Origin of the sequence: Streptomyces sp. NPDC057249, assembly GCF_042669245.1 — a bacterium.
Lineage (GTDB): Bacteria > Actinomycetota > Actinomycetes > Streptomycetales > Streptomycetaceae > Streptomyces.
Genome location: NZ_JBHUXS010000002.1, coordinates 113900 through 170684, shown reverse-complemented (window position 1 = coordinate 170684; position 56785 = coordinate 113900). Strand labels below are relative to the sequence as shown.

49 protein-coding genes (1 of these 49 only partly in view) are annotated in these 56785 nt (G+C 73.5%); 35 read left to right on the top strand and 14 right to left on the bottom strand.

All coding sequences use genetic code 11. The annotated features are described in order from the left end of the window. The first annotated feature begins 86 nt into the window (after positions 1–86). The 4 genes from ACFUJY_RS04415 to ACFUJY_RS04400 all read left to right on the top strand — a co-directional run bounded on the left by ACFUJY_RS04415 (position 87) and on the right by ACFUJY_RS04400 (position 1705). Complete coding sequence (locus ACFUJY_RS04415) at positions 87–377, top strand: hypothetical protein (RefSeq protein WP_383294345.1); 291 nt, start codon at positions 87–89, stop codon at positions 375–377. 103 nt (positions 378–480) lie between these two features. Then, positions 481–891: a rodlin gene (locus ACFUJY_RS04410; protein WP_164402126.1), complete on the top strand. Its 411-nt coding sequence runs from the start codon at positions 481–483 to the stop codon at positions 889–891. Between the two features lie 113 nt (positions 892–1004). Further along, positions 1005–1175 (top strand): hypothetical protein, encoded by a 171-nt coding sequence (locus ACFUJY_RS04405; protein WP_383294342.1) that lies wholly within the window; start codon positions 1005–1007, stop codon positions 1173–1175. 119 nt (positions 1176–1294) lie between these two features. After that, on the top strand, positions 1295–1705 hold the full coding sequence (locus tag ACFUJY_RS04400; protein ID WP_383294339.1) for a rodlin: 411 nt from the start codon (positions 1295–1297) through the stop codon (positions 1703–1705). A 103-nt stretch (positions 1706–1808) separates the two neighbouring features. Here ACFUJY_RS04400 and ACFUJY_RS04395 read toward each other — a convergent pair whose 3' ends face one another. Beyond that, the gene (locus ACFUJY_RS04395; RefSeq protein ID WP_383294336.1) at positions 1809–2309 is read right to left on the bottom strand and encodes a DUF5949 family protein; all 501 of its coding nucleotides are present in this window, start codon (positions 2307–2309) and stop codon (positions 1809–1811) included. Positions 2310–2626: 317 nt separating this feature from the next. On the opposite strand from ACFUJY_RS04395, the gene rsgA reads away from it, so the two are divergent. After that, positions 2627–3796, top strand: coding sequence for a ribosome small subunit-dependent GTPase A (rsgA, locus tag ACFUJY_RS04390; protein ID WP_383294333.1), 1170 nt, complete (start codon positions 2627–2629; stop codon positions 3794–3796). 69 nt (positions 3797–3865) lie between these two features. Then, positions 3866–5296 (top strand): DNA-3-methyladenine glycosylase 2 family protein, encoded by a 1431-nt coding sequence (locus tag ACFUJY_RS04385; protein WP_383294330.1) that lies wholly within the window; start codon positions 3866–3868, stop codon positions 5294–5296. Here ACFUJY_RS04385 and ACFUJY_RS04380 read toward each other — a convergent pair. Both ACFUJY_RS04380 and ACFUJY_RS04375 read right to left on the bottom strand, forming a co-directional pair. Next, positions 5221–5703, bottom strand: coding sequence for a DUF456 domain-containing protein (locus tag ACFUJY_RS04380; protein WP_383294327.1), 483 nt, complete (start codon positions 5701–5703; stop codon positions 5221–5223). The two genes, ACFUJY_RS04385 and ACFUJY_RS04380, sit on opposite strands and share 76 nt — an antisense overlap. A gap of 65 nt (positions 5704–5768) precedes the next feature. Continuing rightward, the gene (locus ACFUJY_RS04375; protein WP_383294324.1) at positions 5769–6746 is read right to left on the bottom strand and encodes a helix-turn-helix domain-containing protein; all 978 of its coding nucleotides are present in this window, start codon (positions 6744–6746) and stop codon (positions 5769–5771) included. Between the two features lie 267 nt (positions 6747–7013). Between ACFUJY_RS04375 and ACFUJY_RS04370 the strand changes: the two genes are divergently transcribed. From ACFUJY_RS04370 to ACFUJY_RS04330, 9 genes are all read left to right on the top strand, one after another. Further along, positions 7014–8642, top strand: a complete 1629-nt coding sequence (locus ACFUJY_RS04370; RefSeq protein WP_383294321.1) for a protein phosphatase 2C domain-containing protein — start codon at positions 7014–7016, stop codon at positions 8640–8642. Positions 8643–8755: 113 nt separating this feature from the next. Beyond that, positions 8756–10498, top strand: coding sequence for a pyruvate dehydrogenase (locus tag ACFUJY_RS04365; protein WP_383294318.1), 1743 nt, complete (start codon positions 8756–8758; stop codon positions 10496–10498). 72 nt (positions 10499–10570) lie between these two features. Then, positions 10571–11752, top strand: a complete 1182-nt coding sequence (locus ACFUJY_RS04360; RefSeq protein WP_383294314.1) for an NAD(P)/FAD-dependent oxidoreductase — start codon at positions 10571–10573, stop codon at positions 11750–11752. A gap of 94 nt (positions 11753–11846) precedes the next feature. After that, positions 11847–12185 carry a (2Fe-2S)-binding protein gene (locus ACFUJY_RS04355; RefSeq protein ID WP_383294311.1) on the top strand — a complete coding sequence of 113 codons (339 nt, stop codon included), beginning with the start codon at positions 11847–11849 and terminating at the stop codon, positions 12183–12185. Continuing rightward, positions 12166–13611, top strand: coding sequence for an NAD(P)/FAD-dependent oxidoreductase (locus ACFUJY_RS04350; RefSeq protein ID WP_383294308.1), 1446 nt, complete (start codon positions 12166–12168; stop codon positions 13609–13611). Before ACFUJY_RS04355 ends, ACFUJY_RS04350 begins: the two co-directional genes overlap by 20 nt. Before the next feature lie 114 nt (positions 13612–13725). After that, the gene (locus ACFUJY_RS04345) at positions 13726–14634 is read left to right on the top strand and encodes a dihydrodipicolinate synthase family protein (protein WP_383294305.1); all 909 of its coding nucleotides are present in this window, start codon (positions 13726–13728) and stop codon (positions 14632–14634) included. 14 nt (positions 14635–14648) lie between these two features. Beyond that, complete coding sequence (locus tag ACFUJY_RS04340; protein ID WP_383294303.1) at positions 14649–15650, top strand: proline racemase family protein; 1002 nt, start codon at positions 14649–14651, stop codon at positions 15648–15650. A gap of 69 nt (positions 15651–15719) precedes the next feature. After that, positions 15720–16409, top strand: a complete 690-nt coding sequence (locus tag ACFUJY_RS04335) for a GntR family transcriptional regulator (RefSeq protein WP_383294300.1) — start codon at positions 15720–15722, stop codon at positions 16407–16409. A gap of 229 nt (positions 16410–16638) precedes the next feature. After that, entirely contained in the window at positions 16639–19005 is a 2367-nt protein-coding gene (locus ACFUJY_RS04330) for a collagenase (protein WP_383294298.1), read from the top strand. 11 nt (positions 19006–19016) lie between these two features. Here the strand turns inward: ACFUJY_RS04330 and ACFUJY_RS04325 are convergent, their stop codons facing one another. The 3 genes from ACFUJY_RS04325 to ACFUJY_RS04315 all read right to left on the bottom strand — a co-directional run bounded on the left by ACFUJY_RS04325 (position 19017) and on the right by ACFUJY_RS04315 (position 20564). Further along, a complete protein-coding gene (locus tag ACFUJY_RS04325; protein WP_383294295.1) occupies positions 19017–19406 on the bottom strand; it encodes a barstar family protein in 390 nt (129 codons plus the stop codon). A gap of 23 nt (positions 19407–19429) precedes the next feature. Continuing rightward, positions 19430–19822 carry a ribonuclease domain-containing protein gene (locus ACFUJY_RS04320; protein ID WP_383294292.1) on the bottom strand — a complete coding sequence of 131 codons (393 nt, stop codon included), beginning with the start codon at positions 19820–19822 and terminating at the stop codon, positions 19430–19432. A 151-nt stretch (positions 19823–19973) separates the two neighbouring features. Continuing rightward, the gene (locus ACFUJY_RS04315; protein WP_383294289.1) at positions 19974–20564 is read right to left on the bottom strand and encodes a TetR/AcrR family transcriptional regulator; all 591 of its coding nucleotides are present in this window, start codon (positions 20562–20564) and stop codon (positions 19974–19976) included. A 174-nt stretch (positions 20565–20738) separates the two neighbouring features. Here ACFUJY_RS04315 and ACFUJY_RS04310 point away from each other — a divergent pair, with 174 nt between their 5' ends. Both ACFUJY_RS04310 and ACFUJY_RS04305 read left to right on the top strand, forming a co-directional pair. Beyond that, on the top strand, positions 20739–22598 hold the full coding sequence (locus ACFUJY_RS04310; protein ID WP_383294286.1) for a protein kinase: 1860 nt from the start codon (positions 20739–20741) through the stop codon (positions 22596–22598). A 156-nt stretch (positions 22599–22754) separates the two neighbouring features. Next, positions 22755–23120 carry an ATP-binding protein gene (locus tag ACFUJY_RS04305; protein ID WP_383295374.1) on the top strand — a complete coding sequence of 122 codons (366 nt, stop codon included), beginning with the start codon at positions 22755–22757 and terminating at the stop codon, positions 23118–23120. Between the two features lie 49 nt (positions 23121–23169). Here the strand turns inward: ACFUJY_RS04305 and ACFUJY_RS04300 are convergent, their stop codons facing one another. Both ACFUJY_RS04300 and ACFUJY_RS04295 read right to left on the bottom strand, forming a co-directional pair. Beyond that, positions 23170–24249, bottom strand: a complete 1080-nt coding sequence (locus ACFUJY_RS04300; protein ID WP_383294283.1) for a DUF2637 domain-containing protein — start codon at positions 24247–24249, stop codon at positions 23170–23172. 206 nt (positions 24250–24455) lie between these two features. Next, positions 24456–25304, bottom strand: coding sequence for a (2Fe-2S)-binding protein (locus ACFUJY_RS04295; RefSeq protein WP_383294280.1), 849 nt, complete (start codon positions 25302–25304; stop codon positions 24456–24458). 145 nt (positions 25305–25449) lie between these two features. Between ACFUJY_RS04295 and ACFUJY_RS04290 the strand changes: the two genes are divergently transcribed. Next, entirely contained in the window at positions 25450–26220 is a 771-nt protein-coding gene (locus tag ACFUJY_RS04290) for a GntR family transcriptional regulator (RefSeq protein ID WP_383294278.1), read from the top strand. A gap of 30 nt (positions 26221–26250) precedes the next feature. On the opposite strand, the gene ACFUJY_RS04285 is transcribed toward ACFUJY_RS04290, so the two are convergent. Next, on the bottom strand, positions 26251–27036 hold the full coding sequence (locus tag ACFUJY_RS04285) for a hypothetical protein (protein ID WP_383294275.1): 786 nt from the start codon (positions 27034–27036) through the stop codon (positions 26251–26253). A 164-nt stretch (positions 27037–27200) separates the two neighbouring features. Then, positions 27201–28928 carry a PucR family transcriptional regulator gene (locus ACFUJY_RS04280; protein ID WP_383294272.1) on the bottom strand — a complete coding sequence of 576 codons (1728 nt, stop codon included), beginning with the start codon at positions 28926–28928 and terminating at the stop codon, positions 27201–27203. A 257-nt stretch (positions 28929–29185) separates the two neighbouring features. Between ACFUJY_RS04280 and ACFUJY_RS04275 the strand changes: the two genes are divergently transcribed. The 7 genes from ACFUJY_RS04275 to ACFUJY_RS04245 all read left to right on the top strand — a co-directional run bounded on the left by ACFUJY_RS04275 (position 29186) and on the right by ACFUJY_RS04245 (position 40751). Further along, positions 29186–30076: an FAD binding domain-containing protein gene (locus ACFUJY_RS04275; protein WP_383294269.1), complete on the top strand. Its 891-nt coding sequence runs from the start codon at positions 29186–29188 to the stop codon at positions 30074–30076. Between the two features lie 2 nt (positions 30077–30078). Beyond that, positions 30079–30675, top strand: coding sequence for a (2Fe-2S)-binding protein (locus ACFUJY_RS04270; RefSeq protein WP_093704893.1), 597 nt, complete (start codon positions 30079–30081; stop codon positions 30673–30675). A gap of 3 nt (positions 30676–30678) precedes the next feature. After that, on the top strand, positions 30679–33063 hold the full coding sequence (locus ACFUJY_RS04265) for a xanthine dehydrogenase family protein molybdopterin-binding subunit (RefSeq protein ID WP_383294267.1): 2385 nt from the start codon (positions 30679–30681) through the stop codon (positions 33061–33063). A 268-nt stretch (positions 33064–33331) separates the two neighbouring features. Further along, positions 33332–34789, top strand: coding sequence for an NCS2 family permease (locus tag ACFUJY_RS04260; protein WP_383294264.1), 1458 nt, complete (start codon positions 33332–33334; stop codon positions 34787–34789). Between the two features lie 33 nt (positions 34790–34822). Then, complete coding sequence (locus tag ACFUJY_RS04255) at positions 34823–35974, top strand: XdhC family protein (protein ID WP_383294261.1); 1152 nt, start codon at positions 34823–34825, stop codon at positions 35972–35974. A 108-nt stretch (positions 35975–36082) separates the two neighbouring features. After that, positions 36083–39838 (top strand): S8 family serine peptidase, encoded by a 3756-nt coding sequence (locus tag ACFUJY_RS04250; RefSeq protein WP_383294258.1) that lies wholly within the window; start codon positions 36083–36085, stop codon positions 39836–39838. A 169-nt stretch (positions 39839–40007) separates the two neighbouring features. Beyond that, positions 40008–40751 carry an SDR family NAD(P)-dependent oxidoreductase gene (locus tag ACFUJY_RS04245; RefSeq protein ID WP_383294255.1) on the top strand — a complete coding sequence of 248 codons (744 nt, stop codon included), beginning with the start codon at positions 40008–40010 and terminating at the stop codon, positions 40749–40751. Here ACFUJY_RS04245 and ACFUJY_RS04240 read toward each other — a convergent pair. Beyond that, positions 40738–41985 (bottom strand): MFS transporter, encoded by a 1248-nt coding sequence (locus tag ACFUJY_RS04240; protein ID WP_383294254.1) that lies wholly within the window; start codon positions 41983–41985, stop codon positions 40738–40740. The genes ACFUJY_RS04245 and ACFUJY_RS04240 overlap by 14 nt on opposite strands. Before the next feature lie 148 nt (positions 41986–42133). Beyond that, positions 42134–43174 carry a hypothetical protein gene (locus ACFUJY_RS04235; protein WP_383294251.1) on the bottom strand — a complete coding sequence of 347 codons (1041 nt, stop codon included), beginning with the start codon at positions 43172–43174 and terminating at the stop codon, positions 42134–42136. Between the two features lie 113 nt (positions 43175–43287). Between ACFUJY_RS04235 and ACFUJY_RS04230 the strand changes: the two genes are divergently transcribed. Then, complete coding sequence (locus ACFUJY_RS04230; protein ID WP_383294248.1) at positions 43288–43854, top strand: dihydrofolate reductase family protein; 567 nt, start codon at positions 43288–43290, stop codon at positions 43852–43854. A gap of 34 nt (positions 43855–43888) precedes the next feature. Here the strand turns inward: ACFUJY_RS04230 and ACFUJY_RS04225 are convergent, their stop codons facing one another. Then, positions 43889–45439 carry a peptidoglycan-binding protein gene (locus ACFUJY_RS04225; protein ID WP_383294245.1) on the bottom strand — a complete coding sequence of 517 codons (1551 nt, stop codon included), beginning with the start codon at positions 45437–45439 and terminating at the stop codon, positions 43889–43891. A gap of 333 nt (positions 45440–45772) precedes the next feature. Here ACFUJY_RS04225 and ACFUJY_RS04220 point away from each other — a divergent pair, with 333 nt between their 5' ends. From ACFUJY_RS04220 to ACFUJY_RS04210, 3 genes are read left to right on the top strand one after another with little or no spacing between them, the layout of a single operon-like run. Then, positions 45773–46006, top strand: coding sequence for an acyl carrier protein (locus tag ACFUJY_RS04220; RefSeq protein WP_383294242.1), 234 nt, complete (start codon positions 45773–45775; stop codon positions 46004–46006). Further along, positions 46003–47247, top strand: coding sequence for a beta-ketoacyl-[acyl-carrier-protein] synthase family protein (locus tag ACFUJY_RS04215; protein WP_383294239.1), 1245 nt, complete (start codon positions 46003–46005; stop codon positions 47245–47247). Before ACFUJY_RS04220 ends, ACFUJY_RS04215 begins: the two co-directional genes overlap by 4 nt. Before the next feature lie 40 nt (positions 47248–47287). Beyond that, on the top strand, positions 47288–48211 hold the full coding sequence (locus ACFUJY_RS04210; RefSeq protein ID WP_383294236.1) for an alpha/beta fold hydrolase: 924 nt from the start codon (positions 47288–47290) through the stop codon (positions 48209–48211). A 24-nt stretch (positions 48212–48235) separates the two neighbouring features. Here the strand turns inward: ACFUJY_RS04210 and ACFUJY_RS04205 are convergent, their stop codons facing one another. Then, on the bottom strand, positions 48236–50662 hold the full coding sequence (locus ACFUJY_RS04205; protein ID WP_383294233.1) for an endonuclease/exonuclease/phosphatase family protein: 2427 nt from the start codon (positions 50660–50662) through the stop codon (positions 48236–48238). A 336-nt stretch (positions 50663–50998) separates the two neighbouring features. On the opposite strand from ACFUJY_RS04205, the gene ACFUJY_RS04200 reads away from it, so the two are divergent. The 6 genes from ACFUJY_RS04200 to ACFUJY_RS04175 all read left to right on the top strand — a co-directional run. After that, a complete protein-coding gene (locus tag ACFUJY_RS04200; RefSeq protein ID WP_383294230.1) occupies positions 50999–52267 on the top strand; it encodes an ROK family protein in 1269 nt (422 codons plus the stop codon). A 319-nt stretch (positions 52268–52586) separates the two neighbouring features. After that, positions 52587–53123: a flavin reductase family protein gene (locus tag ACFUJY_RS04195; RefSeq protein ID WP_383294227.1), complete on the top strand. Its 537-nt coding sequence runs from the start codon at positions 52587–52589 to the stop codon at positions 53121–53123. Positions 53124–53154: 31 nt separating this feature from the next. Further along, entirely contained in the window at positions 53155–54222 is a 1068-nt protein-coding gene (locus ACFUJY_RS04190) for an ABC transporter substrate-binding protein (RefSeq protein ID WP_383294224.1), read from the top strand. After that, entirely contained in the window at positions 54219–55091 is an 873-nt protein-coding gene (locus ACFUJY_RS04185; protein ID WP_383294221.1) for an ABC transporter permease, read from the top strand. The genes ACFUJY_RS04190 and ACFUJY_RS04185 overlap by 4 nt, the downstream gene beginning before the upstream one ends. Continuing rightward, on the top strand, positions 55067–55849 hold the full coding sequence (locus tag ACFUJY_RS04180) for an ABC transporter ATP-binding protein (protein ID WP_383294218.1): 783 nt from the start codon (positions 55067–55069) through the stop codon (positions 55847–55849). The genes ACFUJY_RS04185 and ACFUJY_RS04180 overlap by 25 nt, the downstream gene beginning before the upstream one ends. Further along, positions 55827–56785 carry the 5' portion of an LLM class flavin-dependent oxidoreductase gene (locus ACFUJY_RS04175; RefSeq protein ID WP_383294215.1) on the top strand. The gene runs 427 nt beyond the window's last position, so 959 of the gene's 1386 nt are visible here — the first part of the coding sequence; its start codon is at positions 55827–55829; the stop codon falls past the right edge of the window. The genes ACFUJY_RS04180 and ACFUJY_RS04175 overlap by 23 nt, the downstream gene beginning before the upstream one ends.

Below are 56785 nucleotides of genomic sequence, written 5' to 3'. Positions count from 1 at the left end.
AAGAGCGGCGGAGGACACGGCCAGAGAGGGCCCGTGCGGCGCGGGGACGCGACCGGAACGGCCGCCGCTGAGAAGGGAACCCGAAAGTGAAGTACGCGAAGTCCGCCGCGCTCGTCGCCGGTTCCGTGGTCGCACTCGGCACGGCTGCCCCCGCCTTCGCCGTCACCACCACCACGGCCCCCAGCTTCAGCCTCGACGGAGGCGTCAACCAGGTGGTCGCGGCAGCCCCGCAGGCGGTCGAGCCGGTGGTCGACACCGTCAGCGGCACCGCCGAGCGCCTGCACGAGGACGGCACCGTCGCCAAGGTCGCCGGCCAGGCCACCGACGCGGCGAAGGGCGCGGCCCCGCTCCTCGGCGGCCTCCCGCTCGCGAAGTGACCCGCACCTTTCGGGTGATGTGCCACAACCATTCCCGCCGCGCCGAGTTGATCAGTGCGCTCGACACCGGCGGGCAACCAGAGAAAACCAGAAGGGCAGTTTCATGATCAAGAAGATGATGGCCTCGGCGGCCGTCGCCGCATCGATCGTCGGCGTCTCCGCCGCGGTCGCCCCGTCGGCCATGGCCATCGGCAACGACCAGGGCACCACCACCGTCAACGGCAACGGTGCCATGCAGGCGTACGGCAACTCCGCCACCCACGGTGACTGGAGCCCGCAGTTCGCGCTCATCCAGGGCTCGCTCAACAAGCCCTGCATCGCCCTGCCGGCCAAGGCCAACCTCGGTTCGCTGATCGGCGTCGTGCCGATCACGCTCCAGGACATCAACGTCCTGTCCTCGCCGCAGAACCAGCAGTGCACCGAGAACTCCACCCAGGCCAAGGGTGACGAGGCCCTGTCGCACATCCTGGACGACATCCCGATCCTCTCGGGCAACGGCGCCGGCAACAACTGACGGTACCGGCAGCGCACCACACGCGGCCCGGCGGTCGCCCGAAAGGGCGGCTCGCTGGGCCGCTTGCCGTAGTACGGGCAGCCGTCACCCGCCGCAACGGGTAGGGCCACCCCATGGACCAGCACCACAGCCGGCACCCCGGAAGCGCGACCCCGATCTACGACCGGCTGCTCGCCGAGTGGCGGGCCGCCAGGGCCGAACCGGCCCCGGCACCCGGCCCCGCCCGCACGGGCGGACTCGTGCCCCCGGCGCGCACCTCGGGCGAGGCGGGCGGCCGGGGTTGACGCCGGGACGTCGAACTCATGCGGGATCGAACCCATTTGGGTGGATCAGCGGAACCGAAGCGTCCGCGCGGGGTTGATCAGTACGTTCCAGAGCGGAACGCTCCGAAAGGTGAAGCGTGATGAAGAAGATGATGGCCGGCGCGGCAGTGGCCGTGTCCCTGGTCGGCCTGTCGGCCGCCGCGGCCCCCTCGGCCATGGCGATCGGCAACGACGGGGGCACCACCTCGGTCAACGGCAACGGCGCCGCCAGCGCGTACGGGAACAGCACGACCCGGGGCGACGGCAGCCCGCAGGCGCAGCTCATCCAGGGCTCGCTGAACGACCTGTGCGTGGGTGCTCCGGTCAAGGTGAACGCCGGCTCGCTGATCGGCCTGCTCGTGCCGATCACGGCCCAGGACATCAACGTCCTGTCCAACCCGCAGAACCAGCAGTGCGCCGACAACTCCACCCAGGCCAAGGGCGACGAGCCCCTGTCGCACCTGGTGGACGACATCCCGATCCTCTCCGGGAACGGCGTCGCCAACAACTGATGGCGCAGCGCGCCCGCGCCGTCCGTCCTGTGCGGCGTGGGCGCGCAGGCATGACGGAGGCCCACCACCCTCGCCGGGTGGTGGGCCTCTTCCGTGGACCGGGTCAGCCGAGGCTGCGCACCGGGAGCACGCAGTGCGCGGAGGTCGCGATGACGTCCGGGTCACCGGCGAACGCGCGCAGCTCCGCCTCGCCGACCGGGAGCCCGGGCGCGCCCTGCGGCCAGGGGCGGGTCGCGAACATCGCGTGCACCTCGCCCTGGTCGGTCGCCGCCGCCAGCCACTCGCGCGGCACCGGGTACTGCGCGCTGAAGTGGGGCAGCGTCAGCACGGCCTGGCCGGCCTGGACGAGGAGCTTCACGGGGAGGCCCGGCGTCTCGTCGGCCCGCACCGCGGCTCCGCCGACGGTGAGTCCGCTGCGCTGCAACGCGAGCCGCATGGCGTGCTCGCCGGCCGCCGGGCCGTCCGATCCGTCGCCCAGCGAGTAGGCGAGCAGGAAGGCGGCGTCGCGCCCGCTCTGCTGGAACTCGCCGCTCCAGCCGATCAGGATGAGGGTGCCCAACTGGGCCTGGGTGAACGTGCCGGTGGCTGTCTGGGGGGAGGTCATGTGCGGCACCCTAACCGTCCGCGACCGGTCCAACTCCATGCGTATCACCCGATCGGGGGACGACTGCCACCACCGGGTCCGCGCGAGATAATCGGTTGAGCCACCGGACCGCCGGGGGATAAGGTCTACGACGAGACGAACGGCGGATCTGCCGCCGGTACCGGACCCGGACACATGCGGAGGTGAGGACATTGACGACGGTCGTTGCGGTGGGCGCTGCCCACGAGCCGAAGTTCCTCCATGTCACCTCCGTGGCCACCGGCTGACCTCTTCGCGCCCTCGCGCGCACCGCCGGGCCACCCTGTGAAGGGTTTCCCTTGTCTCTCCCGTCCTTCTCCTCCTCCCCCTCCTCTCTCTCCACCGCGTCGCACCCGCTCGCCGCATACGGCTGGGACGACGACCGGGCCGCCGAGTTCGCCCCGTACGCAGCCCAGGGGCTGGTGCCCGGACGCGTGGTGCGCGTCGACCGCGGGCGCTGCGACATCGTCACGCCCGAGGGCACGATCTGGGCGGACACCGCCTTCGTCGTGCCGCGCGACCCGATGCGGATCATCTGCACAGGCGACTGGGCGGCCGTCGACGCCGACGGCGACCCGCGGTTCGTCCGTACGCTGCTGCCGCGGCGCACCGCCTTCGTACGCTCCACCTCGTCCAAGCGCTCCGAGGGCCAGGTGCTCGCCACCAACGTCGACCACATCGTCATCTGCGTCTCGCTGGCCGTGGAGCTGGACCTGGGCCGCATCGAGCGGTTCCTGGCCCTCGCCATGTCCAGCTCCGGCGGTGACGCGCTGCTCGGCGACGCCGCCGGCGCGGGTGAGCGGACCGCCGAACCGGTCGTCGTCCTCACCAAGGCCGACCTGGTCCCGGACGCGGTCACCCTCTCCCACCTCGTCCAGGACATCGAGCGCATCGCGCCCGGTGTGCAGGTGCTCGCGGTCAGCTCCACCACCGGCGAGGGCATCGACGTGTTCTCGGCGATCGTCTCCGGCGGTACGAGCGTGCTGCTCGGGGTGTCCGGAGCCGGCAAGTCCACCCTCGCCAACACGCTGCTCGGCCAGGACGTGATGGAGGTCCAGGCCGCCCGTGACGTGGACGGCAAGGGCCGGCACACCACCACCACCCGCAACCTGCTCGTGCTGCCCTCCGGCGGAGTCCTCATCGACACCCCCGGACTGCGCGGGGTCGGCCTCTGGGACGCGGGCGTCGGCGTCGGCCAGGTCTTCTCCGAGATCGAGGAGCTGGCCGAGGACTGCCGGTTCCACGACTGCGCCCACGAGGCGGAGCCCGGCTGCGCGGTGCGCGAAGCGATCGAGGACGGCACGCTGCCCGAACGCCGCTTCGACAGCTACCGCAAGCTACAGCGTGAGAACCAGCGCATCGTCGCCAAGACCGACGCCCGCGTCCGGGCCGAGATCCGGCGCGACTGGAAGCGCAAGGGCGCCGAGGGCCGGGCCGCGATGGATGCCAAGCGCGGCCGGATCAGGTAGCCGGGACGACCGGGGTTCACGTCCGAAAACCGCGAGTGGCGGCGCCCGGCGGGGCGCACACTGGACGGTGTGACGGACGAGGAGACCAGGTACGAGGCGGTCAGCAGCCGCGACGCCCGTTTCGACGGCGAGTTCTTCTTCGCCGTCGAGACGACCGGCATCTACTGCCGGCCGAGCTGCCCCGCCGTCACGCCCAAGCGGAAGAACGTCCGCTTCTTCCCCACGGCGGCGGCCGCCCAGACGCACGGCTTCCGGGCGTGCCGCCGCTGCCGCCCGGACGCCGTCCCCGGCTCCGCCGAGTGGAACGTCCGCGCCGATGCCGTGGGGCGCGCCATGCGGATGATCGGCGACGGCGTGGTGGACCGGGAGGGCGTTCCCGGGCTCGCCCACCGGCTCGGCTACAGCTCCCGTCAGGTGCAGCGCCAGCTCAACGCCGAACTGGGCGCCGGACCCGTCGCCCTGGCCCGCGCCCAGCGCGCCCACACCGCCCGGGTCCTGCTCCAGACCACCGCCCTGCCCGTCACCGAGATCGCCTTCGCGGCCGGGTTCGGCAGCCTGCGCCAGTTCAACGACACCGTCCGGCAGATCTACGCCCGCACCCCGAGCGCCCTGCGCGCCGAGGCCGGTACGGGGCTGGGCATCGCGGTCCGCCGGGCCGGCACCACCGGCATCCCGCTCCGGCTCGCGCACCGGGGGCCGTACGCCGCCGGTGACGTCTTCGACCTGCTCGCCGCCGGCCCGGTCGCCCGCGTCGAGGAGATCTCCGGGGAGCCCGGCCGCCGTACCTACCGGCGCACGCTGCGCCTCCCGTACGGCACCGCCGTCACCTCCGTGGACGAGCGGTCCGCCGGGAAGTGGCTGGACGCCCGCATCCACCTCACCGATCTGCGCGACCTGACCACGGCCGTCCAGCGGCTGCGCCGGCTCTTCGATCTCGACGCCGACCCGTACGCGGTGGACGAACTCCTGGCCGCGGACCCCTCGCTCGCACCGGACGTCGCGGCCCGGCCGGGTGTGCGCTCGCCGGGCGCGGCCGACGCCGAGGAGTTCGCCGTGCGGGCCCTGGTGGGCGACGCGGCGGCGGGGGAACTGGTCGAGGAGTACGGCAAGGCGCTGGACGTGCCGTGCGGCGCGCTGACCCACGTCTTCCCCGAGCCCGCCGTGCTCGCCGACGTGGCCGGCGACCCGGCCCTGCGGGCCCTGGCGACCGCGCTCACCGACGGCACCGTACGCCTGGACGCGGGCGCCGACCGCGACGAGGCCGAGCAGGGGCTCCGCCGGCTGCCCGGCATCGGACCGGCCACCGCCGCGCTGATCCGGATGCGCGGACTGGGCGACCCGGACGTGGACCCGTACGGCACCCCGGGCGCGGCCGGCTGGCGCCCCTGGCGCTCGTACGGTGTGCGGCGGGCCCGGCGACGGGCTCAGCCCCAGATCAGCGCGCCCAGCCAGGCGCCCGTCACCAGCAGGCACGCGAAGAGCTCCACCAGGACCGAGTAACCGGTCGCCCGCATCACCGAGCGGACCGACGCCCAGCCCGCGCCCCGGCTGCCGAGGCGCAGCCGCTCCGCCCCGAAGATCACCCCGACGTATCCGACGACCGCCCCGGCCACGGGCAGCACGAAGAAGCCGACGATCGCACCGAGCCCGCCCAGCAGCAGCGTCCGGCGCGGCGCCCCCGACTCACGCGGCCGGCGTGGCGGCAGCAGCGGTTTGAGGGCCTGGTTGAGCAGCAGCAGCGCCGTGGACCCGATCAGCACGGCCCACGCGGCCGGGGTCATGTCGGTCAGCGCCCACCACAGGACGGCGGCCCAGACGATGGCCTGCCCCGGCACGCCCGGCACCAGCACACCGATCAGGCCGAGCAGCATCACCAGTCCGACGGCGACGAGCTGCCACACACTCATCTGACCAGCGTGCCGGAGTCCACCCGGTCCCGCCCGTTCGGACCGCGAGAGCTAGTGACGCGGTGCTAGCGGGCCACCCAGCCCCGTTCGTACGCGTGCCAGCCGAGCTGGAGCCGGGTGGAGACGCCGGTCAGCTCCATCAGCCCCTTGACCCGGCGCTGCACGGTCCGCAGGCCCAGGTCCAGCTGCTTGGCGACGCTCGCGTCGGTCAGGCCGGCCAGCAGCAGCGACAGGATCTCCAGATCGGTCGGGTCCGGGCCGCCCGGCTGATCGAGCACCGCGCCGCTCTCGCCGAGCCGCAGCGGCATGGCCTCCCGCCACACCGCCTCGAAGAGCCCGGTCAGCGATTCCAGCAGCCCCGACGCGTGCACGACCAGCGCGGCGGGCTCCGCGCCCCGGCCGGTCAGCGGCACCATGGCCAGCGCCCCGTCGGCGATCACCAGTTTCGTCGGGACCCGGGGGACCACCCGGCACTGCTCGTCGCGGCTGAGCGCCGCCGACAGCTCCACGAGCCCGGACTCCAGGCCCAGTACCTCGCGCTCCACGACCACCCGGAACGAGACCCCCCGGGTGGCCGCCTCCTCCTCCGACTCGTTGTCCAGGCCGCTGACCGCGATCGGCTTCCCGGTGACCAGCGCGCACACTTCGCTCGTCGCGCCCAGCTGGAGCTGGTGGAAGCGGTGGGCCACCGCGCTCGCCCCGGTGACCACCTCGACCAGGTCGTGGACGGCCGGTTCGGCGGCGTCGGCGCGGTACTCCTCGGCGAGCAGTGCCGCCGCCAGCTCGGCCTGCTCCAGCTGATGGCGCTGCTGGGTGAGCAGGGCCCCCAGGGCGACCCCGGGCGGCGCCGCCACCCAGCGGCCGGTGCGGGCGGAGGACTGGGCGGCCAGGCCGTGCTGTTCCAGCCGGCGCAGCGCGCGTTCCGTGTCCTGCTCGGGAAGGCCCAGCCGGTGCGAGAGGTCGGACACCTCGGCGGCCCCCAGGGCCACCAGTGCGCGGTAGGCCGACTCCTGCCGCTCGTCGAGACCTATGGCTGCCAGCATCCCCGACCCCTCCCCGGACCAGTGCGTACGCGTCGCGGCGCACCCCGCGTGGCGAAAAGTCGCCACGGCGTGAATTCGCCACGGCACATCATCGCCGTACCGTGCGCCACTCTGCCAATGTGGCGGCACATCGGCGCCGGCGGCCCTGGCCGGCACCGCTACCCGGACCGGTCCGCCGGGCGTCCTTCCCGTGGGGGGTGGGGGTGCCCGGCGGACCATTTTCCGGATGCCCGTTTTCGTACGGCCCCCGCGGTCGACAATAAGGACATGAGTCAGCAGGGGGAGAGGCCGGCGGCCCACGAGGACGACTGGTGGCGCAGGCTGTACGACGAATCCGCCCCGGACACGGGGGCGGCCGAGGCCGCCGACAGTCTCGACGACCGCTTCGACTCGGCGTCCGGCACGGTGGCGTCCGGGGAGGACGCCGCGTACGGGACGCCGCCGGACCTACCCGGGCCCAGGGAGGAGTCGCAGCCGGTGGGGCCGGCGCCGGTTGCCTGGGCGTCGGACCCGGGGTCGGGCGTGGTCGCGCGCCGGTCCGGTAAAGCGGAAGCATCGCCCGACGCTGTGCCCGGCGCTCCGCCGGGGACGCGGTCCGGTGCGGCCGCTCCGCTTCCGGGGGCGACGCGCCCGGCCCCGGAGGCCCGCGCGCCGTCGGCCGAGCGGACACCGGCCCGCGCCCCCTGGGAGCCGCTGACCGGTCCCGCGCTGCCGCGCACGTTTCCCGGGCCGGCCCCCGAGCCCCCGCCGGCCCCCGAACCCGAGCCGCCCGCCGCCGAGGACCCGCGTGTGCCGGCCGGGCGCGCGGCGCCCCCACTGCCCAGGCGGCCCGTCACCGAGCGGACCGGGGCGGACGAACCCGCCGCCGGCGAGGCGCCGGTGGAACCGGCGGACGTGCCTCGGCCCCTGGCCGTCCACGTCGGGGCCCGGCCGCCCACCTACGACGCCGAGCCCACGGCGTTGCCCGCCACCGATCCGTACGAACTGGACCGCGTCGTCCCGGACACGGTGCTCGACGGTGCCACGTACGGGACGTACACGCTGCGTGCCGCTTCCGTGCGCGGTGACTCGGCCCGGTTCCGGGGCGAGCCGCGCCGGGACGCGCTGCTGACGGCGCGTTTCGGGAGCGGGGAGAACGCGCTGGTGCTGGTGGCCGTCGCGGGCGCGTCCCGGGGCGCGGAGGGGGCGCACACGGCGGCGGCGGACGCCTGCCGCTGGATCGGCGAGCCGGTCGGGCGCAGCCACGCCCGGCTCTCCGACGACATAAGGGCGGGCCGCCGGGCCGACCTCAAGTCCGGGCTCCACCGGCTCACCGACCGGGCCTTCGGCAAGCTGCGCGCCCGCGCCGCCGAGCTGGGGGTGGAACCGGACGCGTACACCGCGAGCCTGCGCTGCCTGCTGCTGTCCGCCGACCCCGAATGCCGCACCCGGGTCTTCTTCGGCATCGGCGCCGGGGGCCTCTTCCGGCTGCGCGACGGCAGCTGGCACGACCTGGAGCCGGCGCTGCCGCCGCCCGCCGCGCTGAGCGGGGAACCCGTGGTCGGCTTCGGCTCCTCCGCGCCGGAGAACCCGCCGGAGAGCGGGCCCGAGGGCGACCGGCTGACCATGGACCTCGGTATCGCCACCGGCCCCGCCCCGTTCGTCGAGGACCCGCTCCCGCCCCCTGCCGAACCGTTCCGCTTCCGCGCCTCCGTCGCCCGGCCGGGGGACACCCTGCTGCTGTGCGGGGCGGGCCTCGCCGATCCGCTGCGCGGCGAACCGGAGCTGGCCGCCGAGCTCGCCACCCGTTGGTCGCCCGTGGAGGCGCCGGGTCTCGGGGCGTTCCTCGCGGACGCCCAGGTCCGGGTGAAGGGGTACGCGGACGACCGGACGGCGGTCGGCGTCTGGGAGGCGTAACCGCGCACGCCATGGGTTGATGGATTCCGGACACCGTCCGGGCCGGGGTTTGGCGCCCCGCGTCCCGGACAGCCGGACGTGCACGGAGCACAGGCAGAGGGAGTGCGTCACCCATGGCCAAGCAGAACGTGTCGGAGCAGTTCGTCGACATCCTCGCCCGAGCGGGCGTCAAACGCCTGTACGGGGTCGTCGGGGACAGCCTCAACCCGGTGGTCGACGCCGTCCGGCGGCACGCGGACATCGAGTGGATCCAGGTCAGGCACGAGGAGACGGCGGCGTTCGCGGCCGGCGCGGAGGCTCAGATCACCGGGGACCTGGCGGCCTGCGCCGGATCGTGCGGGCCCGGCAACCTGCACCTCATCAACGGCCTGTACGACGCCCACCGCTCGATGGCCCCCGTGCTGGCACTGGCCTCGCACATCCCGTCGAGCGAGATCGGCCTCAACTACTTCCAGGCGACCCACCCCGAGCTGCTCTTCCAGGAGTGCAGCCACTACAACGAGATGATCTCCAACCCGCAGCAGATGCCCCGGCTGCTCCAGACCGCCATCCAGCACGCGGTCGGCCAGGGCGGGGTCAGCGTCGTGACCATGCCCGGCGACGTCGCCGGGCAGCCCGCCCCGGAGCGGTCCGCCGAACACGCCCTGGTCACCTCGCGCCCCACCGTGCGGCCGGGTGACGGCGAGATCGAGAAGCTGTGCCGGATGGTGGACGAGGCCAAACGGGTGACGCTGTTCTGCGGCAGCGGCACGGCGGGCGCGCACGCCGAGGTCATGGAGTTCGCCGAGCGGATCAAGTCCCCGGTGGGGCACGCCCTGCGCGGCAAGGAGTGGATTCAGTACGACAACCCGTACGACGTCGGCATGAGCGGGCTGCTCGGCTACGGCGCCGCCTACGAGGCCACCCACGAGTGCGACCTGCTGATCCTGCTCGGCACCGACTTCCCGTACAACGCCTTCCTGCCCGACGACGTGAAGATCGTGCAGGTCGACGTGCGGCCGGAACACCTCGGCCGGCGCACCAAGCTGGACCTGGCCGTCTGGGGCGACGTCCGCGAGACGCTGCGCTGTCTGACGCCCCGGGTGAAGGTGAAGAACGACCGCAAGTTCCTCGACCGGATGCTCAAGAAGCACGCCGACGCCCTGGAGGGCGTGGTCAAGGCGTACACCCGCAAGGTCGACAAGCACGTCCCGATCCATCCCGAGTACGTGGCCTCGGTGCTGGACGAACTCGCCGACGAGGACGCCGTGTTCACCGTGGACACCGGTATGTGCAACGTCTGGGCGGCCCGCTATCTGACGCCCAACGGCAAGCGGCGGGTCATCGGGTCGTTCAGCCACGGTTCGATGGCCAACGCGCTGCCGCAGGCCATCGGCGCCCAGTTCACCGACCGGAACCGGCAGGTCGTCTCGATGTCGGGCGACGGCGGATTCAGCATGCTCATGGGTGACTTCCTGACCCTCGTCCAGTACAACCTGCCGGTGAAGGTGGTCCTCTTCAACAACTCCTCGCTGGGCATGGTTGAGCTGGAGATGCTGGTCGGCGGCCTGCCGTCGTTCGGGACGACCAACCAGAACCCGGACTTCGCGGCCGTCGCGCGCGCGGCGGGGGCCTACGGCGTCCGCGTCGAGAAGCCCAAGGAGCTGCACAGCGCCCTCCGGGACGCCTTCCGGCACAACGGCCCGGCGCTGGTCGACGTCGTCACCGACCCCAACGCGCTCTCCATCCCGCCGAAGATCAGCGCGGACATGGTCACCGGCTTCGCCCTGTCCGCCAGCAAGATCGTGCTCGACGGCGGAGTGGGCCGGATGCTCCAGATGGCCCGCTCCAACCTCCGCAACGTGCCCCGCCCATGAGCTGACCAGGTGTCAGGAAGGGTCGTGCGACGAGCCCTTGGCACCCTCAGAACCATGTGACATATTACTGCCGTGTTCACGAGACAGCCTCTGGATGTTGTCGTCGTCGGAGCCGGTGTCGTCGGCGCCGCCTGCGCGTACTACGCCACCCGGTCCGGCCTCTCGGTCGCGGTGGTGGACGGCGGACCGGTCGCCGGCGGCACCACGGGGGCGGGGGAGGGGAACCTCCTGGTCTCCGACAAGCCGCCCGGACCCGAACTCGCCCTCGCCCGGCTCTCCGCCGCCCTCTGGCGCGAGCTGTCCGAGGTGCTGCCCGCGGCGGTCGAGTACGAGCAGAAGGGCGGCCTGGTCGTCGCGGCGAACGAGCGGTCCCTCGCCACGCTCACCGCGACCGCCGCCGGACAGGCCGGGGCAGGGGTGCGCACCACGGCCGTCGCCCCGCACGAACTGCCCGAACTGGAACCGCACCTGGCCCCCGGCCTCGCGGGCGGCGTCCTCTACCCGGAGGACGCCCAGGTCCAGCCCGCCCTCGCCGCCGCCCATCTGATCCGCGCCGCCCGCGACGCCGGGGCGGCCCTGCACACCGGCCGCCCGGTCACCGCCGTGCTCACCGGCCCCACGGGCGCGGTGCGCGGCGTGCGGACCGGGGCCGGTGACCTGCTCGCCCCGGCCGTGGTCAACGCCACGGGCGTACGCGGCGGGGAGTTCGCCGCGCTGGCCGGGGTGGAACTGCCCGTCCTGCCCCGGCGCGGGTTCGTCCTGGTGACCGAGCCGTTGCCGCCGCTGATCCGGCACAAGGTGTACGCAGCCGAGTACGTGGCCGATGTGTCCAGCGCGTCGGCCGCCCTCCAGACGTCACCGGTCGTGGAGGGCACCCCCGCGGGACCCGTCCTCATCGGCGCCAGCCGCGAACGGGTCGGCTTCGACCGCACCCTGTCCGTGCCGGTGCTCAGCAGGCTGGCGGACGCGGCCGCCGCGCTCTTCCCGGTCCTCACCACCGTCCGGGTGCTCCGCGCCTACCACGGCTTCCGCCCGTACCTGCCCGACCACCTCCCCGCCATCGGCCCCGACCGCCGGGTCCCCGGGCTCTTCCACGCCTGCGGCCACGAGGGCGCCGGCATCGGCCTCGCCCCGGCGACGGCGGCCCTGGTGACGGCGGCGATCCGGGGAGAGGAACCGCCCTTGGACGCCGAACCGTTCCGGCCGGACCGCTTCGGGGCGGACCGTTTCGGGGCGGACGCCGGGGGCGGGTGAGCCGCCTCCTCCCCGTGCCCTCGCCGTCCCCCCTCCCTCCCCGCATCGCACGCCCTCCCTCCCGCATCGCCCGATCCACGAGACAGGAGCACCGGTGAGACGAGCACGCCGACGTGACCCCGCCCGCACCCCGGCCGGGCTTGCCGGTGCCGAGCCCGGGGCCGGGTTCGAGATCACCTTCGACGGGCGTCCGGTGCCCGCCCTGCCGGGGCAGAGCATCGCGGCCGTGCTGTGGGCCGCCTCCGTCCTCAGCTGGCGTACCACCCGGGTCGGCGGGCGGCCCCGGGGCGCGTTCTGCGGGATCGGCTCCTGCTTCGAGTGCCTGGCCACCGTCAACGGCCGCCCGAACCTGCGGGCCTGCCTGCTGCCCGCCCGCCCCGGCGACGCCGTCACCACCCAGGAAGGGAACGGACATGCCGCACCCCGCCCCTGACCGCGCCGAGGTCGCCGTGGTGGGCGCGGGCCCGGCCGGGCTCGCCGCCGCCGTCACCGCCGCAGACGCCGGGCTCGACGTGCTGCTCATCGACGCCGCCGACGCCCCCGGCGGCCAGTACTACCGCGCACCCGCCCCCGGCCTCGGCGCCACCCGCCCCGAGGCCCTGCACCACGGCTGGGACACGTTCACCGCGCTCACCGCCCGCCTCGACCGGCACCGCGCCACCGGGCGGGTGCGCCATCTCGCCGGCCACCAGGTGTGGGCGGTGACGCGGACCGGCGAGGACTGGACCCTGCACACGGTCACCGGCCCCGACGGCGGGGACGGGGCCGCCCCGCGCGCCCGCCGTCTCGTGCTCGCGACTGGCGCCGTCGAACGCCAACTCCCCTTCCCCGGCTGGACCCTGCCCGGCGTCGTCGGTGCGGCCGGGGCACAGGCCATGCTGAAATCGGGGCTCGTCCTGCCGGGGCGGCGGGTCGTCGTCGCCGGGAGCGGTCCGCTGCTCCAGGCCGTCGCCCTCTCCCTGGCCGAGGCCGGGGCCCGGGTGCCCGCACTGGTCGAGGCCGCCGGCTACCGGGCGTACGCCCACGCCCCCCGCGTCCTCGCCGCGAACCCCGGCCGGCTCGCGGAGGGCGTCCGCCACCGTGCGGGCCTGGCCCGGCACGGGGTGCGGATGCTCACGCACCGGGCCGTCACCGCCGTCCACGGCACCGAGCGGGTGGAAGGGGTCACCGTCAGCCGGCTCGACCGCGCCTGGCGCCCCGTGCCGGGGACCGGGCGGCGCATCGACTGCGACGCGCTCGCCGTCGGCCACGGCCTCGTACCGCAACTGGACCTCGCCCTCGGCCTCGGCTGCGCCGTCCGCACCGGCACGGACGGCTCGGCGGTCCTGGAAGTGGACGAGCAGCTGCGTACCACCGTGCCCGGAGTCTGGGCCGCCGGCGAGACCGGGGGCATCGGTGGGGTCCGACTGGCGCTGGCCGAAGGGGAGTTGGCCGCCCTCTCGGTGGCCGCCGACGCCCGGGGCGGCCGGCCGCGGCCCCGCGCGGCGGCGCTGCGGCGCAGCCGGCACCGGATGCGCGGGTTCGCCGCGCTGATGGGGGCCGTGCACCGGCCGGGGCCGGGGTGGACCGCCTGGCTCGCCCCGGACACCGAGGTCTGCCGGTGCGAGGAGGTCACCGCAGGAACGGTCCGGACCGCCGTCGCCGAGCTGGGCGCGGGCGACGGCCGCACCGCCAAGCTGCTCACCCGGGCGGGCATGGGCTGGTGCCAGGGCCGCACCTGCGGCTTCGCCGTCCGGGCCCTGGCCGGCCCGCCCGGCGCCGGTGCCACCGCCGACGCCGCTCCCGACCGCCGTCCCCTCGCCTGCCCGCTTCCGCTCGCCACGCTCGCCCGCGCCGACACCCGGCCCGACGGGGGGTGAACCCGCACACCACCCGCGCCCGTTCCGGGCATCCGCGCCCCACCCGCGCACCACCGCGCCCGCCCGGTCCGGCGAGCACCCGCGTACCCGTACACCCACTCCGAAGGAGCCCGTATGACAGCCGAGCCCACCCGCGCCGGTGCCCCCTGGCGGGGCGTCATGGTCGCCACGCCGCTCACCCTGCGCGAGGACCGGACCGTCGACTTCGACGCGTACGCCGCCCACGTCCGGGACCTCCTCGACGCGGGGTGCGACGGTGTGGTGCCCAACGGCTCGCTGGGGGAGTACCAGACCCTCAGCGACCGGGAGCGCCGGGAGGTCGTGCGGGTCGCCGTCGAGGCGGCCGGGGACGGGGCCAGGGTGATGCCCGGCGTCTCCTCGTACGACAGCGCGCAGTCCCGCCGCCGGGCCGAGGAGGCCGCCGAGGCCGGGGCCGGGTGCGTCCTGCTGCTGCCGCCCAACGGCTATCCGTGCGAGGACGCGGCCGTCCGCGCGCACTACGCCGAGGTCGCGGCGGCCGGGCTGCCGGTCGTCGCGTACAACAACCCGTACGACACCAAGGTGGATCTGACGCCCCGGCTGCTCGGACAGCTCCACGCGGAGGGGTCGGTCGTCGCCGTCAAGGAGTTCAGCGGCGACGTCCGCAGGGCGTACGAGATCGCGGAGGAGGCGCCCGGTCTCGACCTGCTCGTGGGCGCCGACGACGTGCTGCTCGAACTCGCCCTGGCCGGGGCCGTCGGCTGGATCGCCGGCTGCCCCAACATGCTTCCGGGCGGCTGTGTCGAGCTGTACCGGGCGGCGGTCTCGGGAGACCTGGAGCGGGCCCTGCCGCTCTACCGGCGGCTGCACCCGCTGCTGCGGTGGGACTCGAAACCGGAGTTCGTCCAGGCCATCAAGGCGTCCATGGACATCGTCGGCCGGCACGGCGGGCCCACCCGGCCGCCCCGCCTGCCGCTGGACGCCGACGCCCTGGCCGCCGTACGCGCCGCGACGGAGAAGGCACTCGCCGAGGGCCTGGACTGAGAGGGGGAGGGACGATGCGCAGCCGCCACGTCTTCCACGCCGTCGACTCGCACACCGAGGGCATGCCGACCCGGGTGATCACCGGTGGGATCGGCACGCTCCCCGGCGCCACCATGGCCGAGCGCCGCGCGTACTTCATGGCGCACCGGGACGCGGTGCGCACCCTGCTGATGTACGAGCCGCGCGGCCACTCCGCGATGAGCGGGGCCGTCCTCCAGCCGCCGGCCCGGCCCGACGCCGACTTCGGGGTGCTGTTCATGGAGGTCTCCGGGTGCCTGCCGATGTGCGGGCACGGCACGATCGGGGTGGCGACCGTGCTGGTGGAGACCGGCATGGTCCCGGTCACCGAACCGGTCACCACCGTCCGGCTCGACACCCCGGCCGGGCTCGTCACCGTGGACGTCCGAGTCGAGGGCGGGGCCGCCACCTCCGTCACCCTCACCAATGTCCCGGCCTTCAGCGCGGGGCTGGGCCGCACCGCGAAGGTGCCCGGGTTCGGCGAGGTGCCGTACGACCTTGCCTACGGCGGCAACTTCTACGCCATGGTGCGGCTGGAGGACCTTGGCCTGCCGTTCGACCGGGCACGCAAGGACGAACTGCTCACGGCCGGGCTGGCGTTGATGGAGGCGGTCAACGCGGCCGACCGGCCGGTCCATCCGGTGGACCCGGCCATCCACGGGCTCAAGCACGTCCAGCTGATCGCGCCCGGCTCCGACGCGGCGCACTCGCGGCACGCGATGGCCATCCACCCCGGCTGGTTCGACCGCTCGCCTTGCGGCACGGGCACCTCCGCGCGCATGGCCCAGCTGCACGCCCGGGGCGAACTCCCGCTGGACCGGGACTTCGTCAACGAGTCCTTCATCGGCACCCGGTTCACCGGCCGGCTGGTCGGCGAGACCTCGGTGGGCGGGCTGCCCGCCGTCGTCCCGACGGTCACCGGGCGGGCCTGGATCACCGGGACCGCGCAGTACTTCCTGGACCCGGAGGACCCCTTCCCGGAGGGCTTCCTGCTGTGAGTCCGCACCGGGTCCAGGTCCAACGTCACATTGTATTCTGGCCCTCCGCACGGTGCTGGAGGAACAGACATGGCCCGCCTGACGTCGCTCAACGCCCTCTCGGCTCAGGAGCACCTACGCGACCAGGTGGCGCACGCGCTGCGGGCGGCCCTCGTCTCCGGCGAGCTGCGTCCCGGCACGGTCTACTCGGCGCCCGCGCTGGCCGCCCAGTTCGGCGTCTCGGCCACCCCCGTCCGTGAGGCGATGCTCGACCTGGTCCGCGAGGGCCAGGTCGAAGCCGTCCGCAACAAGGGCTTCCGGATCACCGAGCTGACCGACCAGGACCTGGACGACTACACCGAACTGCGCGCGATGATCGAGGTGCCCACCGTCGGCCGGATCGCGCGCATGGGCCTGACGCACGAGCTGGAGGCGCTGCGGCCGGTCGCCGAGGAGATCGTCGAGGCCGCCCGGCGGCACGACATCCTCGGATACCTGGAGGCGGACCGGCGCTTCCACCTCGCCCTGCTCGGGCTGGCCGGCAACCGGCGGCTGGTCGAGGAGGTCGGCGAACTCCGCAAGCGCTCCCGGCTCTTCGGGCTGAACCGGCTCTCCGAGTCCGGGCAGCTGGCCGCGTCGGCCGAGGAGCACATCGAACTGCTCGACCTGGTGGTCGCCGGGGACGCCGAGGGCGCGGAGTCCTGCATGCTCGGCCACATGTCGCACGTCCGCTCGCTGTGGGCCGACGGCCGCCGGGGCGCCCCGGCGGGCCGCGCGTAGCGCCGCAAGCTCCCGCGCTACCAACGGCGTTGACGCGCCCAGGAATGTCGTCACGGCCGCTTCCTAAAGACATGTGACATGTGCCATTGTACTGACGGCCGCGCTGAGGTCGTGTCCATGTCACTTCGCTGACCGTTCAAGGTCGCCCGCCGTCCCCGTCCGGCCTCACCGCGCCATCCCCCACGGCCGCGCAACGGCGCGCGGCCACCACACCGCTGGGAGGCGGCACGTGAAGAAACGAACGGCCCGACAGAGAGTCACCGGACTCACCACCGCGGCCCTGGCGGCCTGCCTGGGCATCGGCATGCTCGCCGCCCCGGCCCCGGCCGCCGAGCCCCGGCCCTCCGCCCCGGCCGCCGCGAGCGCCGCCGCACACCGGGCCGCCGGTCCCGCCGCGCCGGAGCCGGGCGGTCCCGCCGCACAGGCCGCCACCGCACCCGCACCGGACCCGGCCCACCTGGGCGAAGCGGCAGAGAGCCCCGCCGACCGGGCCCCGCTCAGCGCGTCCAAGGACGCGCTGCGGCGCGACTACGACGACCCGCGCGCCACCGAGCCGAGCCACCCGGCCCCCTCGATGAAGGCGAAGGCCCGCGCACGGGCCGCCCGGGCGGCGGCCTGCTCCGTCGCCGACTTCACCAGCCGCACCGGCAGCGCCCTCGTCCAGCAGATCAAGGCGTCCACCACCGACTGCGTCAACACCCTGTTCTCCGTCAAGGGCGATGACGGCCGCCTCGCCTTCCGCGAGGCCCAGATGGTCACCGTCGCCAACGCCCTGCGCGACGGATCGGCCGCCTACCCCGGCGACAGCAGCACCGGCATGCCCCAACTGGTGCTCTACCTGCGCGCCGGGTACTACGTGCAGTACTACGACCCCGGCACCGTCGGCTCGTACGGCACCGCCCTGCGCACCGCCATCCAGGGCGGCCTGGACGCCTTCTTCGCCTCGGCGCACTCCCGTGACGTCACCAACGCCAACGGCGAGACCCTGGCCGAGGCCGTCGTCCTCATCGACAGCGCCGAGCAGAACGCCCGCTACCTGTCCGTCGTCAAGCGCCTGCTGGCCGGCTACGACTCCACGTACAACAGCTCCTGGTACATGCTCAACGCGGTCAACAACGTCTTCACGGTGACCTTCCGGGGCCACCAGCTGCCCGCGTTCGTCGGCGCCGTCGAGGCCGACCCGAGCCTGCTCGACGCGCTCGCCGGCTTCGCCCGCGACCACCTGGACCTGCTGGGCACCGACCAGTCCTACCTGACCTCCAACGCGGGCCGCGAGCTGGCCCGCTTCCTCCAGGAGGACACGCTCAGGCCCCGGGCGAAGCCGCTGGTCATCGACCTCCTCGGCCGCTCCTCGCTCACCGGGCGGACCGCGCCGCTCTGGGTCGGCCTGGCCGAGATGGCCGACTACTACGACAGCGCCGCCTGCTCCGCGTACGGCACCTGCGACCTGGCCGCCCGCCTCAGGAGCGCCGTCCTGCCGACCTCGTACACCTGTAGCGACAGCATCCGCATCCTCGCCCAGCAGATGTCCTCGGACGACCTGACCGAGGCGTGCGCCAGCCTGCGCGGCCAGGACGCCTACTTCCACCGGATCGCCAGGGACAGCGGGCCCGTCGCGGGTGACCGCAACACCACCATCGAGGTCGTCGTCTTCGATTCGAGCACCGACTACCAGACCTACGCCGGCGCCATCTACGGCATCGACACCGACAACGGCGGGATGTACCTGGAGGGCGACCCCTCGGCGGCCGGCAACCAGCCGCGGTTCATCGCCTACGAGGCCGAGTGGGTCCGGCCCGACTTCCAGATCTGGAACCTCAACCACGAGTACACCCACTACCTCGACGGCCGGTTCGACATGGCGGGCGACTTCGCCGCCGGTGTCTCCACCCCGACCGTGTGGTGGATCGAGGGCTTCGCGGAGTACGTCTCCTACTCGTACCGCGGCATCACCTACGACGACGCCGTCAGCCGGGCCGGCGCGCACACCTACACGCTGCGCACGCTGTTCGACACCACCTACGAGAACGCCGACCAGACCCGCGTCTACAACTGGGGCTACCTGGCCGTCCGCTACATGCTGCAGTCGCACCGCGCCGACCTGGACAAGCTCCTCGGCCTGTACCGCGCCGGTGACTGGAGCGGCGCCCGCACCCTGCTCACCGCCACCATCGGCAGCAGGTACGAGACGGACTGGACCGCCTGGCTCACGGCGTGCGCGGCGGGCGACTGCGGCGCCCTCACCGACCCGCCGACCGAGCCCACGGCCCAGTGCACCGGCACCGACCCCCGCGAACTCGGCCAGGACTGCGCCCGGGACGGCCAACACGCCACCCGGGGCGACTACGCCTACCTGTACCTGTACATACCCGAGGGCACCGACCGGCTGACCGTCACCACCGGCGGCGGCACCGGCGACGCCGACCTCTACTACAGCTCCACCGGCTGGGCGACCACCGGCTCGTACACCGCCAAGGCCACCGGCAGCGGCAACGCGCACACCCTCACGGTCGACCACCCGGCCGCCGGGGCGCACTACGTCAGCCTGTACGGCGTGCGGGACTTCGGGCAGGTGAGCGTGGCGACGAGCTACTGACCGGTACGTCCTCAGAGCAACCGCAGCGCGTCCGGCCCCGCCCGGTCCCGGATGATCTCCACCAGCCGGTCGAAGAGGGTCGGACCGCGCCCCGCAGCCGCCTGCGCACACGCCTCGCGCAGGCGGCTCCGGTTGCTCTCATGGGCGCGGGCGGCCATCCGCTCCAGCCGGCGGGCGGTCTCCGCGTGACCCAACGCCCGCGCGGACAAGGCATGGTCGCGCCACTCGAAGACGAAGTCACCGTCGTCCGGCGCGCCCATCCCGCCGCTCAGGCAGTCCGCGAAGGCGTCGAGGTTGCGACCGAAGTAACCACCCGGCCCGTTCACGGCTTCACCGACCACGGTCCAGAAGCTGTCCAGGCCGGTGATCCGGGCACCCTCGATCACATAGGTCACGGTCATGGGGCCAACCCTACGGGCGCGGATCAGCAGTCGTGGTCCACCAGGTCGAACGTCTCGTAGTGGTCGGCGGTGTAGTAGTCCTCCCGGATCTCCTCGCCCGTGACGATGCGCCGCGCGCCCCGCGTCGGGGAGCCGGGGGTGATGACGGTGTACTCGTGGTAGTAGCCGGTGTCCCGCGCGGGCAGCACGCCCTCGCGGTTCTGGAAGACGGTGCCGTCCTGGTCGTACGGGAACGGCCCGCCGGCGTCGATGAGGTCCAGGGTGTCGTGGGCCTGGGACGGCAGGTCCGAGTAGCAGACGCTGCCGACCGACGTGGTCGTGGCCGAAGCGCCGGCCGCGACCGGGCCGCCGACGAGGAGAGCGGACAGAAGGGCGGCAGCGCCGCCGAGCGTGGTGATCCGTGGGGGGATTCGCATGCTCCATGATGACGCGCGTAGACAGCGGCGCGTCAACGCCAACCCGGGTGAATTCTTGGAGAGTTAACCGTGGAGAGGGAACACACCCCCGCCCCCGGGGGCCCGGGAGTACCACGGTCGTGCGGCGGTCGAACGGAAGTCCGCGTGCGGCTCACGGGCTGACGGAGCGCCAGATGTGATACGGGACCGTGCGGACGGCCTCCTCGATGTCGACGTCGCCCATCGCGAGCCAGCGCCGCGCGATGCTCGTCACCGGACCCAGGATCAGTGATTCGAGCACCGGCAGCGGCAGCGCCGCCAGTTCGCCCGACTCCCGGTGGGCGTGCAGCCAGGCGGCGAGCGGTGCGATCCGGGCCTCCTGGGCGCCGCGCAGCTGCCGCGCGTTCGTGACGGCCTCGCGGTCGGCGGTGACGGAGTGCATCAGCCGGGCCGCGTCCGGATGCGCCTGGACGAAGCGGAGGTACGTCTCCGTCAGTGCGTGCACCCCGCCGCGTGCGTCCGCGACCTGTTCCAGCGCCCCGGCCACCTCGCCGAGGAGGCGGCCCAGCCAGGACTGCGCGAGGGCGAGGACCACGCCTTGCAGGCTGCCGAAGTGGTGGTAGATACTGCCCGCGCTCACGCCGCTGGCCGAGGTGATGGCGTGGAGCGTGAGGCCGGCCTCGCCCCGGGCCGTGTACAGCTCCAGGGCGGTGTCGAGCACCTGGGCGGCCGTGGCCTCCCCGCGTTGTTGCTTCGGACTCATCGACGCGGCCCCTGCTTCCGGAATCTCTGGCTCCTCATGGTGCCTCCGGGGACAGCGTAGAAGAAGATTCCGGAACTGTTTCCGGAAGTTGTTCCAATCGGTGCCCACTTTGCTTCACACTGAACGTTTGTCGCGCCAAGTCGCGGCCGTACATGGGGATTTCAGGAGACCGGTGTGAACAACGACGACCACGCGGGCGACGAGGACTACCTCGACGGAGGCATCAAGCCGCTGACACCGACGGACCCGGCGCGCATCGGGCCCTACCTGCTGCTGGGGCGGCTCGGCGCGGGAGGCATGGGCCGGGTCTATCTGGCGCGGGCCGACGGCGGCCGTACCGTCGCGGTCAAGGTGGTGCACCCGGAACACGTCGCCGACCCGCAGTTCAGGGGCCGCTTCCGGCGCGAGGTCGAGGCGGCACGGCGCGTCGGCGAGCGTTGGACCGCACCCGTCCTGGACGCGGCACCGGACGCCGAATTCCCCTGGGTGGCCACGGGTTACGTGCCCGGGCTCTCCCTGGAACAGGTCGTGCGGGGGCACGGCGCGCTGCCCGCCGCCTCGGTGCAGGCCCTCGCCACGGGGCTTCTGCACGCGCTGAAGGACATCCACGAGGCGGGCATCGTCCACCGGGACCTCAAGCCGTCCAACGTGATGCTCACGATGGAGGGGCCCAAGGTCATCGACTTCGGGATCGCCCGTGCCGTCGGGACCGCCGTCGAGTCCCTGCTCACCAGTACCAACATGATGATCGGCACGCCCGGGTTCATGGCCCCGGAGCAGGTGCACGGGGAGAGCGCGGTACCGAAGAGCGACGTCTTCACCCTCGGCTGCGTCCTCACATACGCGGCGACCGGGACGCTCCCCTTCGGGCACGGGGCGAGCAACCAGCACGCGATCATGTACCGGATCGCCGAGGCCGAGCCGGAGCTCAAGCGGGTCCGGGACCCGGATCTCAAGGCGCTGATCGCCCGGCTGCTGGTCAAGCCGATCGAGGACCGGCCCTCCGTGGACGAGCTGCTGGCCGAGCCGGGGCGTGAGGCGGGACCGGTCGCCCCCTCATGGCTGCCCGCCGCCGTCGTGAGCCACCTGGCCCGCCAGTCGGCGCAGTTGCTCGACGCGGAGGCGGAGCCGCTGCGGCAGGAGGGCGACCGCGCCACGGTGGACCTCCGGGCGGCGCCCGAGGCGGCGGCGCCGGCGGGGGGCGGGAAGACGGTGGAGAAGCCGAAGCGGGAGAAGCGGCGCTGGATGGTCGCGATCCCGTTGGTGATCGTGATCGGCGGGGGCGGCGGCACGCTGGCCGTCCTCCAGCCGTTCAGCCACGACGGCGATGTGCACGCGGCGCCCCCGGCCGCCACGTCGACGGGCCCGACCGCCGCACCGGAACCCTCGGCGGCGGGCAGCGCGTCGCCCACCGGCAGCAGGAGCCCGAAGGCGTCACCGAGCAAGAGCAGGAAGAAGGCGGACGCAGGCAAGGACGGGGCGGACGGGAAGGACGGGGAGCCCGGCAAGGACGGTCAGGACGGCCGGGGCGGCGGGGACACGGGCGGCGGTGGCACGTCCTCCACGGGAGGCGGTTCGTCCTCCACCGGGGGCGGCTCCTCCACCACGACCGGCAGCGGCGGCGGTTCGGGCGGCAGCAGCTCGGGCGGCTCCACCAGCACGTCCGGCGGGGGCGGCTCCACCAGCACGACGGGAGGCTCCACCGGCGGCTCGGACAGCGACAGCGGCACGGTCCCGGCGGCGTTCGTCGGCACCTGGAAGTACGCGGAGGTGTACAACCCGGGCCGGCCCGGCACCATCACCATCTCCAAGAACGGTGTGGTGCGCCTCAGCGACTACGTGTACAACAACTGCCCCTACGAGGCCAAGGTGACGTCCAGCACCAGCACCCGGCTCAACGTGGGCACCCTCAAGCTCGTCGGCCCGAACCCCGGTTACTGCTACACCACGACGGGCGCGACCTACTTCGTCACCAACGGCAGCGGCATCCAGCACGACGTCAGCGGGATGAAGTACTCCTACAAACGCGCCTGAACCCCGCACGATTCGGCTCGGTCCGAAGCACTCCGCAAGCGTGACAGCCGGTAGGCGGGGCATGCATTGCGTGAGCACCTTCGAGACAGGGGGCGGATGACCGTGTGGGCGGGGGAAACGATGGAGCGTCACGAAGAGACCCGGATGCATCGCAGGGTGGACCGGGCCGATCTGGCTGCCGTGGGAGAAGTCCGGGGAGCGGTGCGGGAGTTACTGCGCTACCGGTGGAAGGAGGAGCCGGCGCAGGTCGCCGAGCTGCTGCTCAGCGAGCTGGTGACCAACGCCCTGGTGCACACGGACGAGGGCGCGGTCGTCGCCGTGAGCGTCGCGCCCCGCCGCCTGCGCGTGGAGGTGCGGGACTTCGTCCCCGGCATGGCCTCCGAGCCGCACGTACCGCCCGCCGACGACGGTACGCACGGCCGGGGACTCGTCCTGGTGGAGAGCCTGGCCGACTCCTGGGGGGTCAGCCCCCGCGCGCTGGGCAAGGTCGTGTGGTTCGAACTGGACGGCGAACGGCCCTGACGGTCCTTCCGGACCGTCAGGGCCGTTCGCCGGCGTCCACCGTCCCGTGTCAGCCGAACTGCTGCTCCAGGTCCTTGAGTTTCTGCTCCAGCGAATCGAGCCGGGGCAGGGCCTGGGTGTCGTCCTCGGCGGCCGGATCGACCGCGGCCGGTTCGCTCGCGCCCAGTTCAGGGACGCTCGCCGAGTTCGAGCGGTTCACGGCTTGCAGGGATGGCCGGGGTCGCAGGGGCAGCTGACCCGGCTCGGATATGGCGGGCTCCGCGACGGACTGCGCGGAGCCCGTCGCCGGGGCGAGTGCGGCCACCTCGACCGGGGAGCCGCCCCGTCCGAGCCGGCCCCAGGCCCGGTTCTGCCGGTTCAGGGCCTTGATGTGCGCCCGGTCCAGCTTCTCCTGGTCCCTTCTGCGGAGACGGTTCTGCTCTTTCTCCCTGCGGTCCTCGCGTACCTCGTCCACCGCCTCGTCCAGCGTGCGTACGCCCTCGAGGAGCATCAGCGACCAGGCGCCGAAGGTCTCCCGGGGCGCGCGCAGCCAGCGCACGATCCGGATCTGCGGCAGCGGACGGGGCACGAGGCCCTGCTCGCGCAGCGCGGCCCGGCGGGTCTGCTTCAGCGCACGGTCGAACAGCACGGCGGCCGAGAGCGACATGCCCGCGAAGAAGTGCGGGGCACCCGCGTGGTCGATGCCGCGCGGTGCGTGCACCCAGTTGAACCAGGCGGCGGCCCCGGCGAAGGTCCACACCAGGAGGCGCGAGCCGAGCGCCGCGTCCCCGTGGCTGGCCTCCCGGACGGCCAGGACCGAGCAGAACATGGCCGCCCCGTCCAGGCCGAAGGGCACCAGGTACTCCCAGCCGTCGGAGAGGCCGAGGTTCTGCTCGCCGAAGCCGACGAGCCCGTGGAAGGAGAGCGCGGCGGCGACCGCCGCGCAGCAGAACAGCAGCACGTACGAAGCGGTGGCGTACATCGCTTCCTTGCGTCTGCGCCGCTCCTCGCTGCGTTCCCAGCTGTCGTCGGCCGAGGCTGTGTCAGAGGCGCGCCTTCCGCGCGCGACCACCGCCACCGCCGCCATGACCCCCACGAGCAGCACGGCGCCCGGAAGCAGCCAGTCAAGCGATATGTCGGTCAGTCTCATGCGCGGTCCCTTGCGTCACGTAGGGCGTTTCGGACGCCATCGTGGCGGAAACCCCCTCCCGCCCAGGCGGTTTCGGGGCAAGAGAACGCCAATGGGGTGCAGGAGACCGTCGATATGGACGTTCTGGTCGAACGCCCTTCAGTGGCGTGCGCATGGTGTTCGAATATGTGCCACCCGTCCGGGCGGTGTGGATGCGCCGGAGTGGATCAGGGCGCGGGCGTCAGCTTGCGGACGCGCTCCTCGTCGCACGTACGCGGGCACGTCACACAGGTGTCCTCGGGGCGCAGCGTGTAGAAGAGGCAGCAGCTCGCCCGGTCCCGGGTCGGCAGCGACGCGCCGTCCGGCCCGGTCAGCTCGCGGAAGCCCGCGGTGCCGACGTACGGCTCGGTGGTGCCCGGCAGCAGCTCCGCCAGCTCCCGCATGGCGCGCCGCTCCTCGCCCAGCAGGTGGGCGACGTACCAGAGGCCCTCGACGACCTCGTCGGTCGCCATCCCCCACAGGGCCCGCTTTCCGCGCCGCATGCGCGGCCGGAAGCCCTCCAGGACCGGGGCCAGGTGTTCGGCCACCGCGTCCAGCACCTCGGCCCGCAGCGCCGCCTCGTCGGCCACCACCCGGGCCCCCGGCAGCCCGGCCGCCGGATCGTCGGGCAGGCAGGCGAACTCCCGCACCCGCAGCGTCAGATGGCCCAGGGCCCGCTGGAAGGAGACGTCCTCGACCGGGACGCGCGGCACCCGGCGGTGCAGGAACCACGGCACCGTCACCAGCAGGCAGGCCGGCCAGGCGTACCGGTGCAGCCCGAAGCTGGCGATCACGTCGGGGCGGCCCTCCTGGCCGTAGTCCCGCCGCACCTGTTCGGCGTCGAAGGCGAGGAACGTGTCCAGCGCCTCGCCGCCCGCCGCCAGCTCGTGCGCGCCCACCCAGCCGGGGCCGCCGGGGGCGCTCTCGCCGTCGGCCAGGATCTCGGCGCGCAGCCCCGGGAAGACCTCGGTCAGGCGCGCGTAGGCGTCGGCCACGGGGGAGGCCGTCACCGCGGGGAGCAGGGCGGGCAGGGTCATGCGGGGACCACCGATTCACGATCGTCAGCAGGTAAGCCTTACCTTACCCTGCCGTATCGATGTGTGAACTGGGGGCCCTTGCGCCTATCGTGCACACAGGGCGCCCGACGCGCGAGCGCGCCCGTGACCGGCCGAGGAGGTGCCCGTGGAGCAGGGCGGAGCGCGCGAGGAGGTGCGTCCCCCGTACGGCGGTGCCGCGGCCGTGCCCGCCTCGGTCGTCCGGGTGCCCGAGCAGGCCCGCGGCGAGCACACCCACGGGGAGCACCCGCACGAGGCGCCCGCCCCGCGCGCCCAGGTGCGCCGGCACTCCGTGCGCGGCCAGGTCCTGGCGGCCTTGCGCGCCGCCCTGGTCGACGGCGAGCTGGTCCCCGGCAAGGTCTACTCGGCGCCCGCCCTCGGCGCCCGCTTCGGCGTCTCCGCCACCCCGGTGCGCGAGGCGATGCAGCGGCTGGCCACCGAGGGGGCCGTGGAGGTCGTGCCGAACCGGGGCTTCCGGGTCGCCGAGCGGGGACCGCGCGAGCTGGCCGAGCTGGCCGAGGTCCGCGCCCTGATCGAGGTCCCCGTCATGCTGCGGCTCGCCCGTACCGTCCCGCCCGCCCGCTGGTGCGCGCTGCGCCCGCTGGCGGACGCCACCGTGGCCGCGGCGGCCGTCGGCGACCGGGCGAGCTACGCGGACGCGGACCGGGCCTTCCACGGCGCGGTGCTCGCCCTCGCCGGGAACCGCAGCCTGGTGGCCGTCGCCGACGACCTGCACCGCCGCTCCCAGTGGCCCCTGGTGGACAACCCGGTCACCCGGCGCGCCGACCTGCTGGCCGACGCCTCCGAGCACACCGCGCTGCTCGACGCGCTGATCGCCCAGGACGTCGCGGTCGTCCAGTCGCTGGTGCGGGAGCACTTCGCGGGCGCCGACGGCTGAGCCGCCGCGCGTCGGCGCCCCGGTGTCCGCTCAGTTCGCCTCGACCGTCTCCGGCGGGGGCTGGTCCAGGTGCGGGCCCAGCCAGGTCGGGACGCCGCCCAGCAGCCGGAAGAGCCGGGCCGCCTCGGTGCGCAGCCGGGTCGCCGCCTCCGGCTCGGACTCGGCGTCGGCCAGCGCGATGAGCGCCGGGGCCGTCCCGACGAGATAGCCCAGCTCCTCCCTTATCCGCAGGGACTCCGCGAAACCGTGCCGGGCCTCCGCCAGTTCGCCCTCGCGCAGGGCGATCAGGGCGAGATGGCGCCAGGTCGAGGAGAGCAGCAGCGCGTCGCCCTGCGCGGCGGCGCCGGCGTGCGCCCTGCGGTACGCGGCCCGGGCGGCCTGCGGGGAGTCCGCGATGTTCTGCGCGATCAGGCCGCGCCGGAAGTCGAGCAGCGGCCGGCCCGGGGCGGCGGGGGAGAGCAGGGCCGCGGCCCGGCCGAGCGCCACCCTGGCCTCGTCGGCCCGGTCCCGCACCCCGAGCAGGGTCGAGGCGTACGCGAGGTACCCGCGCTCGCAGGCCGCCGCGCCGCGCTCCTCGTCGTCGTGGGCCATGGCCTCGGCGGTGCGCAAGGCGTCCTCGGCGTCCGTCCAGCCCTCCCCGGTGTACAGGCACCGCTCGGTCAGCAGGGCCGTCCGCTGGAGGGCCGCGGCCGGGTCGGTGGCGGCGTCGTGCTCCAGCAGGGCCGCGGCGTCCGTCCAGCAGGCGCGTGAGCGCAGCCGCCATACCGCGGTCTGGAGCGGAGGATCGTCATCTGCTGTCGTTCCGGAACCAGACATGGCGGTATGCGCCACATTGCCCTCCCCGAGCGCGCCTTCGAGCTGTTGAGTATGGCCCGCATCACAGCACGGAATGGCACGCCGGGCCAAGAGGTCGAGGCAATGTCAGGTGAAAGTTTTCACAATCGGCCGCGCGGGGTACCGCCCTTGCCCGGCCCGGGATTTCAGCTCATCCGCAGGGCCAGGAAGAAATCGAGCTTGTCCTCCAGGCGTGCCAGATCACGCCCCGTCAACTGCTCGATTCGCCCGACCCGGTAGCGCAGCGTGTTGACGTGCAGGTGCAGCCGGGCCGCGCAGCGGGTCCACGAACCGTCGCAGTCCAGGAACGCCTCCAGGGTCGGGATCAGCTCCGCGCGGTGGCGCCGGTCGTACTCGCGCAGCGGGTCCAGCAGCCGGGCCGTGAACGCCCGCCGCACGTCGTCCGGGACGAATGGCAGCAGCAGGACGTGCGAGGCCAGCTCGTGGTGGCCGGCCGCGCAGACCCGGCCGGGCCGGGCCGCCGCCACCCGGCGCGCGTGCCGGGCCTCCTCCAGGGCCCCGCGCAGCCCCTCAGCCGAGTGCACCGAGGCGCTGACACCCAGTGTCAGGCGGCCGTCGTCGCCGAGGCCCGCGGAGAGCGGGGCGCGCACGGCGGCCAGCAGCGCGTCGGCGTGCAGGGCGGGCCCGTCGCCCTCCGCGCCGCCGTCGGAGGAACCGTCGGGCGCGTCGGCGGCCACCCCGTCCGGCCGGTCCGGGGCGGTGGGCAGCGGCACCAGGGCGATGGCCTCGTCACCCGTGTGGGCGACGGCGATCCGGTCCGCCGAGTCGGGTCCGGTCACCGCCGGGTCGACCAGGATCTCCTCGAGCAGCGCCTGGGCGACCGGGCCGCCCTGGACCCCGGACCCCCCGTCCTCGTCCCACTCGACCCGGGCCACCACCACCTGCCAGTGCGGCGCGGTGCCGAGTCCGGGGAGCAGGACCGGGGTCGCCACGCGCAGCCGGGCGGCGATCTCGGCCGGCGCGGCGCCCGCCTGGACCAGCTCCAGGACCTCCTGGGCGAGCCTGCGGCGCACCGTGCGGGCCGCGTCGCGCCGGTCGCGCTCGACGGCGATCAGCTGCGTGACGCCCTGGAGGAGGTCGAGCCGCGCGGCCGGCCAGTCGCTCGCGTCGGCCTCCACGGCGAGCAGCCAGTCGGAGAGCACCGACTCCCGCACGTCGCGGACGGGCGGCACCGCGCCGCCCCGGCCGTTGTTCCGGATCGGGAAGAGCGAATACGTCGTACCGCCGAGGGCGGCCCGGTGCGGGGCGCGGCGGCCGGAGCGGACGGCGGCCAGATGCAGCCCGGCCAGCTCGGCCCCGGCGGCGGCGGACAGCGGGGCGCCCGCGCCCGCGATCTGCCGCCCGGTGGGGGAGAGCACCCAGGCGTGGAGGTCCAGGTCGGAGCCGAGGAGATCGAGGACCACCTCGGGGCCGCCGCCCGTCGGGCCCGAGGTCATCAGCCTGCGGTGGCGGTCCACAACGGCCGCCAGGTCGCCCGCCCGCTCGCCGGACACCTGGCGCACCACGTACTCGGTGATCGTTGCGAACGCGACCGTCTCGTGGACCGCGAACAGCGGCAGCCGGTGGTGTCGGCACGCCTCCACGAGATCGTCCGGAATGTCGCCGAGCTCCGCCTCGCCCGCCGCGAGGCCGGCCACCCCGGCGCCCGACAGGATGCGTACGAACGGCTCCGAGTCCCCGGCGTCCCGGCGCCAGGCCAGGCCGGTCAGGACCAGCTCGCCACCGGTGAGGTAGCGGCTCGGGTCGCGCAGGTCGGTCGTCATCACGCCGCGGACCGACCGGTCCAGCTCCTCGTCGCCGCCGAGCAGCCGCAGGCCCAGCGCGTCGTTCTCCAGCAGTGCGCGCAGCCGCATCTGGTCGCCGCCGATCTCTTTCGTTGGTACGGGTGAAGTCTGGGTGTTGCGGTGAGGCTGTTGAGCCCCGCCATTCGTTCGAATCTACAAGACATGAGCGGAGACCAGCCAACTCCTTCATGGGTTCGGTGACTGCACCAGGTGGAGCAGGGCTTGTGTACTGGGCCACACACCGCGTGAACAAGACATGAACAAGTTCGAGGGCCGGCCGTCACCCAGCCCAGCGTGAAAACCCGATTGAGAAGAAGAGAGCCACCATGGACTTCCTTCGCCCCGCAAGCTGGGAGGAGGCGCTCGCCGCCAAGGCCGAGCACCCGACGGCTGTGCCCATCGCCGGGGGCACCGATGTGATGGTCGAGATCAACTTCGACCACCGGCGCCCCGAATACCTCCTGGACCTCAACCGCATCGGTGAGCTCACCGAGTGGGAGGTGGGCCAGGAGAACGTACGGCTCGGCGCCTCGGTCCCGTACAGCCAGATCATGGAGCACCTGCGGGCCGAGCTGCCCGGTCTCGCGCTCGCCTCGCACACCGTCGCCTCACCGCAGATCCGCAACCGCGGCGGCGTCGGCGGCAACCTCGGCACCGCCTCCCCGGCCGGGGACGCCCACCCGGCCCTGCTCGCGGCCGGCGCCGAGGTGGAGGCCGAGTCCGTCCGCGGCACCCGGATGATCCCCATCGACGCCTTCTACACCGGCGTCAAGCGCAACGCCCTCGAACCGGACGAGCTGATCCGGGCCGTGCACATCAAGAAGGCCGACGGGCCGCAGCAGTACTCCAAGGTCGGCACCCGCAACGCGATGGTCATCGCCGTCTGCGCCTTCGGCCTCGCCCTGCACCCCGGGACCCGCACGGTCCGCACCGGCATCGGATCGGCCGCCCCGACACCCGTACGGGCCAAGGAGGCCGAGGAATTCCTGAACGCCGCGCTGGAGGAGGGCGGGTTCTGGGACAGCCGCACGATCATCACCCCCTCCGTCGCCCAGCAGTTCGCCACGCTCGCCGCCGGCGCCTGCAACCCGATCGACGACGTGCGCGGCACCGCGAGCTACCGCCGGCACGCCGTCGGGATCATGGCCCGCCGCACCCTCGGCTGGGCCTGGGAGTCATACCGCGGCAACGGCCGCAGCACCGAAGGAGCCGCCTGATCATGCGCGTCAATTTCACGGTCAACGGCCGCCGCCACGAGGCCGACGACGTCTGGGAGGGCGAGTCCCTCCTCTACGTCCTGCGCGAGCGCATGGGCCTGCCCGGCTCCAAGAACGCCTGCGAGCAGGGCGAGTGCGGCTCCTGCACGGTCCGCCTCGACGGTGTCCCCGTCTGCTCCTGCCTGGTCGCCGCCGGCCAGGTCGAGGGCCGCGACGTCGTCACCGTCGAGGGGCTCGCCGACTTCGCCGCCCACCGCGCGGAGGCCCACCCCGGCACCGGCTGCGCCTCCGGCGCCTGCGGCACCTCGCTCGACCGGGCCAAGCGCTGGAAGGCCGAGCCCGCCGCCGGCGACGAGACCCGCGACACCGGGGAGCTGTCCCCGATCCAGCAGGCGTTCATCGACGCCGGAGCCGTCCAGTGCGGCTTCTGCACCCCCGGCCTCCTGGTCGCGGCCGACGAGCTCCTGGAGCGCACCCCGCAGCCGTCCGACGCGGACATCCGCGAGGCGCTCTCCGGCAACCTCTGCCGCTGCACCGGCTACGAGAAGATCCTCGACGCGGTCCGCCTCGCGGCCGCCCGCGCGGAAGAAACGGTCTAGACGATGGGCGTTACCGGTTCCCCCACCAACATCAACCAGGGCAGCCGCACCAAGGGCGGCATCGGCGAGTCCACGCTGCGCCCCGACGGCATCCTGAAGGTCACCGGCGAGTTCGCGTACTCCTCGGACATGTGGCACGAGGACATGCTCTGGGGCCACACCCTGCGCTCCACCGTCGCGCACGCCGAGATCGTCTCCATCGACGTCTCCGAGGCGCTGGCCACCTCCGGGGTGTACGCGGTCCTCACCTACGACGACCTGCCGGCCGCGATGAAGAACTACGGCCTGGAGATCCAGGACACCCCCGTCCTCGCCCACGGCCGGGTCCGCCACCACGGCGAGCCCGTCGCGCTCGTCGCCGCCGACCACCCGGAGACGGCCCGCCGCGCCGCCGCCAAGATCCGGATCGACTACCGCGAGCTGCCCGTCGTCACCGACGAGGCGTCCGCGACCGCACCCGGCGCCCCCCTCATCCACGAGGGCCGCGACGACCACCACATCGGCCACGTGCCGCACCCCAACATCGTCCACCGCCAGCCGATCGTCCGCGGCGACGTGGCGGAGGCCGAGGCCCGGGCCGACGTGATCGTCAAGGGCGACTACTACTTCGGCATGCAGGACCAGGCGTTCCTGGGCCCCGAGTCCGGCCTCGCCGTACCCGCCGAGGACGGCGGTGTCGACCTGTACGTGGCGACCCAGTGGCTCCACTCCGACCTGCGCCAGATCGCGCCCGTCCTCGGCCTGCCCGAGGACAAGGTCCGCATGACGCTCTCCGGCGTCGGCGGCGCCTTCGGCGGACGCGAGGACCTGTCGATGCAGATCCACGCCTGCCTGCTCGCGCTGCGCACCGGCAAGCCTGTGAAGATCGTCTACAACCGCTTCGAGTCGTTCTTCGGGCACGTCCACCGCCACCCGGCCCGCCTCCACTACGAGCACGGCGCCACCCGCGACGGCAAGCTCACGCACATGAAGTGCCGCATCGTCCTCGACGGCGGCGCCTACGCCTCCGCGTCCCCGGCCGTGGTCGGCAACGCCTCCTCGCTGTCGGCCGGCCCGTACGTCATCGACAACGTGGACATCGAGGCGATCGCCCTCTACACCAACAACCCCCCGTGCGGCGCCATGCGCGGCTTCGGCGCCGTCCAGGCGTGCTTCGCCTACGAGGCCCAGATGGACAAGCTGGCCGCCGCGCTGGACATGGACCCGGTCGAGCTCCGGCAGCTCAACGCCATGGAGCAGGGCACCCTCCTGCCCACCGGACAGCAGGTTGACTCGCCCGCCCCGGTCGCCGAACTGCTCCGCCGGGTCAAGGCCATGCCGCTGCCGCCCGAGCGCCAGTGGGAGAGCGCCGGCGAGCACGCCGACGTACGGGCCCTGCCCGGCGGCCTCTCCAACACCACCCACGGCGAGGGCGTCGTCCGCGGCGTCGGCTACGCGGTCGGCATCAAGAACGTCGGCTTCTCCGAGGGCTTCGACGACTACTCCACCGCCCGGGTCCGCATGGAGGTCATCGGCGGCGAGCCCGTCGCGACCGTCCACACCGCCATGGCCGAGGTCGGGCAGGGCGGCGTCACGGTGCACGCCCAGATCGCCCGTACCGAACTCGGCGTCTCCCAGGTCACCATCCACCCGGCCGACACCAAGGTCGGCTCCGCCGGCTCGACCTCCGCCTCCCGCCAGACGTACGTCACCGGAGGCGCCGTCAAGAACTCCTGCGAGGCCGTCCGCGAACAGGTCCTGGAGCTCGGCCGCCGCAAGTTCGGGACCTACCACCCCGCCTGGGCCACCGCCGAACTCCTCCTGGAGGGCGGCAAGGTCGTCACCGACGGCGGCGAGGTGCTGGCCGGCATCGCGGACGTCCTGGAGGACGAGGCGGTCGACGTCGAGCTGGAGTGGCGCCACCGGCCCACCGAGCCGTTCGACCTGCGCACCGGACAGGGCAACGGCCACGTCCAGTACTCCTTCGCCGCGCACCGCGCGGTGGTCGAGGTCGACACCGAACTGGGCCTGGTCAAGGTCATCGAACTGGCCTGCGCCCAGGACGTCGGCAAGGCGCTCAACCCGCTGTCGGTCGTCGGCCAGATCCAGGGCGGCACCATCCAGGGGATGGGCATCGCCGTCATGGAGGAGATCATCGTCGACCCGGTGACCGCGAAGGTGCGCAACCCCTCCTTCACGGACTACCTCCTCCCCACCATCCTCGACACGCCGACCATCCCGGTCGACGTGCTCGAACTCGCCGACGACCACGCCCCGTACGGGCTGCGCGGCATCGGCGAGGCCCCCACCCTGTCGTCCACCCCGGCCGTCCTCGCGGCGATCCGGAACGCGACGGGTCTGGAGCTCGACCGGACGCCGGTCCGGCCGGAACACCTCACCGGCGTCTGACGAGGGCTCCGCCACCAGCTCTCCGGGCGGTGCGCGCCACCGGTGAACGTCACACTTCCCGGCCCGCACCGCCCGGAGGCCCAGGGTCCCGCCCCGCTCGCGGCCCCGTACGCCCCGCACCGGAACGGCACCAACCGTTCCGTCCCTTCCTGCATGAACAGTTCGTCTCGGGCCGTCCCCCGGGTCGTGCCGCCAGCGCAGTCATCCCAAATCCCGCATTTCGATTCTTCATCGCGGGTGCCCCTGTGAACCTTGGGAGTCAGGCATCATGACCCAGCAGTCAGTGCAGCCGAAGACCGGTGCGGAGGACGCGGGCCCCGGCTCGCGCGTCCCCGCCGGCAGATCGTGGCTCGACCGGTACTTCCACATATCCGACCGCGGTTCGACCGTGGCCCGGGAAGTGCGCGGCGGTGTCACGACCTTCATGGCCATGGCGTACATCCTCCTGCTGAACCCGCTGATCCTCGGCGGCAAGGACGTCGACGGCAATCTGCTCAGCCAGCCCGCCCTGATCACCGCCACCGCGCTCGCGGCGGCGGCGACCACCCTGCTCATGGGCTTCGTCGGCAAGGTCCCGCTGGCGCTCGCCGCGGGCCTCAGCGTCTCCGGCGTCCTGTCCTCGCAGGTCGCCCCCGAAATGACCTGGCCGCAGGCCATGGGCATGTGCGTGATGTACGGCGCGGTGATCTGCCTCCTGGTGGTCACCGGTCTGCGCGAGCTGATCATGAACGCGATCCCGCTCCCGCTGAAGCACGGCATCACGATGGGCATCGGCCTGTTCATCGCCCTGATCGGGCTCTACAAGGCCGGTTTCGTCGGCGAGGGCACCGCGACCCCGGTGACCCTCGGCCCGGCCGGTGAACTCGCCGGCTGGCCCGTCCTCGTCTTCGCGGTCACCCTGCTGCTGATCTTCATGCTCCAGGCCCGCGACATCCCCGGCGCGATCCTCATTGGCATCGTCGTCGGCACCGTGGTCGCCTTCGTGATCAACAAGGTCGCGGACGTCGACCCCAAGATCTGGAGCAGCGGCCCGCCGGAGCTGAAGGGCTCCGCGGTCTCCTCGCCGGACTTCTCGCTCTTCGGCGACGTCTCGTTCGGCGGCTGGGGCGACGTCGGCGCGATGACCGTCGGCTTCATCGTCTTCACCCTCGTGCTCGCCGGCTTCTTCGACGCGATGGCCACCATCATCGGGGTCGGTACGGAGGCCGGGCTCGCCGACGACAAGGGCCGGATGCCGGGCCTGTCGAAGGCGCTGTTCATCGACGGCGCCGGCGGGGCCATCGGCGGTGTCGCCGGCGGTTCCGGGCAGACGGTGTTCGTGGAGTCCGCGACCGGCGTCGGCGAGGGCGCCAGGACCGGTCTGGCCTCCGTCGTCACCGGCCTGTTCTTCGCCGCCTGCCTCTTCTTCACCCCGCTCACCGCGATCGTGCCCGCCGAGGTGGCCTCCGCCGCTCTCGTCGTCATCGGCGCGATGATGATGCAGAACGCCCGGCATGTGGACTGGAGCGACCGCTCCGTGGCCATCCCGGTGTTCCTGACGGTGGTCCTGATGCCGTTCACGTACACCATCACCACCGGTGTCGCGGCGGGCGTCATCTCGTACGTCGCCATCAAGGCCGCCCAGGGCCGGGCCCGCGAGGTCGGCGCGTTCATGTGGGGCCTGACGGTGATCTTCGTCGTCTACTTCGCCCTGCACCCGATCGAGAGCTGGCTCGGCGTCAGCTGACCCGCCGCCCCCTCACCCGCCAAGGAGACCGAGATGCTGGACATCGCCGAAGAGCTCGACCGCTGGGCCGGGCAGGGACGCGATTTCGCCGTGGCCACCGTCGTCGCCGTCGGCGGCAGCGCCCCCCGCCGGCCGGGGGCCGCGCTGGCCGTCGACCGCGACGGCACCGCGATCGGCTCGGTCTCCGGCGGGTGCGTGGAGGGCGCCGTGTACGAGCTGTGCCGGCAGGCGCTCGACGACGGCCTGACCCGCCTCGAACGCTTCGGCTACAGCGACGAGGACGCCTTCGCGGTCGGCCTGACCTGCGGCGGTGTCATCGACATCCTGGTGACCCCGGTCCGGGCGGACGACCCCGCCCGGCCGGTGTACGCCGCCGCGCTCACCGCCGCCGCGCGCGGCGAGGCGGCCGCGGTCGCCCGCGTCACCGAGGGCCCCGCCGAACTCCTCGGCCGCCCCCTGCTCGTGCGCCCCGAGGGGGACTACGAGGGCGGGCTCGGCGGGCACTCCGAGCTGGACCGCACCGCGGCGGCCGAGACCCGCGCCCTGCTGGACCAGGGCCGCACCGCCACCCTCACCATCGGCGCCGACGGCTCGCGCTGCGGGCAGCCCCTCACGCTGCTCGTGGAGTCCAGCGTGCCGCCGCCCCGGATGATCGTGTTCGGGGCCATCGACTTCGCCGCCGCCCTGGTCCGGGCCGGGAAGTTCCTCGGCTACCACGTCACGGTGTGCGACGCGCGGCCCGTGTTCGCGACGGAGGCCCGCTTCCCGGACGCCGACGAGCTGGTCGTGGACTGGCCGCACCGCTATCTGGCCGGAACCCCGGTGGACGCCCGCACGGTCCTGTGCGTCCTCACGCACGACGCCAAGTTCGACGTGCCCCTGCTGGAGGCGGCGCTCAAGCTGCCCGTCGCGTACGTCGGCGCGATGGGCTCCCGCCGCACCCACCTCCAGCGCAACGAACGGCTGCGCGAGGCCGGGGTGACCGAGCTGGAGCTGGCCCGCCTGCACTCGCCGATCGGGCTCGACCTCGGAGCCCGCACCCCCGAGGAGACGGCCCTGTCGATCGCCGCCGAGATCGTCGCCGTCCGGCGCGGCGGCAGCGGCGCCCCGCTGACCGGCGCGCACACCCCGATCCACCACCCCGGCGGGCTGCCCCCGGCGGGCCGCATCGGTTCGGTGGCCTGAACTCGCCCGCGTCGCACCCCGTCCACGACCGGCGGTTAGCCGCCACGGCACATTCGCGCCAGGCGCGGACCGTCCCGCGGCGGCCGGTTTACCGGTAGATCATCACCCATGACATTCACCCCCTCCACCGCCACGGGCCGGGCGAGACCCGCTCGCGCCGGGCGACGCACCCTCCTCATAGCCACCGCCGCGGCCCTGGTGAGCGGCGTGCTGCTCCCCGTCACGGGCACCGCTTCGGCCGCCCCGGCCCCCGCCGCCGGGACCACCCCCGCGGCCGGACCCGTCCACCGCTACGACATCACCCTCGTCACCGGTGACGTCGTCCACTACGCCGACGGCGCGGGCAACCAGGACACCGTCACCGTGGACCGCCCCGAGGGCGCCCCCGGCGGCGTCCACGTCCAGCAGGCCGGGGACGACATCTACGTCCTCCCCGACGAGGCGCAGAGCCTCCTCGCGGCCGGCAAGCTCGACCGCCGCCTCTTCAACGTCTCCGCGCTCGCGAGGATGGGTTACGACGACAGGACGACCGGCGGCATCCCGCTGATCGCCACCTACCCCGCCGCCAAGGCCCGTTCGCTGCCCGCCGCCCCGCGCGGCAGCAAGGCCGTCCGGAAGCTGGAGTCCGTCCACGGCGCCGCCCTCAAGGCCGGCAAGGACACCGCCCGCGCCTTCTGGGACGACATCGCGCGCACGGCCACGGCCCGTTCGCTGGACAACGGCATCGCCAAGCTCTGGCTCGACGGCCGCGCCGAGGCCGCCCTCAAGGACTCGGTGCCGCAGATCAACGCCCCGCAGGCGTGGGCCGAGGGCTACGACGGCAAGGGCATCAAGGTCGCCGTCCTGGACACCGGCATCGACGAGGACCACCCGGACGTCAAGGACCGCATCCTGGAGACGAAGAGCTTCGTCCCGGGCGAGGAGGTCGACGACAAGAACGGCCACGGCACGCACGTCGCCTCCACCATCGCCGGCTCGGGCGCCGCGTCCGACGGCGCCAACAAGGGCGTCGCCCCCGAGGCCGGGCTGCTCGTCGGCAAGGTCCTGAGCGACGGGGGCTCCGGAGCCGACTCCGGCATCATCGAGGCCATGGAGTGGGCCAAGGCGGAGGGCGCCGACGTCGTCTCCATGAGCCTCGGCTCCCCGGTCGCCGACGACGGCACCGACCCCATGTCCCAGGCCGTCAACTCCCTGTCGGCGGACGGCGGCCCGCTCTTCGTGATCGCCGCCGGCAACGCGTACGGCGCGGGCACCATCGGCTCGCCCGGCTCCGCGGACAAGGCGCTCACCGTCGCCGCCGTCGACAAGCAGGACAACCGCGCGGACTTCTCGTCCATGGGCCCGCTGGTGCGCAGCTACGGCCTGAAGCCGGACCTGTCCGCGCCGGGCGTCGGCATCAACGCCGCCGCCTCCCAGTCGGTCCCCGGCATCGAGGGCATGTACCAGTCCATGGACGGTACGTCGATGGCGACCCCGCACGTCGCCGGCGCCGCCGCCATCCTCAAGCAGCGCCACCCCGACTGGTCCGGCCAGCGCATCAAGGACGCGCTGATGTCATCGTCGAAGGTGCTGCCCGCCTACACCCCGTACGAGCAGGGCACCGGCCGCCTCGATGTGAAGGCCGCCATCGACACGACCGTCGAGGCCACGGGCTCCGTCGCGGTCGCCGCGTACAACTGGCCGCACAGCGCCTCCGACCCAGTCACCGAACGCACCATCACCTACCGCAACACGGGCAGCGCGGACATCACCCTCGACCTGGCGACGGACAGCGCCTCGGACGCGTACACGCTCTCCGTGAAGCAGCTGACCGTCCCGGCCGGCTCCACCGCCGAGGCCGTCCTCACGCTCGACCCGTCGAAGGTCGAGGCGGGCACCACGTTCTCCGGCCAGGTCGTCGCCAAGGACGCCTCCGGCGCCGTCGTCGCGCACACCGGCTTCGCGCTCAACAAGGAGCAGGAGCTCTACGACCTCACGCTCCGGCTGCGCGACCGCTCCGGCAAGCCCATGGACGGCACCGTGGTCCTCGGCGCCCTCGGCGACCCGAACCTGTCGCCGGTCGCCGTCTCGGGCGACACCACGCTGAGGCTGCCCCCGGGCACCTACACCGCCTGGACCGCCGCCGACATCAAGGGCGACACCGCGGACTCCAAGGCCATCGCCTTCCTGGCGGCCCCCGAGATCATCCTCGACAAGCCGGTCACGGCGACGCTCGACGCCTCCAAGGCCCACAAGGTCAGCGTGCGCACGCCGAAGGAGACCGAGACCCGCCAGCTGCGCTACGACATGGCGCGCACCGCGCCCAACGGCACCGTCCAGCGCGACGCGTACCAGATCCCGCTGACGTACGACCAGCTGTGGGCGAGCCCCACCCAGAAGGTCACCGAGGGCGACTTCTCCTTCCTGACCCGGTGGCGCCAGGGCGAGAAGCTGCTCGACCTGACCGCCGACGGCCGGGACGTCCCGGTCACCGTGCAGAACGGCTCCCCGGTCGCCGAGGACAGCCGCGCCAAGCTCCGCGGCGTCTACGCGGGCAACGGCTCCGCCGCCGAGTACAAGCGCCTCGACGCCAAGGGCAAGGCCGTCGTGATCCGCAGCAGCGACGCGGTGGCCCCGGCCGACCGGGTCGCCGCCGCCGCGGCAGCCGGCGCGAAGGCGCTGTTCGTCGTCAACCAGGGCGACGGCCGGCTGCTGGAGTCCTACGGCGAGTACGGCACCACGCTCGCCCTCCCGGTCGCCACCGTCCAGCGGCTCGCCGGCGAGAACCTGATCAAGGCCGCCCAGCGCGGCAAGAAGCTGACCGTCGAGCAGCACAAGTACGCGAGCTACCTCTACGACCTGGTCGACCGCCACGACGGCACGGTCCCGGACCGCTCGCTCGCCTTCGCCCCGTCCACCCGGCAGCTGGCGAAGATCGAGAACACCTTCTACGGCCACCGCGACGTCATCGGCGGCGGCTTCCGCTACGACATCCCCGAGTACGGTCCCGGGCTCGGCTTCGCCGAGTACGAGAAGTTCCCCGGCACCCGCACCGAATGGGTCACCCCGCTGCCGGGCGCCTCGTTCTGGTACGAGGACCACGCGCAGTACAACGCCGAGGGCACCGACACCGCGCTGGAGGAGCGCGGCGGCGAGATGGACTACCGGGCCGGCTCCACCAACAAGGCCGAGTGGTTCGCACCCGTCACCCGGCCGCGCCTCGGCACGGGCTACTGGGGACCGTTCCGCTCCCAGTGGGGCGACATCCAGTACAACGTCACCCCGTGGACGGACGGCGGCGCCGGGCACTCGGGCGCCATGCCGGACAAGGAGTACGACACCGGCAAGGCCGCGGTCTACCAGGGTGACAAGCTGCTCGACGAGGCGCCGGGCCGCGCCGGCTACGTCGGTGACCTGCCCGCCGAGGAGCTGCCCTACCGACTGGTCCTCGACGCCTCGCGCGACGCGGACACCTGGAAGACGTCGGTGCGCACCCACACGGAGTGGTCCTTCGTCTCGGGCGCCAACGACCCGGACGGCCCGTACCAGGTCGACATCCCCATGCTCCAGCTCGACTACGACGTCGCCACTGACCTCGCGGGTGACGTGCGGGCCGGCAAGTGGACCGAGATCGGTCTGTCGTCCACCACGCAGGAGTGGCTGGACGGCGCCGTGAAGGCCACGAAGGCTTCCCTGTCGGTGAGTTACGACGACGGGAAGACCTGGAGCCCGGTGCAGCTCAAGAAGGACCGGACGGGTTCCTGGACCGCCCGGTTCAAGACCCCGAAGAAGGGCGCCACCGCGGTCTCGCTCAAGGCCCACGCCGAGGCCGGCGGCGGCCTCGCGGTGGACCAGGAGATCATCCGGGCGTTCGGCCTGAAGTGATCCGCTGAACCCTCGTACGAGGCGGCCGTCCACCCGGGAGCGGGTGGGCGGCCGCCTCCGTGTGCCGCCCCGCACGCCCCATTTATATGCAACATACATAAGAAGTGTATGATGCATAAGAAAGAGCTCGGTGCGGGGGCCGGACACAGCACGTCGAAGGAACAGCGCAATGACACTGGAGAACAAGGTCGCCCTCGTCACCGGAGGAGCCTCGGGCATCGGCGAAGCCGTCACCCGGCTCTTCGTCGAGCGCGGCGCCCGCGTCGTGGTGGTCGACCTCCAGCAGGAGGCGGGAGACACCCTGGTGGCCGGCCTCGGGGACGCGGTGGCCTTCCTGCGGGGCGACGTCTCGGACCGCGCGGTCGCCGACCGGGCGGTCGCCACGGCCGTCGAGCGCTTCGGCGGCCTGGACGTCCTGGTGAACAACGCCAGCGCCTCCCGGGTCCGCCCGTTCACCGAGCAGACCGACGACGACTGGAAGCTCGCCCTGGACACCGGTCTCTTCGCCACCCGCAACTTCATGCTCGCCGCGTACCCCGAGCTCAGGAAGGCCCAGGGCGCCGTCGTCAATTTCGCCTCGGGCGCCGGCATCGACGGCCAGCCCAACCAGGCGTCGTACGCCGCCGGCAAGGAGGCCATCCGCGGACTGAGCCGGGTCATCGCCAACGAGTGGGCGGCCGACGGGATCAGGGTCAACGTGGTCTCCCCGATGGCGAGGACCGCGGGCGTCGCCGCCTGGGCCGAGGCGCATCCCGAGCAGTACGCCCTCTCCGCCGCCAAGGTCCCGCTCGGCCGCTTCGGCGACCCGCGCACGGACGTCGCGCCCGTCATCGCGTTCCTGGCGAGCGACGACGCCCGTTACATGACCGGCCAGACCCTGATGGCCGACGGCGGCGCGATCAAGCTCCGCTGACCTGCTCCGCCGCCTCCGGCGCGCCCGCCCCGGCGCGGGCGCGCCGGACACCGGTGCCCAGGACCGCCCCCGCGCACAGCAGCGCCGGGGCCGCCGCCACCGCGCAGCACAGGGCGAGCGGCAGCCGGTCCACCAGCAGCCCCACCGCCGCCGTGCCGCCCGACGAGCCCGCGTTGAACGCGGTGTTGACCCAGGCGCCCGCCCGGGTGCGCCGGGCCGCGTCCGCCGACTCGTCCGCGATCAGGTACGCGGTCGTGAGCGCCGGCGCGACGAACAGCCCGGCCGCGCCGACCACGGCGATCAGCACGTAGACGTGGCCGGCCAGACCGGCCGCCGCCACCGCCGCGCCCAGACCGGCGGCCATGACCGGCAGCCGCACCCCGAGCGGCGCCCGCCACCGCAGCGCGCCGTAGGCCAGACCGCCGACCGCGCTCGTCGCCGACAGGGCGGCCAGCACCCAGGACACCGCCGCCGCCCGGTGCATCGCCTCGGTCAGGGCCACCACCAGCAGATCGAGGGCCCCGAGGCAGAGCCCCACGGCGGCCGTCACGAGCACGGCGCGCCGCAGCGCGGGCACGGCGCCGAGCCGCAGCCCGGGGGCGGCGGAGCCGTCCGCCCCGGTGCCGTGGTCCGGCTTCCCGCGCGGCACCGCGGGCGAGGTCACCAGCGCCCCCGCCCCGGCCGCGATCAGCACCGCGCCGGCCAGCACGGCGACAGCGGGCCCGGTGACCGTCACCGCGACGCCCACCAGCAGCGGCCCGGAGACGTACAGCAGTTCCTCGGCCACGCCGTCCAGGCTGTACGCGCGGCGCAGCAGCTCCCGGTCGGGGACCAGCTCGCTCCACAGCGTCCGCATGACCGGGCCGAGCGGCGGCGTACAGGCCCCCGCCGCCGTGGCGAGGGCCCCGAGGACCAGCGGGGAGGCGCCCGGCCGCCAGGTGACCAGGGCGAGGACGGCGAGCAGCACCGCGTACAGACCGGCCATCGGCGGCAGGGCGCGGCGCGGCCCGTGCCGGTCGATCAGCCCGGCACGGGCGGGGGAGAGGAACACACTGGCGGCCCCGAACAGGGCCATCACCGTGCCGGCGGCCGAGTAGGAGCCGGTGGCGTCCTTGACGGCGAGCAGCAGGGCGAGCGGGGCGATCCCGTAGGAGAGCCGCCCGGTCAGCGCGGCGGCGAAGGTGCGCGCCGCGTGCGGGACGCGCAGGACAGCGGCGTACGAAGGAGTGGACATGGGGGTCTTCCTCGGAGGGCGGCGCGGACTCGGCCGCGCCGCAGGCATGCGGGGAAACCGGAGCGCCGCACCCGGTACGCCGGGCGCGGCCTCGACGGGGTCCTACGCACGAGGAAGAGACACGCGGGCAAGGTAGCAGAGCGCTCCGCTACCCGACGACCCCCGGGCCGGCCGCCATGATCTCCTCCGCCACCGTCCACAGCCGGGGTGTGAAGCGCAGCACCTCGTCGCGCCGGGCGAGCAGGTCCCCGGTGCCCGTGATGCCGGTGAGGTCCGCGACCGCCTCCCGGAAGGCCGGCAGCCGGGCGGTGTGCAGCGCGGGCGCGTCCACGGCCAGCACGGTGTGGCAGCGGGCGAAGGTCGCCAGAATCCAGAACACCGCCTCCCGGTGGTCACCCCGGTCCATGAGCACCCGGCTGCCGTCGACCGCGACGGGCCGCGCCCGCTCGGTCAGGTCGCCGCCGAAGAAGAACGGCGTGCGCACGACGGGGACCGTGGCGTCGAACGTCCGCGCCAGCTCGTCCAGATGGTGCCGTACCAGCGGCGCGGAGACCTCCGCGCAGCCCAGGAGCGCCAGCAGTTCCGGATACAGCTCCTCCTGCCCGAACGCGGTGAGTGCGTCGCGCACCGCGGGATAGCGCAGCCGGATGGTCGGATTGCGCAGGGCGGCCACCAGCGGGACGTGTGCGGTGACCCCGGTGGGGAACAGCCACGCCAGCACCCGGGCGGCGAACGGCCGCGTGGGGTCCAGAGCGGCGAGCCGGCTCTCGACGCGGTGCCGGGCGTCCAGACACCGCCGCCGCACGTGCTCCCGCCGGCCGAAGCGCGGCGCGACGTACGCGTGCAGCGCGCGCAGCCGCCCCGTGGGGTCCTCGATGACGGTGTCCCGGCGGAAGCCGCCCGCCAGGTGGTACGCGCCCAGCACCGCTTCCGGGTCGGCCAGCAGGGACCAGGGCTCGTAGGTGATCTCCAGCAGCGCGCCCCGGTGCGGGAGCTTGCCGGGCTTCGCGGGCGCCTCGGCCCCCTCCGTCACCACGACGACGTCCACGTCCGAGGAGACCGGCAGCTCCGCGTCGTCCGGCCGCCCGACCGTGGACCCGCTGTAGTAGGCCCCCAGGTACCCCGGCGCGGGGCGGGCGTGCGTGGCCACCCAGTGCGCGGCGGCGGCGCGCGCCTCTCCGACTCTCATGTCCGACACCTACGTGCCGGGCCGGCTCGGCGTCAAGCACGGGCGGTCCGCCGCCCGGTAACGTCGGCGGGGCCTTCCGCCCCGTTCCCGTCACACGTCCGGTGAGGTGCGCCATGAACAAGATCGTCTACTGGATGTCGATGTCCCTCGACGGCTTCATCGAGGGCCCGCACCGGAACATCGAGTGGCATGTGATCGACGACGAGCTGCACCGCTACTTCAACAGCCAACTGGCGGGCATGGGCGCCATGCTGGACGGCCGCGTCACCCATCAGCTGATGGCGGACTTCTGGCCCACCGCCGACGAGGACCCGGCCAACGCCGGGCCCACGGCCGAGTTCGCCCCCATCTGGCGCGACACCCCGAAGTACGTGTACTCCCGGACGCTGGACCACGCCGACTGGAACACCACGATCGTCCGCGAGGTCGTCCCCGAGGAGGTCGGGGCCCTCAGGGCGGCGGCCGACGGCGACCTCGCCCTCGGCGGCGCCGGCCTCGCCGCGTCCTTCGCCGCGCTCGACCTGATCGACGAGTACCGCGTCTACGTGCAGCCGGTCCTCATCGGCCGGGGCAAGCCGATGTTCCCGACGGAGGAGGCGGTGCGGCCCCTCCGGCTCACCGGCACCCGCGCCTTCGGCAACGGGGTCGTGGAACTGCGGTACGAGCCCGCCGGGCGGTGACGCCCCGGGACCGGCCCGGGGCGCCGCCGGTCCGTCAGCGGCCCGCCTGGAGCGCCGCCCAGGTGGCGGGGCCCACGACGCCGTCCACGGTCAGGCCCCGCCCCGTCTGGTAGGAGCGCACCGCCGTGGCGGTCGCCGGGCCGAAGGTGCCGTCCGCGTCCACCGTCGAGCCCAGCGCCGCCGTCAGGGCCCGCTGGAGCCGCTTCACGTCCTCGCCCGTCGCGTCCTCGGCGAGCACCGGCGTGGTCCCGGCGGACAGCAGCGCCGTCCACGTCCTGGCGCCCACGACCCCGTCCGCGTCGAGGCCGTGCGCCGACTGGAACGACGTCACCGCCGCCGCCGTGGCGGGCCCGAAGCTGCCGTCGGCCTCGCCCGCCGGGTAGCCCTGGGCGTTCAGCAGCCGCTGGAGGGCGGTGACCTGGGGCCCCGTCGAGCCGGACCGCTGGGTCGTGTACGTGGCGAAGCTCAGCCCGTCCCGGGTCTCGCCGCCCGCCCCGGTGCCGGTCACCAGCTCCATGTAGCGGTCCCAGTCCCAGTACGTGCCCGGGTCGGTGTGGTCGTTGCCCGGGGCCTCGCTGTGGCCGATGATGTGCGCCCGGTCCTTCGGGATGCCGTACCGGTCGCACAGTGAGGCGGTCAGGGCGGCCGACGACCGGTACATCGCGTCCGTGAACCAGGTGGGGTCGTCGATGAAGCCCTCGTGCTCGATGCCCAGCGACGAGGCGTTGGCGCTGCGCGCGTGGTACGCGGTGTCGGCGTCCCGCACCATCTGGGTGATCTGACCGTCCGACGAGCGCACCACGTAGTGCGCGCTCACCTCGGACACCGGGTCCTGGAACCAGCTGATCGAGCCCGCGTACGAGCCCTGCGTGACGTGGACGACGATCTTGTCGATCTCCGCCGTCCGGCCGGTGGTGTAGTTGTTCGGGTCGGCCGGGACCCAGAGCGCGGCCGGGTAGTCGGCGCTGCGGGCACCGGAGTCCGCTGCCGCGGCCCCGTCCCGCTCCGGGGAGACCGGCCGCCCGTCCACCGTGATCCGCTCGCCGTCCGGGGTGAGCGCGGCGAGTCCGTCGGCCAGGAAGGTGTACACCGCGTCGGCGTAGAGCGCGGCGGCCGTGCCCCGCGTACCGCTGTAGCGGGCGACGGCCGGGTACCAGGCGTCGATGTCGTCGCGGTCCCGGGCGTCGAGGCCCAGCCCGTCCGCGTAACCGCGCAGCACCGCCGCGCCGCCCAGGATGTTGGCGGCGGTGTCCGTGCGCAGGGCGGCGACCGGCTCGCCGGTGAGGGCGGCGGCCCGTTCCAGGGTGTGCCGCGCCGGGTTGCTGACCAGGTGCATCACACCGTAGCCGCCCGCCTGGCTGGGCCGTCCGGCGTGGCCGTCCAGGTGGGTCTCGCCGTACCCGACGGCGGCGAGCAGATCGCGCGGTACGTCGAACGCCCGGGCGGCCCGTGCGAAGGCCCGGTCCATCGGGTGGCCGGTGTCCGCCGCCGCGAGGGCCGGGGTGCCGGTCGCGGCGAGGACGGTGGCGGTGAGGGCCGCGAGGAGGGAGACGCGGGTCCGGGTGCGGGCGGCGCGTGTGGGCATACCTGCTCCTGCTGTGTGGGGGAGGGCCGGCCGGCGGGGCCGGTCGGCCACGAAGCCTGCCCACGATAGAGAGCCGTCGAAGGTATGACAATCAGCCCACTGGCGTGTCGAACCCGGTGCACTCCGGCGAAGTTGACGGCCCGTGAGCGCGGCCGCGCCTCGCGGGATTCGTACACCTGGACGACAGCCCACCGCACGGGGGAACGCGGGCCGGGCCCGTCGCCGCCAGGGCGTATAACAGAGAACTCCGGACCGGCCGGCGTCCCCGATGGCACTCACATCTCACGCGGCAAGGCGTCACCGCGTACGACAGCGGAGAAGTGCCCGATGAGCATGAGCACGGCAGACGAGATCAGCACCTTGCTGACGGCGAACTTCGGAACCGACCCCGTGGCGATCCGACCCGACGTGCCGCTCAGGCAGCTCAGGCTGGACTCGCTGGCGCTGGAGGAGCTGCGGCTCCTGATCGAGGACCGCCTCGACATCGACCTGGAGGACGTCCAGCTCACCTCCCGCGACACCGTCGGCCAGCTGGTCGACGCCGTGCACCGCAAGGCCGCCGCGTGACGGCCCCGCACCGGCTGCCGCCGTTCGCCGCGGCCGTCACCGGCATCGGCCTCGTCACCTCTGCGGGCGTCGGCACCGAGGCCACCTGGCGCGCGGTGAACGACCCCGCGACCGCCCCCTGCGTGCCGCACCGGACCGAACTGGCCGGCCTGCCCTGCGACTTCATGTACAGCGTGACCGGACTCGACACCCGGGCCGTCCTCGGGATCGCGGCACACCGGCTGATGGACCGCTTCGCGCACCTCGCCGTCATCGCCGCCCGCGAGGCCGTCGCCGACGCGGGCCTGGACCCGGCCGTCTGGGACAGCGGCCGGGTCGCCGTCGTCATCGGCTCCGCCCACGGCGGCCTGCCCTTCTACGACGAACAGCACACCGCCCTCACCGAACGCGGCGCCCGCCGGGTCTCGCCCAAGCTCGCCCCGCTCACCGTCGTCAACGGCGCCGCCAGCAGCGTCGCCACCGACCTCGGCGCCCACGGCCCCAGCCAGGCCGTCTCCACCGCCTGCTCCTCCGGCACCGTCGCCATCGGCACCGCCCACCAGATGCTCCGCACCGGCGCCTGCGACATCGTCGTCGCCGGCGGCGCCGAGTCCGTCTGCTCCCGGCTCCTGATCGCCAGCGCCTGCCGCCTCAAAGCCGTCTCCACCCGCCGCGACGACCCGCAGGCCGCCTGCCGCCCCTTCGACATCCACCGCGACGGCTTCGTCGTCGGCGAGGGCGCCGGCCTCCTCGTCCTGGAACGCCCCGAACACGCCCGCGCCCGGGGCGCCGTCGTCCGCGCCCACGTCACCGGTTACGGCGCCTCCAGCGACGCCTACTCGGCCGTCGCCCCCGACCCCGACGGGCTCGGCATCGAACGCGCGCTGCGCACCGCCCTCGCGGACGCCGGGACCGACGCCGCCGCCATCGGCCACGTCAACGCGCACGGCACCTCCACCGTCTCCAACGACCTGATCGAGACGGCCGTGCTCCGCCGGGTCCTGGGCGAGCACCCCCTCGTCACCTCCACCAAGGCGATGACCGGCCACACCCTCGGCGCGGCCGGCGGCATCGAGACCGCGCTCACCGTCCTCGCCCTCCAGCACCAACTGGTGCCGCCCACCGTCAATCTCGACGCCCCCGACCCGGACATCCCGGTCGAGGTGGTGAGCAAGGAGGCCAGGCCCGCGGCGTTCGACGCGGCCGTCAAGACCTCGCTCGGCTTCGGGGGCCACAACGCCGCCCTCGTCCTCACCAGGTGACCCGGCCCCGATCGGCGAGACACCCCAAGGACCGGACCTCATGACCGAAGAGACCATCCGCACCCTCACCGTCGAGGGCCTGCGCTACCGCTACCGCGTCCTGCCGCGCCCCGCGCCCCGCACCGAACCGGTCGTCGTGCTCGGCGGCGCGCTCCAGGGCATCCACGGCTGGCCGCAGATGGACGAGCACCTCGGCCCGCACGCCTCCGTGATCACCCTCGACCTGCCCGGGATGGGCGGCGCCGACCCGCTGCCGCCCGGCACCGGGGACGACCTCCTGTGCGCCGCCGTCACCGGCGTCATGGACGACCTGGGCGCCGACCGGGTCAACCTCTTCGGCTTCTCCTACGGCACGTCCGTCGCCTTCGCCTGCGCCCGGCGCGACCCCGGCCGGATCGCCCGCCTGGTCCTCGGCGGCGTACCGTCGCACATCAGCGAGGCGCAGCGCGACGGCTGGGCCCGGGCCGTCGGCCGGCTGGACGCCGGGGACACGGACGGGCTCGCCGCCCTGACCGCCGAGGCGCTGATGTGCCTGGACCCCGACCGGCCGGTCCACCGGCGGGAGCTGGCCCTGCGCTACGTGCGCCGGTCCTTCGCGCACGCCCTCAGGCACTCCCCGCACACGGAGCGCTCGCTGCGCCGGTCGCTGGAGCACCGCCCTGACTTCTCCGGCGGGCTGACCGGGGTCCCGGCGCTGGTCTTCGCCGGCGAGCACGACACCGTGACCTCGCCGTACCACCAGCGGGCCTTCGCGGCGACGATCGAGGGAAGCCGCTTCCTGACCATCGGCGAGTCGGACCACTGGGTCGTCCTGCAACGCCCCGACGACGTGGCGGACCTGGTGGCCCGCTTCGTCACCGACCGGCCGCTGGAGTCCGCGCCCGCCCTGCTGCCGCCGGCCGTGCTGCCGCGTCCGCGTGCGGGCGTGACGGACCGCCACGCGCTGCCGCGGGCGGGCGGCTGAGACCGCCCGCCCGCGGCGGACGGGTCAGTGGTGCCCGTGCCCGTGGGCCGGGGCGTTCACGTCGACGCGCACGATCTGCGGGTCGTGGTCGCTCGCCTGGTCGGCGAACTCCGCGTTGATGTGCACCACGTCGTAGTCGAAGCGGCGCACGCCCGGACTGGTCAGGATGTGGTCGAGGGTCTGCGAGTTGCCCTCGTACACATAGCTGTACTGCTCGTTCTCCGGCAGTGTGGTGATCAGCGGCTTGAGCACCTTGCCGTCGGTCAGCGCGCCCACGGCGGGCGAGAACGCGAAGTCGTTCAGGTCGCCGAGGACCACGACCCGCGCCGACTTGTCCGCCGCGAGCAGCGACTTGACGAAGGTGTTGACCTCCTGCGCCTGCTGCACGCGCTTGGTCTCCGAGCTGCGCACCGGCTCCTGGTAGCGGCCGTGCAGGGGCTGGTCGCCGCCCTTGGACGCGAAGTGGTTGCCGATGACGAAGACGGACCTCCCGTGGAACCGGAACTCGCCGACGAGCGGCTTGCGGCTGTCGTCCCAGGCCGCGTCGGCCGGGGCGATCCGGCCCGGCGACACCGACAGCGTGACGCCCTTCCTCGTCTTCACGGCCTCGGCCGGCGTCGTCGCGTCGCCGCCCGGGCGGTCCACGAAGTCCACCCGCTCGGGGTTGAAGAGGAACACGTTGCGGATGTTGCCGCCGGGCTCGCCGCCGTCCTGCTTGTCCTGCGGGGCGACATAGCGCCAGGAGTAGCGGGGGCCGCCCGCCGCGACGATCGCGTCCGTGAACCGCTTCAGCGTGGCCTCGGAGCCGACCGTGCCGTCGTCGACCGCGCCGTTGTCGTCCTGGATCTCCTCCAGGGACACGATGTCGGGCGAGGAGAGGTTGACCGCGACGCCCTCGGCCAGCGTGTCGAACTTCGCCTGGTCGTCGAGCGCGTCGAGGTTCTCCACGTTGTACGTGGCGACCGCGAGCTCCTTGCCCTTCTGCTTGCGCGTCACCTCGCGCCGCAGGTGGTGGTCGACGACCTCGCCGAGCGCGGTGGCCTGGAGGTTGTAGCCGCCGTACGAGTCGTAGTCCAGGACGCCCGAGGTGGTGCCGGCGAGCACGTCGCCCACGTTCGCGGTCGGCACGGGCGCGGCCGGGTCCAGCGACATGACCTTGATCCGGCCGCTGTTCTGGTCGGTGTACGAGGCGTAGAGCGTGCCGCCGCGCCGGGTCGGGTTCTGCCGCGGCTCGACGGTCACCCACACCTCGTGGTACTTGGTCGTCGCGCCCGTCACCCGGGTGTCGGCGATCTGGACCCGGCTGCCCTCCAGGGATTCGTACAGGTCCAGTGCGTAGGTGGACGGCTCCAGCGGCAGCGCGTCGATCGAGCCGCCGCCGGCCGAGGGCACGTACTTCCCCGGTACGGCCTTCGCGTCCAGCACCACCGGTGCGGGCAGCGCGTTGCCGGACGAGACGACCGTGACCCTCGGCGCGGTGATCTCGGTGACCGACTGGGCGGTGGACGACGGGTAGTACTCGTCCACGGTGCCGCTGACCAGCACCGAGTCGCCCACCTGGACGGCCGGGGCGGTGGAGCCGGTGTAGACGAAGACGCCCTCGCCGGTGCGCGGGTCGGCGTCCGGGGCGGTGTCCTGCATCCAGAAGCCGCGTGAACCCGAGGCGCGCACCGCCGTGACGACGCCGGGGACCCCGGTGACCGCCTTGCCGTCCAGCGCGGAGACCCGGGTGGTGCCCTGGATGTCGTGGATGCGGACGGTGCCGGGCTCGGTGGGGTTGCCGGGGTCGCCCGGGTCCTCGCCGCCGCCCGCGGTCTCGCCGGCCGCGTTGACCGGGGAGGGGGCCGCCGCGGTGAGGTCGGCGGCGTTGTCGTCGGTGTCCGCCAGCGAAGCCGCGCGCGCCACGGAGGCGGTGGCCGACGTGCCCTTCGCCGGGCCGCTGCCTTCCCGGACGACCGCGGTGCCGTAGCCGACCAGGTCCACGATCCGGGTGTCGGCCGCGCAGTCGGCGGCGGTCTTGCAGGTCAGCGGTGCCGTCCCGGAGACCAGGGCCACGGTGCCGCTCGTGGCGGACATGGCCACGTTGCCGGTCGTGTCCGGGGCCGGCAGGGCCACCGTGCCGCCGGCGCCCGCCGCCTCCGCGACGAGGTAGCGGCCGCCGGGCGCGACGGAACCGGTCAGCGCCGACACCTGCCACAGCGAGCCCGCCGACGGGGCGCCCGGCAGGTACTGGACGCTGAGCCCGTCGAGGCCGTACGCGGCCGAGCCGGCGTTGGCCAGCTCGATGAAGTCACGGGTCAGCGTCGCACCGGAGTTCCCGCCGCCCCCGTACACCTCGGAGATCACGGCGGTCGCGGACGGGGCGGCGAAGGCTGCGGGCAGCGCGGTCGCCGAGAGTGTCACGGCTACCGCGCCGGCCAGCAGGGCGGAACGGGTGGTGGATATGCGCACGGAGACTGCCCCTCAGAGTGTGGTGAGGGAGCACAAGCTATGCGCGTAGAACAGGCGATGACAAGGCATCAGTGGTGAATTCCGGGAAACGTTCGGTGACGCACGGGGCTGTCCAGGATGCGGCGACGGTTTGACCGGTCGAGCCGCTCCGGCTACGTTGCGCGGCATGCAGCGATCCGCACACCTCACGACGCGGGGTCACATCGACCTCAAGCGGGTGTGCTCCGCCGTGTGTCACCGCGCCTGAGGCACCGCTCCCGAGGCCCCGTGCCCCGGCCCCGTGCCTCCGCCGAGCAGACACCGCGCCCATCGCCGCCCCGAGGTCTGGAAGACACGGTGAAGAGTCTCTCCGCCCCCGTCCGCCGTCCCCACACGACCCGCACCACACCGCCTCGCCGCGCCGACATACCGGCGCACGTGCCGGGCCGCCGTCCGGCCGGCACCGGTTCGGTCCTCGGCGCGATCCTCGACCACGGCCCCGTAGCCCGGTCCACGATCGCCCGGCTCACCGGCCTCTCGCCCGCCTCCGTCAGCGGGCACGTCGGCAGGCTGCTCGCCCGCGGACTGGTCCGCGAGAGTGCCGAGACCACGGGCCCCAAGGGGCTCGGCCGGCCGCACATCCCCGTAGAGATCGACACTGGAAGCTATCTGGTGGCCGGGGCCCACATCGCCGTCGAGCACTCCACCCTCTCGCTGATGGACCTGCGCGGCCGGATCGTTGCCGAGGACCGCCGGCCCCACGGCACCACCGACCCCCACTGCGTCCTGGCCCAGCTCGCGGCCCGGGTGCCCCCGTTGGTGGCCGCTCGCGCCGGCGGGCGCACCGTCCTCGCCCTCGGCGTGGCCACCGGGCACCGCGTCGACCCGGTCGGCGGGGTGATCGTGGCGCATCCGCAGCTCGGCTGGCACGACGTCCCGGCCCGGGACCTGCTCGCCGCCGCGACCGGGCTGCCCGTCCATGTGGACAGCCACTCCCGCGCCCTGACCCGGGCCGAGCAGCTGTTCGGTCAGGAGTCGACCCGGGCCAGCACCGTCCTGCTCTTCGTCGGCGCGGTCGTGGACGCCGCCTTCGCCACCGGCGGCGCCCTGCACCGGGGACCGCGCTCCGGCGCGGGCAGCGTCGCCCACCTGCCCCTGGGCGCCGGGGGGTCGGACGGTGCCGAGCCGTGCTTCTGCGGGCAGTCCGGCTGCCTCCAGTCGGAGGTCTCGGAGGGGGCCATGGTGCGGCGCGCGGCCGCCCAGGGGCTGGTGACCGGGTCCTTCCCGGAACTGCTCGACCGAGCGCTGGCGGGGGACGCGCGGGCGGTGGCGCTGTTCCGCCGGCGGGCCCGGCTGGTCGGGCGGGCGGCGGCGCTGCTTCTCGACATGTTCGACCCGGAGGTGCTGGTCGTGGTCGAGCCGGGGGCCGGGCGGCTGCCGGAATGCCTGGCCGGTCTGCGGGCGGAGGTGGCCGAGCGGTCCGTGGTGTGCGACGACCCCGAGCGGGCCGTGATGCCGAGCAGCTTCACCGGGTCGGTCCTGGCCGTGGCGGGTGCGGCGGTGGCGCTCGGCTCGCTGTACACGGACCCGATGGGGCCCTGGCCGGCGCTGCCCGCGCTGTCCTGACGCCGGGCCTGCCGCCTCTTTCCGCACTCCGATTTAATTCAGTCAGTTGCATTGTTGACCGGCCGCCGATGCCGACGGGATGATGGATTCATGACCAGCCGACAGTGGAATGCAGCGAAAGCGTCCTCGATGACGCCGCTCTTCCGCTGTTCCGCGCCCGCAGCGATGCGTTCCTGTCGCGGGTGCTGTCCGGGCCTCCGGTAGAACCCGCTGATATCCGGCGAACGTTCCGCGCTTCCGCGCGCCTCGCCGTGTGCCGTTCCGTGCGCATTCCCTTTCGTCGACGGAATTGTCGCGCTGCCTTTTCCAGCTTTCCACCATGGGAGACACGTTGACCGTCACTGTGCCCTCGTACGCGGCCCGGGCCGCCGTCACCGCCCCGGCGGGGATCGCTCCCGACCGCTTCCGGCAGGCGTTCCGCCGCTACCTCGCCGGGGTCGTCGTCATCACCACCGACTCCGGCCGTGGCCCGGTCGGCTTCACCGCGACCTCGCTCACCTCGCTCTCGCTCGACCCGCCGCTCATCTCCTTCGGCATCGGGACCGCGACCTCGTCGTGGCCGCACTTCGAGCACGCCCGTACGGCCGTCGTGCACTTCCTCGGCGCCGAACAGCAGTCCCTGGCCGCCACGTTCGCCACCAGCGGCATCGACCGCTTCGCCGCCCCCACCCGCTGGCACCGCCTGCCCGGCGGTGAGCCCCTGCTCGACGGAGTGGCCGGCCACCTGCGGGTGGAGATCGAGCAGATCGTGCCGGCCGGTGACCACCGCATCGTCGTCGCCCGGGTGGTGGAGGCCCAGCTCGACGAGGGCCGCAGCCCGCTGCTCTTCCACGACGGCGCCTACCTCTCCTTCTGACCACCCCGACGCCACGGATCAGGACTCACGCATGCCACGCCACACCATGCCCCCGGCGGTCGGCCGCCGTTCGTTCCTCGCCCTCACCGGGGGAGCGCTCGTCGGGACCCTGGCCGCCTGCTCGCCCCAGGCCGATGCGGCGGCCGGCGCCGAACCGTCCGGAGAACTGCCCTCCGGGGCGCCGCCTCCGGGGACGGAACTCTCCATAGCCGTCCGTACGACCAAACTCCAGCTCGCCTCCGCCGGCCTCGAAAAGGAACTCCCCTTCCAGGTGGCACAGTGGCCCAATCTCGCCGCGGGCCCCGATATAATCCAGGGTTTCCGGGCGCATTCCATCGACCTCGCCGTGAACGCCGGAATTCCGCCGATCCAGGCCCACGCCATCGGCGTCCGCGCGAAGATCGTCGCGGTGCAGGTACGGAAGAGTCCGTTGTACGCGTTCGCCACGGGAGCGGGCTCCGACATTCGATCAGCCGCCGATCTCCGGGGCCGGAGGATCGGCTTCTCGCAGGGGCAGGCGCAGGGCGTCGTCGTCCTGCGGGCACTGAAGCAGGCGGGCATCGACACCGACGACGTCGAGCTGGTCGCCCTGCCCAGCACCCAGTTCCTCACCGCCCTCCAGTCCGGACAGGTCGACATCGCCCCGCTGGGCGAGCCCACCCTCACCAAGTACCTCGCCCAGTACGGCAAGGACGGGGCGCGCGCCCTGAAGACGGACGTGGTGGACCTGCTCACGGTGCTCTGGGCGCCCAACGAGGTGCTGAACGACCGCGCCAAGGCCGCCGCCGTCCGCAGCTTCGTCCCGCTGTGGGCCAGGGGCCAGGTCTGGGCCTGGGAGAACACCGACCGGTGGATCGACACCTATTACGTGAAGGACCAGGGCGTCTCCCGGGCGGACGGCAAGCGCATCGTCGCCTCGCTCGACAAGCCGCTCTTCCCGGCCTCCTGGGACGAGGCCATCGCCTGGGAACAGGAGACCGCCGACCTGCTCGCCGCCGGCGGATTCGTACCGGAACAGGACGCCACCGACCTGTTCGACCGCCGCTTCGAAGGGCTGGCGGCCGAGGCCGTACCCGCCCCGTACCGGGAGAAGCCATGACCGAGCTGCTGACGCACACCCCCCGCACCGGCCCGCCGGCGGACCCGGCCGTCGCCCCCGCGAAGACGCCGCCCACCGCACCGAGGGGCACGCGCCGGCGGCTGGGCCCCGGCCGGGCCGTCCCCTTCGGGCGGCTCATCGGACCGGTCCTCGTCATCGCCCTGTGGTGGGCCGCCTCCGCCACCGGCTATCTGGACCCCCGGATACTCTCCGGCCCCGGCACGGTCCTCTCCACCGCGTCCGACCTCGTCTCCAGCGGCCAGCTCCAGGACGACGTCCTCATCTCGCTCCAGCGCGCCGGGCTCGGCCTCTTCTTCGGCGTGACCACCGGGGTCCTCCTCGCCGTCGCCGCCGGGCTGAGCCGGACCGGCGAGTACCTCCTCGACGGACCGCTCCAGATCAAGCGTGCCATCCCCTCCCTGGCCATGCTCCCGCTGCTGATCCTCTGGCTCGGCATCGGCGAGCAGATGAAGGTCACCGTCATCGCGCTCGGCGTCGCGGTGAACATGTACATCAACACGTACGCGTCACTCACCGGCATCGACGGCCGGTACGTCGAACTCGCCGAAGGACTCGACCTGAGCCGGGCGCAGTTCATCCGCAAGGTCGTGGTCCCCGGCTCGCTGCCCGGCTTCTTCGTCGGACTGCGCCTCGGGGTCACCGCGTCCTGGCTCGGCCTGATCGTGGTCGAGCAGGTCAACGCGACCAGCGGCATCGGCTACATGATGTTCCAGGCCCAGCAGTACGCCCAGTCCGACGTGATCATCGTGGGCCTGGTCGCCTACGGGGTCTTCGGCTTCGCATCGGACGCGGCCGTACGCGCCGTCGAGAGGAGGACCCTGTCATGGCGACGCACCCTGGCGGGCTGACCACCCTCGTCCCCCGCCCCGCGATCCGCACCCGGAAGCTGGTCCGCCGCTTCGGCCACCGCGACATCCTCAAGGAGCTCGACCTCACCGTCGGCGCGGGCGAGTTCACCGCACTGCTCGGGCGCAGCGGCTCCGGCAAGTCCACCCTGCTGCGCGCAGTCGCCCGCCTCGACCACAACGTCGGGGGTTCCGGAGAACTCACCGTCCCCGGCAGGGTCTCGCTCTCCTTCCAGGACTCGCGGCTGCTGCCCTGGCTCCGGCTCATCGACAACGTCATCCTCGGTCTGCGCGGCCCGAAGGCCCGCGAACGCGGCCTCACCGCCCTGGCCGAGGTCGGTCTCGGGGGCCGCGACCGCTCCTGGCCGCACGAGCTGTCCGGCGGCGAACAGCAGCGCGCCGCCCTCGCCCGCGCCCTGGTCCGCGAACCCGGCCTCCTGCTGGCCGACGAGCCGTTCGGCGCCCTGGACGCGCTCACCCGGATCAAGATGCACGACCTGCTGCGCGAACTCTACGAACGCCACCGCCCCGCGGTGCTCCTGGTCACCCACGACGTGGACGAGGCCGTCGAACTCGCCGACCGGGTCCTGGTCCTGGAGGACGGCCGGATCTCCGTCGACCTCACCGTCGACCTCCCGGCCCCACGCTCCCGGCGCGACCCCCGCTTCCAGGAGTACCGCGACACCCTGCTCGCCGCCCTCGGGGTCGCGCAGCCCCGCACCGAAGGGAAGGATTCTCATGACCCGCACGCCCGACCGTAAGCAGCTCCACCTCAACGCCTTCCTCATGTCGACCGGCCACCACGAGGCGTCCTGGCGGCTGCCCGGCAGCCCGGCCGACGCGAACACCGACATCGAGCATTACAAGAACCTTGCCCGGATCGCCGAACGCGGCCGTCTGGACTCGGTGTTCCTCGCCGACAGCCCCGTCCTGACGGGCGACCCCGGCCGCCGTCCCGCGGCCAACCTGGAGCCGACGGTCCTGCTCACCGCCCTCGCCGGCGCGACCCGCCACATCGGGCTCATCGCCACCGCGTCCACCAGCTACAACGAGCCGTACAACCTGGCCCGCAGGTTCGCCTCGCTGGACCACGTATCGAGCGGCCGGGCCGGCTGGAACATCGTCACCACCGCGGGCGCCGACGCGGCCCGCAACTTCGGCCTGGACGACACCCCGCTGCACCGCGACCGCTACCGGCGCGCCGGTGAGTTCGTGGAGGTGTCCACCAAGCTCTGGGACAGCTGGGCCGACGACGCGGTGATCGACGACAAGGAGCGCGGCGTGCACGCCCTGGCCGAGCGGGTGCGGCAGACAGGGCACCGGGGCGAGTTCTTCCGCGTCGACGGGCCGCTCAACGTGCAACGCTCCCCGCAGGGATACCCGTTGCTCGTGCAGGCCGGCTCCAGTGAGGACGGCAAGGACTTCGCCGCCCGGTACGCGGAAGCGGTCTTCACCGCCCAGCAGACGCTGGAGGAGGGCATCGCGTTCTACAAGGACGTCAAGGAGCGCGCCGTCGCCGCCGGGCGCAACCCCGACGGCATCAAGATCCTGCCGGGCATCGTGCCCGTCATCGCGGACACCGAAGCCGATGCGCTGGCGCTCGACGCCGGACTGGACGACCTCATCGTCCCCGAGTACGCCAAGCGGCAGCTCGCCCGCCGGCTCAGGATCGCCCCGGACGACCTGGACCTGGACGC

Bases quoted from the DNA above. Each gene is read 5' to 3' on its own strand.
- ACFUJY_RS04410 (WP_164402126.1), top strand. From the start codon at position 481: ATGATCAAGAAGATGATGGCCTCGGCGGCCGTCGCCGCATCGATCGTC.
- ACFUJY_RS04405 (WP_383294342.1), top strand. From the start codon at position 1,005: ATGGACCAGCACCACAGCCGGCACCCCGGAAGCGCGACCCCGATCTAC.
- ACFUJY_RS04400 (WP_383294339.1), top strand. From the start codon at position 1,295: ATGAAGAAGATGATGGCCGGCGCGGCAGTGGCCGTGTCCCTGGTCGGC.
- ACFUJY_RS04395 (WP_383294336.1), bottom strand. From the start codon at position 2,309: ATGACCTCCCCCCAGACAGCCACCGGCACGTTCACCCAGGCCCAGTTG.
- ACFUJY_RS04380 (WP_383294327.1), bottom strand. From the start codon at position 5,703: ATGAGTGTGTGGCAGCTCGTCGCCGTCGGACTGGTGATGCTGCTCGGC.
- ACFUJY_RS04375 (WP_383294324.1), bottom strand. From the start codon at position 6,746: ATGCTGGCAGCCATAGGTCTCGACGAGCGGCAGGAGTCGGCCTACCGC.
- ACFUJY_RS04370 (WP_383294321.1), top strand. From the start codon at position 7,014: ATGAGTCAGCAGGGGGAGAGGCCGGCGGCCCACGAGGACGACTGGTGG.
- ACFUJY_RS04365 (WP_383294318.1), top strand. From the start codon at position 8,756: ATGGCCAAGCAGAACGTGTCGGAGCAGTTCGTCGACATCCTCGCCCGA.
- ACFUJY_RS04350 (WP_383294308.1), top strand. From the start codon at position 12,166: ATGCCGCACCCCGCCCCTGACCGCGCCGAGGTCGCCGTGGTGGGCGCG.
- ACFUJY_RS04345 (WP_383294305.1), top strand. From the start codon at position 13,726: ATGACAGCCGAGCCCACCCGCGCCGGTGCCCCCTGGCGGGGCGTCATG.
- ACFUJY_RS04340 (WP_383294303.1), top strand. From the start codon at position 14,649: ATGCGCAGCCGCCACGTCTTCCACGCCGTCGACTCGCACACCGAGGGC.
- ACFUJY_RS04335 (WP_383294300.1), top strand. From the start codon at position 15,720: ATGGCCCGCCTGACGTCGCTCAACGCCCTCTCGGCTCAGGAGCACCTA.
- ACFUJY_RS04325 (WP_383294295.1), bottom strand. From the start codon at position 19,406: ATGACCGTGACCTATGTGATCGAGGGTGCCCGGATCACCGGCCTGGAC.
- ACFUJY_RS04320 (WP_383294292.1), bottom strand. From the start codon at position 19,822: ATGCGAATCCCCCCACGGATCACCACGCTCGGCGGCGCTGCCGCCCTT.
- ACFUJY_RS04315 (WP_383294289.1), bottom strand. From the start codon at position 20,564: ATGAGTCCGAAGCAACAACGCGGGGAGGCCACGGCCGCCCAGGTGCTC.
- ACFUJY_RS04300 (WP_383294283.1), bottom strand. From the start codon at position 24,249: ATGAGACTGACCGACATATCGCTTGACTGGCTGCTTCCGGGCGCCGTG.
- ACFUJY_RS04295 (WP_383294280.1), bottom strand. From the start codon at position 25,304: ATGACCCTGCCCGCCCTGCTCCCCGCGGTGACGGCCTCCCCCGTGGCC.
- ACFUJY_RS04285 (WP_383294275.1), bottom strand. From the start codon at position 27,036: ATGTCTGGTTCCGGAACGACAGCAGATGACGATCCTCCGCTCCAGACC.
- ACFUJY_RS04280 (WP_383294272.1), bottom strand. From the start codon at position 28,928: ATGCGGCTGCGCGCACTGCTGGAGAACGACGCGCTGGGCCTGCGGCTG.
- ACFUJY_RS04275 (WP_383294269.1), top strand. From the start codon at position 29,186: ATGGACTTCCTTCGCCCCGCAAGCTGGGAGGAGGCGCTCGCCGCCAAG.
- ACFUJY_RS04270 (WP_093704893.1), top strand. From the start codon at position 30,079: ATGCGCGTCAATTTCACGGTCAACGGCCGCCGCCACGAGGCCGACGAC.
- ACFUJY_RS04265 (WP_383294267.1), top strand. From the start codon at position 30,679: ATGGGCGTTACCGGTTCCCCCACCAACATCAACCAGGGCAGCCGCACC.
- ACFUJY_RS04260 (WP_383294264.1), top strand. From the start codon at position 33,332: ATGACCCAGCAGTCAGTGCAGCCGAAGACCGGTGCGGAGGACGCGGGC.
- ACFUJY_RS04255 (WP_383294261.1), top strand. From the start codon at position 34,823: ATGCTGGACATCGCCGAAGAGCTCGACCGCTGGGCCGGGCAGGGACGC.
- ACFUJY_RS04250 (WP_383294258.1), top strand. From the start codon at position 36,083: ATGACATTCACCCCCTCCACCGCCACGGGCCGGGCGAGACCCGCTCGC.
- ACFUJY_RS04245 (WP_383294255.1), top strand. From the start codon at position 40,008: ATGACACTGGAGAACAAGGTCGCCCTCGTCACCGGAGGAGCCTCGGGC.
- ACFUJY_RS04240 (WP_383294254.1), bottom strand. From the start codon at position 41,985: ATGTCCACTCCTTCGTACGCCGCTGTCCTGCGCGTCCCGCACGCGGCG.
- ACFUJY_RS04235 (WP_383294251.1), bottom strand. From the start codon at position 43,174: ATGAGAGTCGGAGAGGCGCGCGCCGCCGCCGCGCACTGGGTGGCCACG.
- ACFUJY_RS04230 (WP_383294248.1), top strand. From the start codon at position 43,288: ATGAACAAGATCGTCTACTGGATGTCGATGTCCCTCGACGGCTTCATC.
- ACFUJY_RS04225 (WP_383294245.1), bottom strand. From the start codon at position 45,439: ATGCCCACACGCGCCGCCCGCACCCGGACCCGCGTCTCCCTCCTCGCG.
- ACFUJY_RS04220 (WP_383294242.1), top strand. From the start codon at position 45,773: ATGAGCACGGCAGACGAGATCAGCACCTTGCTGACGGCGAACTTCGGA.
- ACFUJY_RS04210 (WP_383294236.1), top strand. From the start codon at position 47,288: ATGACCGAAGAGACCATCCGCACCCTCACCGTCGAGGGCCTGCGCTAC.
- ACFUJY_RS04195 (WP_383294227.1), top strand. From the start codon at position 52,587: ATGGGAGACACGTTGACCGTCACTGTGCCCTCGTACGCGGCCCGGGCC.
- ACFUJY_RS04190 (WP_383294224.1), top strand. From the start codon at position 53,155: ATGCCACGCCACACCATGCCCCCGGCGGTCGGCCGCCGTTCGTTCCTC.
- ACFUJY_RS04185 (WP_383294221.1), top strand. From the start codon at position 54,219: ATGACCGAGCTGCTGACGCACACCCCCCGCACCGGCCCGCCGGCGGAC.
- ACFUJY_RS04180 (WP_383294218.1), top strand. From the start codon at position 55,067: ATGGCGACGCACCCTGGCGGGCTGACCACCCTCGTCCCCCGCCCCGCG.